48 protein-coding genes, 1 tRNA gene and 2 pseudogenes are annotated in these 57,671 nt (G+C 58.1%); 17 read left to right on the top strand and 34 right to left on the bottom strand.

The genetic code is table 11. The annotated features are described in order from the left end of the window. Positions 1-68: 68 nt before the first annotated feature. Both ACYVIS_RS02825 and scpB read right to left on the bottom strand, forming a co-directional pair. Positions 69-1,784: a pseudouridine synthase gene (locus tag ACYVIS_RS02825; RefSeq protein ID WP_460873254.1), complete on the bottom strand. Its 1,716-nt coding sequence runs from the start codon at positions 1,782-1,784 to the stop codon at positions 69-71. A gap of 279 nt (positions 1,785-2,063) precedes the next feature. Beyond that, positions 2,064-2,610 (bottom strand): annotated as a pseudogene (gene scpB / locus ACYVIS_RS02820) (SMC-Scp complex subunit ScpB); the annotation flags it as partial. A gap of 72 nt (positions 2,611-2,682) precedes the next feature. Here scpB and ACYVIS_RS02815 point away from each other — a divergent pair. Further along, positions 2,683-2,759, top strand: a tRNA-Met gene (locus tag ACYVIS_RS02815). On the opposite strand, the gene ACYVIS_RS02810 is transcribed toward ACYVIS_RS02815, so the two are convergent. Further along, entirely contained in the window at positions 2,738-3,088 is a 351-nt protein-coding gene (locus tag ACYVIS_RS02810) for a hypothetical protein (RefSeq protein WP_460873220.1), read from the bottom strand. The two genes, ACYVIS_RS02815 and ACYVIS_RS02810, sit on opposite strands and share 22 nt — an antisense overlap. Positions 3,089-3,562: 474 nt before the next feature. Next, a complete protein-coding gene (locus tag ACYVIS_RS02805) occupies positions 3,563-4,585 on the bottom strand; it encodes a CobW family GTP-binding protein (protein WP_460873218.1) in 1,023 nt (340 codons plus the stop codon). A 130-nt stretch (positions 4,586-4,715) separates the two neighbouring features. Here ACYVIS_RS02805 and ACYVIS_RS02800 point away from each other — a divergent pair, with 130 nt between their 5' ends. Then, the gene (locus ACYVIS_RS02800) at positions 4,716-5,849 is read left to right on the top strand and encodes a GNAT family N-acetyltransferase (RefSeq protein ID WP_460873217.1); all 1,134 of its coding nucleotides are present in this window, start codon (positions 4,716-4,718) and stop codon (positions 5,847-5,849) included. Here the strand turns inward: ACYVIS_RS02800 and ACYVIS_RS02795 are convergent, their stop codons facing one another. The 5 genes from ACYVIS_RS02795 to ACYVIS_RS02775 form a co-directional block, all read right to left on the bottom strand. After that, positions 5,850-7,268, bottom strand: coding sequence for a 4Fe-4S binding protein (locus ACYVIS_RS02795; protein WP_460873216.1), 1,419 nt, complete (start codon positions 7,266-7,268; stop codon positions 5,850-5,852). A 10-nt stretch (positions 7,269-7,278) separates the two neighbouring features. After that, entirely contained in the window at positions 7,279-8,130 is an 852-nt protein-coding gene (locus ACYVIS_RS02790; protein ID WP_232744303.1) for an FTR1 family iron permease, read from the bottom strand. A 15-nt stretch (positions 8,131-8,145) separates the two neighbouring features. Then, complete coding sequence (locus ACYVIS_RS02785) at positions 8,146-8,472, bottom strand: cupredoxin domain-containing protein (RefSeq protein WP_255696747.1); 327 nt, start codon at positions 8,470-8,472, stop codon at positions 8,146-8,148. Positions 8,473-8,505: 33 nt separating this feature from the next. Then, positions 8,506-9,042, bottom strand: a complete 537-nt coding sequence (locus ACYVIS_RS02780; RefSeq protein WP_232744627.1) for an iron transporter — start codon at positions 9,040-9,042, stop codon at positions 8,506-8,508. 257 nt (positions 9,043-9,299) lie between these two features. Continuing rightward, the gene (locus tag ACYVIS_RS02775) at positions 9,300-10,223 is read right to left on the bottom strand and encodes a ketopantoate reductase family protein (RefSeq protein WP_460873215.1); all 924 of its coding nucleotides are present in this window, start codon (positions 10,221-10,223) and stop codon (positions 9,300-9,302) included. Between the two features lie 177 nt (positions 10,224-10,400). Between ACYVIS_RS02775 and ACYVIS_RS02770 the strand changes: the two genes are divergently transcribed. Next, positions 10,401-11,342, top strand: a complete 942-nt coding sequence (locus ACYVIS_RS02770; protein ID WP_460873214.1) for a 3-hydroxyacyl-CoA dehydrogenase NAD-binding domain-containing protein — start codon at positions 10,401-10,403, stop codon at positions 11,340-11,342. 18 nt (positions 11,343-11,360) lie between these two features. Here the strand turns inward: ACYVIS_RS02770 and phaR are convergent, their stop codons facing one another. From phaR to ACYVIS_RS02745, 5 genes are all read right to left on the bottom strand, one after another. Beyond that, entirely contained in the window at positions 11,361-11,924 is a 564-nt protein-coding gene (phaR, locus tag ACYVIS_RS02765) for a polyhydroxyalkanoate synthesis repressor PhaR (protein ID WP_460873213.1), read from the bottom strand. A 194-nt stretch (positions 11,925-12,118) separates the two neighbouring features. Further along, the gene (gene phbB / locus ACYVIS_RS02760; RefSeq protein WP_232744307.1) at positions 12,119-12,856 is read right to left on the bottom strand and encodes an acetoacetyl-CoA reductase; all 738 of its coding nucleotides are present in this window, start codon (positions 12,854-12,856) and stop codon (positions 12,119-12,121) included. Positions 12,857-12,982: 126 nt separating this feature from the next. Next, positions 12,983-14,617: a class I poly(R)-hydroxyalkanoic acid synthase gene (phaC, locus tag ACYVIS_RS02755; RefSeq protein ID WP_460873212.1), complete on the bottom strand. Its 1,635-nt coding sequence runs from the start codon at positions 14,615-14,617 to the stop codon at positions 12,983-12,985. 154 nt (positions 14,618-14,771) lie between these two features. Next, positions 14,772-15,539: a peptidoglycan editing factor PgeF gene (pgeF, locus tag ACYVIS_RS02750; protein ID WP_460873211.1), complete on the bottom strand. Its 768-nt coding sequence runs from the start codon at positions 15,537-15,539 to the stop codon at positions 14,772-14,774. Then, entirely contained in the window at positions 15,527-16,489 is a 963-nt protein-coding gene (locus tag ACYVIS_RS02745) for an RluA family pseudouridine synthase (RefSeq protein WP_232744310.1), read from the bottom strand. Before ACYVIS_RS02745 ends, pgeF begins: the two co-directional genes overlap by 13 nt. A 115-nt stretch (positions 16,490-16,604) precedes the next feature. Between ACYVIS_RS02745 and ACYVIS_RS02740 the strand changes: the two genes are divergently transcribed. After that, on the top strand, positions 16,605-17,384 hold the full coding sequence (locus tag ACYVIS_RS02740; protein WP_460873253.1) for an outer membrane protein assembly factor BamD: 780 nt from the start codon (positions 16,605-16,607) through the stop codon (positions 17,382-17,384). A 51-nt stretch (positions 17,385-17,435) separates the two neighbouring features. Here ACYVIS_RS02740 and ACYVIS_RS02735 read toward each other — a convergent pair whose 3' ends face one another. Further along, positions 17,436-19,448, bottom strand: coding sequence for an ATP-dependent DNA helicase (locus tag ACYVIS_RS02735; RefSeq protein ID WP_460873210.1), 2,013 nt, complete (start codon positions 19,446-19,448; stop codon positions 17,436-17,438). 189 nt (positions 19,449-19,637) lie between these two features. On the opposite strand from ACYVIS_RS02735, the gene ACYVIS_RS02730 reads away from it, so the two are divergent. Both ACYVIS_RS02730 and ACYVIS_RS02725 read left to right on the top strand, forming a co-directional pair. Next, positions 19,638-22,013, top strand: a complete 2,376-nt coding sequence (locus ACYVIS_RS02730) for a Tex family protein (RefSeq protein WP_460873208.1) — start codon at positions 19,638-19,640, stop codon at positions 22,011-22,013. Positions 22,014-22,018: 5 nt separating this feature from the next. Further along, positions 22,019-22,540 carry a hypothetical protein gene (locus ACYVIS_RS02725; RefSeq protein WP_460873207.1) on the top strand — a complete coding sequence of 174 codons (522 nt, stop codon included), beginning with the start codon at positions 22,019-22,021 and terminating at the stop codon, positions 22,538-22,540. A gap of 849 nt (positions 22,541-23,389) precedes the next feature. On the opposite strand, the gene pdxR is transcribed toward ACYVIS_RS02725, so the two are convergent. Next, positions 23,390-24,886 (bottom strand): MocR-like pyridoxine biosynthesis transcription factor PdxR, encoded by a 1,497-nt coding sequence (gene pdxR, locus ACYVIS_RS02720; RefSeq protein ID WP_460873206.1) that lies wholly within the window; start codon positions 24,884-24,886, stop codon positions 23,390-23,392. A gap of 103 nt (positions 24,887-24,989) precedes the next feature. Between pdxR and gabT the strand changes: the two genes are divergently transcribed. The 5 genes from gabT (at position 24,990) to ACYVIS_RS02695 (ending at position 30,702) form a co-directional block, all read left to right on the top strand. After that, positions 24,990-26,264 (top strand): 4-aminobutyrate--2-oxoglutarate transaminase, encoded by a 1,275-nt coding sequence (gene gabT, locus ACYVIS_RS02715; RefSeq protein WP_232744314.1) that lies wholly within the window; start codon positions 24,990-24,992, stop codon positions 26,262-26,264. A 54-nt stretch (positions 26,265-26,318) separates the two neighbouring features. Then, positions 26,319-27,422, top strand: coding sequence for an ABC transporter ATP-binding protein (locus ACYVIS_RS02710; protein ID WP_232744315.1), 1,104 nt, complete (start codon positions 26,319-26,321; stop codon positions 27,420-27,422). Positions 27,423-27,460: 38 nt separating this feature from the next. Continuing rightward, entirely contained in the window at positions 27,461-28,507 is a 1,047-nt protein-coding gene (locus ACYVIS_RS02705) for an ABC transporter substrate-binding protein (RefSeq protein WP_232744316.1), read from the top strand. Between the two features lie 76 nt (positions 28,508-28,583). Beyond that, positions 28,584-29,840 (top strand): ABC transporter permease, encoded by a 1,257-nt coding sequence (locus ACYVIS_RS02700; RefSeq protein ID WP_460873205.1) that lies wholly within the window; start codon positions 28,584-28,586, stop codon positions 29,838-29,840. A 1-nt stretch (position 29,841) separates the two neighbouring features. After that, positions 29,842-30,702 carry an ABC transporter permease gene (locus tag ACYVIS_RS02695; protein ID WP_232744318.1) on the top strand — a complete coding sequence of 287 codons (861 nt, stop codon included), beginning with the start codon at positions 29,842-29,844 and terminating at the stop codon, positions 30,700-30,702. A gap of 7 nt (positions 30,703-30,709) precedes the next feature. Here the strand turns inward: ACYVIS_RS02695 and ACYVIS_RS02690 are convergent, their stop codons facing one another. The 6 genes and pseudogenes from ACYVIS_RS02690 to ACYVIS_RS02665 all read right to left on the bottom strand — a co-directional run bounded on the left by ACYVIS_RS02690 (position 30,710) and on the right by ACYVIS_RS02665 (position 33,382). Further along, positions 30,710-30,865: a hypothetical protein gene (locus ACYVIS_RS02690; protein WP_232744781.1), complete on the bottom strand. Its 156-nt coding sequence runs from the start codon at positions 30,863-30,865 to the stop codon at positions 30,710-30,712. Further along, positions 30,843-30,989: pseudogene (locus ACYVIS_RS02685) on the bottom strand (dihydroxy-acid dehydratase domain-containing protein); the annotation flags it as partial. The pseudogene ACYVIS_RS02685 and the gene ACYVIS_RS02690, both read right to left, overlap by 23 nt. Then, complete coding sequence (locus tag ACYVIS_RS02680; RefSeq protein WP_232744782.1) at positions 30,934-31,074, bottom strand: hypothetical protein; 141 nt, start codon at positions 31,072-31,074, stop codon at positions 30,934-30,936. The gene ACYVIS_RS02680 and the pseudogene ACYVIS_RS02685, both read right to left, overlap by 56 nt. Then, positions 31,071-32,132 (bottom strand): mannonate dehydratase, encoded by a 1,062-nt coding sequence (locus tag ACYVIS_RS02675; protein ID WP_460873204.1) that lies wholly within the window; start codon positions 32,130-32,132, stop codon positions 31,071-31,073. The genes ACYVIS_RS02680 and ACYVIS_RS02675 overlap by 4 nt, the downstream gene beginning before the upstream one ends. Positions 32,133-32,145: 13 nt before the next feature. Beyond that, entirely contained in the window at positions 32,146-32,598 is a 453-nt protein-coding gene (locus ACYVIS_RS02670; RefSeq protein ID WP_460873203.1) for a nuclear transport factor 2 family protein, read from the bottom strand. Further along, positions 32,591-33,382, bottom strand: coding sequence for a ribonuclease activity regulator RraA (locus ACYVIS_RS02665; protein WP_460873202.1), 792 nt, complete (start codon positions 33,380-33,382; stop codon positions 32,591-32,593). Before ACYVIS_RS02665 ends, ACYVIS_RS02670 begins: the two co-directional genes overlap by 8 nt. Before the next feature lie 151 nt (positions 33,383-33,533). Between ACYVIS_RS02665 and ACYVIS_RS02660 the strand changes: the two genes are divergently transcribed. Continuing rightward, entirely contained in the window at positions 33,534-34,559 is a 1,026-nt protein-coding gene (locus tag ACYVIS_RS02660) for a LacI family DNA-binding transcriptional regulator (RefSeq protein ID WP_460873201.1), read from the top strand. Positions 34,560-34,596: 37 nt separating this feature from the next. On the opposite strand, the gene ACYVIS_RS02655 is transcribed toward ACYVIS_RS02660, so the two are convergent. The 5 genes from ACYVIS_RS02655 to ACYVIS_RS02635 all read right to left on the bottom strand — a co-directional run bounded on the left by ACYVIS_RS02655 (position 34,597) and on the right by ACYVIS_RS02635 (position 42,899). Then, complete coding sequence (locus tag ACYVIS_RS02655; protein WP_232744323.1) at positions 34,597-35,931, bottom strand: tryptophan--tRNA ligase; 1,335 nt, start codon at positions 35,929-35,931, stop codon at positions 34,597-34,599. Positions 35,932-36,001: 70 nt separating this feature from the next. Then, positions 36,002-37,093, bottom strand: coding sequence for a cell division protein ZapE (zapE, locus tag ACYVIS_RS02650; RefSeq protein ID WP_460873200.1), 1,092 nt, complete (start codon positions 37,091-37,093; stop codon positions 36,002-36,004). 89 nt (positions 37,094-37,182) lie between these two features. After that, positions 37,183-38,610, bottom strand: a complete 1,428-nt coding sequence (gene lpdA, locus ACYVIS_RS02645; protein WP_232744325.1) for a dihydrolipoyl dehydrogenase — start codon at positions 38,608-38,610, stop codon at positions 37,183-37,185. 179 nt (positions 38,611-38,789) lie between these two features. Beyond that, a complete protein-coding gene (odhB, locus tag ACYVIS_RS02640; RefSeq protein WP_460873199.1) occupies positions 38,790-39,998 on the bottom strand; it encodes a 2-oxoglutarate dehydrogenase complex dihydrolipoyllysine-residue succinyltransferase in 1,209 nt (402 codons plus the stop codon). Positions 39,999-40,028: 30 nt separating this feature from the next. After that, positions 40,029-42,899, bottom strand: a complete 2,871-nt coding sequence (locus ACYVIS_RS02635; protein ID WP_232744327.1) for a 2-oxoglutarate dehydrogenase E1 component — start codon at positions 42,897-42,899, stop codon at positions 40,029-40,031. Positions 42,900-43,348: 449 nt separating this feature from the next. On the opposite strand from ACYVIS_RS02635, the gene ACYVIS_RS02630 reads away from it, so the two are divergent. Then, positions 43,349-45,646, top strand: a complete 2,298-nt coding sequence (locus ACYVIS_RS02630; RefSeq protein WP_232744328.1) for an NADP-dependent malic enzyme — start codon at positions 43,349-43,351, stop codon at positions 45,644-45,646. Positions 45,647-46,650: 1,004 nt separating this feature from the next. Here the strand turns inward: ACYVIS_RS02630 and gltA are convergent. The 7 genes from gltA to ACYVIS_RS02595 form a co-directional block, all read right to left on the bottom strand. Further along, positions 46,651-47,952, bottom strand: a complete 1,302-nt coding sequence (gene gltA, locus ACYVIS_RS02625; RefSeq protein WP_232744329.1) for a citrate synthase — start codon at positions 47,950-47,952, stop codon at positions 46,651-46,653. 19 nt (positions 47,953-47,971) lie between these two features. Continuing rightward, positions 47,972-48,232 (bottom strand): FAD assembly factor SdhE, encoded by a 261-nt coding sequence (locus ACYVIS_RS02620; protein ID WP_232744330.1) that lies wholly within the window; start codon positions 48,230-48,232, stop codon positions 47,972-47,974. Positions 48,233-48,244: 12 nt separating this feature from the next. After that, positions 48,245-48,961 (bottom strand): succinate dehydrogenase iron-sulfur subunit, encoded by a 717-nt coding sequence (locus ACYVIS_RS02615; RefSeq protein ID WP_232744331.1) that lies wholly within the window; start codon positions 48,959-48,961, stop codon positions 48,245-48,247. A 13-nt stretch (positions 48,962-48,974) separates the two neighbouring features. Next, the gene (gene sdhA, locus ACYVIS_RS02610; RefSeq protein ID WP_232744332.1) at positions 48,975-50,753 is read right to left on the bottom strand and encodes a succinate dehydrogenase flavoprotein subunit; all 1,779 of its coding nucleotides are present in this window, start codon (positions 50,751-50,753) and stop codon (positions 48,975-48,977) included. Between the two features lie 3 nt (positions 50,754-50,756). Then, positions 50,757-51,140, bottom strand: coding sequence for a succinate dehydrogenase, hydrophobic membrane anchor protein (gene sdhD, locus ACYVIS_RS02605; protein ID WP_232744333.1), 384 nt, complete (start codon positions 51,138-51,140; stop codon positions 50,757-50,759). After that, complete coding sequence (gene sdhC / locus ACYVIS_RS02600) at positions 51,140-51,553, bottom strand: succinate dehydrogenase, cytochrome b556 subunit (RefSeq protein ID WP_460873197.1); 414 nt, start codon at positions 51,551-51,553, stop codon at positions 51,140-51,142. The genes sdhD and sdhC overlap by 1 nt, the downstream gene beginning before the upstream one ends. Before the next feature lie 96 nt (positions 51,554-51,649). After that, positions 51,650-52,420, bottom strand: a complete 771-nt coding sequence (locus ACYVIS_RS02595) for a GntR family transcriptional regulator (RefSeq protein WP_232744335.1) — start codon at positions 52,418-52,420, stop codon at positions 51,650-51,652. Between the two features lie 393 nt (positions 52,421-52,813). Here ACYVIS_RS02595 and ACYVIS_RS02590 point away from each other — a divergent pair, with 393 nt between their 5' ends. From ACYVIS_RS02590 to ACYVIS_RS02575, 4 genes are all read left to right on the top strand, one after another. Next, complete coding sequence (locus ACYVIS_RS02590; RefSeq protein WP_460873195.1) at positions 52,814-53,803, top strand: malate dehydrogenase; 990 nt, start codon at positions 52,814-52,816, stop codon at positions 53,801-53,803. A gap of 108 nt (positions 53,804-53,911) precedes the next feature. Beyond that, on the top strand, positions 53,912-54,805 hold the full coding sequence (gene prpB, locus ACYVIS_RS02585) for a methylisocitrate lyase (RefSeq protein WP_232744337.1): 894 nt from the start codon (positions 53,912-53,914) through the stop codon (positions 54,803-54,805). Positions 54,806-54,822: 17 nt separating this feature from the next. Further along, on the top strand, positions 54,823-55,986 hold the full coding sequence (gene prpC, locus ACYVIS_RS02580) for a bifunctional 2-methylcitrate synthase/citrate synthase (protein ID WP_460873193.1): 1,164 nt from the start codon (positions 54,823-54,825) through the stop codon (positions 55,984-55,986). 23 nt (positions 55,987-56,009) lie between these two features. Further along, positions 56,010-57,461, top strand: a complete 1,452-nt coding sequence (locus ACYVIS_RS02575) for a bifunctional 2-methylcitrate dehydratase/aconitate hydratase (RefSeq protein ID WP_232744339.1) — start codon at positions 56,010-56,012, stop codon at positions 57,459-57,461. The last annotated feature ends 210 nt before the right edge of the window (positions 57,462-57,671 follow it).

Genomic DNA, 57,671 nt, shown 5'->3' with positions numbered 1-57,671 from the left:
AGCAACACTTGAACGGCTTGTTCGATCTGGAAAATGCGCAAAGACCGCACAAGCAGCGCAGGCGGGGATCAGGGACGGAAATTCCGCCCCCGCCCTCCCATCACCCCCAGATGCGACTCATGCGCCGACGCACTGCGAGGCTGCCAGTCGTCGCCGCGATTCGACGCGGATTTAGCCGCAGGGCCGCCGGAATTACCGGGCCGGGGTTTGCCTGCCTTGGGGTTGCCAGTTCGTTTTCCCGGCTCCGCGGCACGCTTGCCCGGACGCGCTCCAGCCTTCGCCGCACGAGGGCCCTGGGCTTTGCGATTGCCGGACTGCTCGCCATCGGGCCGCGGCCCGCGTGTACGGCCGCCCCCCTTGCGCCGCCCGCCTTCGCCCGCCGGCTTGCTGCCATCCGGATGGCCATTGGCCAGGCCGCCGCTGAACATCAGGCCGGTCCCGTAGGGATCCGAAGGATAGGACTCATTGGCCACGCCTTTGCCTGTCCGGCCCCCCGAAAGCTTGCCACGGCGGCTTACCTTGGCGCCATTGAGGCCATTGCGCTCCATCGTTCCAAAGCCCGGAGGCAAGGCGCTATCGTGCGAATCCGGCTGACGGTGACGATGTTCGCCACGCGCTCCCGGACCATCGGAGTCGTCGTCGCGCAACAGGCCTAGCTGCACCATCAAGGCAGTGACCAGCGTGCTGTCGAGTTCTTCCCAGCGCCCGCGCCGCAAATTGCGGGGCAGGACAACTTCGCCAAAGCGGGTCCGGATCAATCGGCTGACGGTAACGCCCGCGGCCTCGAACATTCGGCGCACCTCGCGATTGCGCCCTTCGTTCAGGGTGGCGCGATACCAACGATTGCTGCCTTCTCCGCCCAGATATTCGAGCGCCCCGAACTGGGCCATCCCGTCGTCGAGCTCTATGCCCTTGACCAGGTTGGCTTGCTGTTCCTCGCCGAGTTCGCCCAGCACCCGGACCGCGTATTCGCGCTCGGCGCCGTAACGGGGGTGCATCAAACGATTGGCCAGATCGCCCGAAGTCGTCAGGATCAGGAGGCCTTCGGTATTCAGGTCGAGGCGTCCTACCGACAGCCATTTGCCCACGCGCATCTTGGGCAGACGGGCGAACACAGTGGCACGGCCATTAGGATCGTCGTGGCTCACGATTTCACCGGCGGGCTTGTGGTACAGAATGATGCGCGGCGGCTTTTTCGCGTTGGGACGAGTCACGGGACGGCCATTGACCCGTACCTGATCGTTGGCCCCGACTCGCTGACCTATATGAGCCGGCTCGCCATTGACCGAGACACGGCCCGCAACGATCAGCTCTTCCATTTCGCGGCGCGAACCCACGCCCGCATCGGCAAGCACCTTGTGCAATTTTGGAGTAACCGCATCGCTATTCAGGTATTTGCTCAGGCGCTGATCCATTTTTTCTGTCTTGTCCAGATAGGCGAGCGCCTGTTCGGCTTCTTTTTCATTACCCGGATTTTCGACATGCGGTTTGGCTTCGGCTTTCTTCCTGGGTTCGGCCCGGGGCTTGCGAGCGCGAGGAGTACGCGGCTCCACAGGCGCATCTGAATTGTTCGCAGCCGAGGCTTCGACCTCTGGCCTGGCGTCGGAATTCTCTGCCGTCGCATCACCTCTGCGGCGCCTAAATGGTGTCCTGAGTTTGCGGCCACGCCCGCGCGGAGCGGCTGACTTTGCCTCGGACGCGCCATCAGGCACCGAATTTGCATTCGCCTCGGCAGGATGGTCGGATTCGGGCTTATCGCTCACAAATGCGTTGTCTTGATTCATTTCAGTCATTTTTTTTAAGTGATTCCGTATCAATCTGGATGTCTGGTAACAGGCTTTCGTGGCCCGACTCAGTAATTGCGGGGATAAGGTCCGAATCGGCGGCAACAGCACTCGCGCCGTCGGCCTCGACCGGTATCGCGACGACGGATGCCTCACCCTCATCGAGAGCAAAAGCGGACTCCTGCTCGGGAGACTCCTGCTCCGGGAAATCGGCCCCCTGCTCCGGGAAATCGGGTTCCTGCATCGGGGAATCAGACTCTTGAACCAACGCCACTTCTTCGAGAGTCAGTCCGGCAAGGGAAACAACCGCTTCCTGCGACTCCAGCGGCGGCAACTCATCGAGCGCCTTAAGACCCAGGTCGTCCAAAAAAGCCCGGGTCGTGCCGAACAGAGCGGGACGGCCAGGCGCATCCCGATACCCAAGAGCCTCGATCCAGCCGCGTTCTTCAAGGGTTTTGACGATTTGCGACGATACCGTTACACCGCGTATATCTTCGATGTCGCCCCGTGTAACCGGCTGGCGCCAGGCGATAATCGCCAGCGTTTCGAGCACCGCGCGTGAATAGCGTGGCGGTTTTTCAGGATTCAGGCGCTCGAGGAATTTCTGCATTTCGGGGCGGCTTTGAAAGCGCCACCCGCTAGCCAGATTAACCAGCTCCAAACCCTTTTCGGCCCAATCAAGCTGCAAAATAGCCAATAGGCGGCGCAACTCATCGTTCGAAACTTCTTCCGCCCCAAACAGCTTTCGCAATTCCGCTAGCGACATGGGCTCATCTGCACATAAAAGCGCAGTTTCCAATATACGAATAATCTCGGATTCAATCATCAATTCAAGAGCACAGGACCTGCCTGCAATTTGCTATAAGTTTCAATAAAGGTTAATATCATTTTCTTCAGACGCGGGGTGGAGCAGTCTGGCAGCTCGTCGGGCTCATAACCCGAAGGTCGTAGGTTCAAATCCTGCCCCCGCAACCAGTTTTACCGACAGGCCGTTTACTTTTTGTGAACGGCCTGTTTTTATTTGCAGCAGGGTATTGTTCAAAAGCGGTTCCAAAAACAGGTCCAAAAGAGGTTTCAAAAGCGGCGCTAAGAACGGCACTAAGGACGGCACTAAGGACGGCACTAAAAACAGCTAAGAACGGCTCTAAAAACAGCCCCAAAAGCTTTTCACCGGATTTGCACTGTTTATTCAAAGCCAAAGCGCGCGCACCGAATACCCGGAAAACGATTTCCGACAAACAATTTGCTTGAGATTGGCTGGTTACCCTACTGTTGGAAAACACCAACATTTGGCGAGTCATCATTTCAATTTTTTAACTACTGACGCCGGCTATATCTGTTTAAAAACAAAACACGCTTGAGCCGCTGTGCTTGCGCGAGGCAACACTGGTATATGAAATACATTTATGGCACATGCGCATCGGGCTGCGACATGCCAGCTGTATGCAACAGCATGAAACATGTATCACAGAGGCTGCACACCTGCACCCAAAGAGCTTATAAAGTCCGAGATTTATTGCCGCCAAGAAGAATGCGTGCCCGGAAGTTTACCGAATCGCACCCTGTTGTTTTATTGAAGAGCTTTAACACGGGCTAGCGCTACGGACCGCAGCAACGGCATACGTATTAATAAATACGCGACTGCCCACATTACACCACCTCATAAGACATAGCGCAACCATTACACGCACATAATCGTGCATGGACTCCACGCAAAGCGGCCCGGAACCGGCCGTTACGCCATGGCAACTGCTGGCCTCCCGGCATTCTCCAAGGCCTCAAGGCACAACGGCCTCGTCGCCAGACAGCAGGGCGCGCACTTTTTGCTCGAACGCCGCCACATCGGCATCGCGCAGGACAAACACCAGCGCGGTATCGGGAGCTGCATCGGCGCTGCCTGGCCAGGGTTCGATCGGGTACAACTGCTGATGTACGCCATGAACAATGCTCAGGCCAGCCTCGCCACGGAACCGGATCAAGCCTTTGAATCTCAACAAATCCGCGGCATCAGTTGCCTGCAACAGGCTCATGGCACGCAAAAACTCAGACCGCGCAAGAGATTCAGGGCTCCGCAGGGTCAGCACCCGCACACCGCGATGAGATGGCTCGACGCGGCGTCCCAGGCCTGGCTGCGACCATAAGGCGCCCTTCCCCGCCGAACCCGGCCTTCGCGCACCCATGCTGCTGTTCTGTGAGCTGGCAGCCAGCAATTCGGGCAAACCGGGCAACGCCTGCATGCGATACAAAGACGCGTCGGCATTGATGTCGCGCAGGGCATTTTCAAGTTCCGCAATTTCGTCTGGCCTGGCCAGGTCGGTTTTGCTGAGGACAACAGCATCCGCCAGCACGGCTTGTTGCATGGCCTCGAAATGCCGCCCCAATTGCTGCCGCCCGAACACGCCGTCAACCACCGCAATGCAGCCGTCATAAACGTACCGCTCGTTCAGAAAACGCTCGTACCGCAGGGTATACATGACGGGCGCCGGATCGGCCACCCCTGTCGTTTCGATCAGTACGCGGGTCAAGGCCGGAATTTTTTTTTGCAAGGCAGCCATGAATAAATCATGCAGCGCCGTCACCAGTTCCCCGCGCACGCCGCAACATACACAACCCGATTCAAGCAAGACCACATTGTCGTTAATGTGTTTGAAGAGCTTGTGATCCAGGCCGACATCGCCAATTTCGTTGACAATCACAGCCGTCCGACTCGCCTCGGGTGTGTCCAAAACACGATTCAGGAGCGTGGTTTTGCCGCTCCCCAAAAAGCCTGTCACAACCGTTACCGGAATTCGCCCGCTCATAAAATTCTGCACCTGGATTCGTTCTTTCATTTCCCGGCGGTCGCTGGACTAAAATCTGCACTGGCCCAGCATGCCGGGCCGGCAATACCAGCCCCCGCAAGCACTGCTTCCTATTATCGAGCTTCTCGTTTTGACCGCCTCCTTTTCTCTTGTTCACAGCCTGAAAGATATTAACGCCGATCAGTGGAATCGCCTGGCCGGCGGCCACCCCCTGGTACGCCATGAATTCCTGCTGGCCCTGGACGAGGCCCGGTGCGCCGTTCCCGAAACCGGCTGGGCACCGCATTACCTGCTTTTGCATCGCGGCTCGGCACTGGCCGGAGCCATGCCTTTGTACCTGAAATCCCACTCAAGAGGCGAGTATGTGTTCGATGCCATCTGGGCCCAGGCATTTGCGCAACATCGGCTTGCCTACTATCCCAAGCTTCTCGGCGCAATCCCGTTCACCCCTGTACCCGGACCGCGCCTGCTGGCCGCCGCCCACGCCGATCGTCTGCTGCTGGCGCAACAGGCTATCGAATTGACACGGCAAAACGAGCTTTCTTCCCTGCACATACTGTTTCCACATGAAGCCGATTGCGCCGCACTGAAAGAAGCCGGGTTCATGTTCCGTGAAAATGTTCAATTTCACTGGTTCAATCAGGAGTATCGAAGCTTCGACGATTTTCTGGCCTGCCTGAGCCAACCCAAGCGCAAAAAAATCAAGCAGGATAGAAAAAAAGCCCTTGAAGCAGGCGTACGCTTTCGCTGGCTGCAGGGAAGCGAAATCGACGAAAAAGCGCTATCCTTTTTTTTCAAATGCTACTGCCGCACTTATATCGAGCACGGCAACGCTCCGTATTTGAATTTCGATTTTTTTTCCAGGCTGCACGAACACATGGCTGACCGGCTGGTCGTCGTCCTGGCGGAACAAAACGGTGTTCCCATCGCCTCGGCCCTGAACATCAGGGGCGACAATGCCCTATATGGCCGTTATTGGGGCAGCACTCAATTTATTTCGGGCCTGCATTTCGAAACCTGCTATGTGCAGGCAATCGAATTTTGCATACACCACGGAATCGCGGTTTTCGAAGGAGGAGCCCAAGGCGAACACAAATTGTCGCGCGGCATGCTCCCGGTAAAAACCTGGTCGGCCCACTGGATACGCGATGCCCGCTACGCGCACGCGATAGCCGATTTCCTGGAGCGTGAAACCCCTGCCATCACCGGCTATATCGACGAACTGCACGAACACAGCCCATTCAAAGCCAAGCCCAGCCTATAACTACCAGACCACGAAGAACAGCACCCAGGAGATGCAGAACGGAACCAGGCCCAGCGCAACAACCGCTGTGGCGCTCAGACGCTGCCATACATGGACGCTACGCAAGCCAGCCAGGCGCCAAACCAGGCGCATGCTCCACAACAAAGCCAGGCTTAGCAATGCAAACCGAACCCCTGTCGCCCAGCTTGTGGAAATCCCCTCATTCTTCAACAGGGTCAGAGTGGTGGCCGAAAGGCCCAGGAATACGCCCGCGCCGCCCGCCGGAATCAGACCTTGCGCCAGTTTGTGCACACTATCGCGCCCCAGTTGGAACCCGGCCCTGGATTTTGAACCGCTCCGCCGATCCGTTTCCCGAACCCGTGGCAACACGCGGTCGGCCAGCCACAGGGCAATGTAGATAGGGCCGCCCACCACAATGGTGGCGCCAAGAATAAACACCAGGATTCCCGCACCATCGAGCCAGGTAAAGCTGTCGTTGACATCGGGATAATGGGTCAAAATGAACCAGGGCGCATTTCCCGCCAAAGGCCAATAAATATCGTGATTCACCAGCCACGTTGCGCTGGCCTGCTTGAGCGTCACGAACCAGGGACTGGCGCTCCATAAAAAAGCCCCCACCGCCAGCCCCATCAGGCCGAATACGATGAGCGCGGTTTGCCAGCTATCGCCCGTAGTCACATGAACGATCTCGGCCTCCGGAGAGCGCGCAGTCAGATGCACCGCTCCGCGATAATCGCTGCACCGGCCGCACATATGGCAATCGCCGGCTCCTTTCATGTGCCGCAACGGCACCAATGGAGCGCAATTGATGGCCGCGGTGCGCCGTTGCGGCTTGCGCCAGGCGTCTTCATCCACCTTGTAGTGCCATGGAGCAAGCTTGGCCAGCAGATTGAACACGCCATTGACCGGGCACAGATACTTGCACCAGACGCGCTTGTTGCGGCCATACAGCCACCCCACGACCATTGCGCCGGCCGTCGAACCGCCCAGAACCGCCAGCACGGCCCATGGATACTGATAAACGCTCACCAGTTGGCCATATACCGTCGTCAGGGCAAAGGCTACAAATGGCCAACCTCCCCAGCGCATCCATTTTGGAATGGCATGGCCGCGGCCATGCTCGCTGGCCCATTCGGTGAGCATGCCTTCGGGACAGAACAAGCCGCACCAGGCGCGGCCGAACAGAGGGATGGAGACCAGGACGAAAGGCCACCAGATACCCCAGAATGCAAACTGCGCAAAGATGGTCAGGTTATTGAATATCGACGCCGTGCGTCCCGGCAAAGGCAGAACGGCCGGAACAATCAACAAAAACAGATAAACGGCGACGATCACCCATTGCATCCGCCGCAAAAAGGAGGCATGGTCGCGTAAGAAATCGGCAACTTTCGTTGTTGCCCGGCGCAAAGCGATGGCCATGAAGAATCTGCTATACCGATGCCGTCGACAGGCGCGCCGTCTTTGATGGGCCGGATTCGGCGCGCTTGAGCAAATAGCGCACCACGACCCAGAACCCGATCCAGATCAAAAGCTGCGACAGCGCGGGATAAGCGCGATAGCCGGCGAAATGAGCCAGGACCGAACCCAGGCCGCCATTGGCGTCGAGCAGCCACGAGCTATCCCATACAGGATCCATGAGGGTGGGCAGGACTCCAAGCGAAATCAAATGATCCAGCCCGCCCACCAGCAAAGAGCTCGCCAGCAGCAGCAAAAGAATTTCAGTCAGCTTGAAAAACCGCCGCCAGGTGATGATCTTGCCGCCCAGCTGCAAGATCCCAAATGTAGCCAGCGCCGCGCCAAAACCCAGCAAGCCAGCCAGGGCCATGCGCCACGCCGATCCGGCCGAGTCGCCGGCGGCAATCGTGCCATACAGGAACACCACCGCTTCGCTGCCTTCGCGAGCCACGGCGCACATGACCAGAATCAGCAGACCCCACCAGTTGTCGCCGCCGATCTGCTCTTTTGCGCCTCCTTCAAGATCCTTCTTCAGGGAGCGGCCATGGCGCTTCATCCAGACCACCATCTGCACCACCAGTGAGCAGGCCACCAGAGCCATGACCGCCTGAAACCATTCCTGGCCCTCGCTCGACAGCCACGACGAGATGCCCAGCAGGACGAGGGCCAGCACCACGGCCAGACCCAGCCCCGCCACAACGCCGCCCCAGAGCCAGGGCAAGCCTTTACGCCCTTCAGGGCTGGATCGAAGCCAGGCATACAAGATGCCCACGACCAATAAAGCTTCGACACTTTCACGCCAGACTATAAAGGCTATTTGTTCCATGATCAGATACCTTCACTACTTTTTGGGCAGCACCACCAAAACACCCTTGGCCTTCTGATGGAAATCATCGAAGAATGGGTATTCTCCAGGCCGGGAAAGGGTAAGCACCACAAACGAAGTCACCCCCGGGCCCAGCACTTTTTCCTTGCGCAAGGGCAAACTCTCGAACTCGACGGGCTCCTTGCTGGCGTTGACCAGTATCAGCTTGAAACGCCCTGCCGGAACTTCGAACCGCGCCGGCTCGAAGGTGCCGTCGGGCTTGAAAGTCAGCGTGAACGTGGGCATTTCGTCTGCCTGCGCACCGCCGGCCACGCCCAGCATGATGCACAAGGCCAGGGCCAGCGATTTGAATACCTGGAAACCGATCGTCACGTTTTAATATCCGCCTTTCTTGCCAGTGCCTGCAAACACAAAGTCGTAATTCAGCTCGAACGGCTTGAACCAGGGAGCCACACCCGTTTCCTTGTCGACATGGCGACCGAAGTGATTCATTTTATTTGCCGTAGGAGGAGCGATTGTAAAAGACAATTTGTATTTTCCAGGGCCCTGCAGTTTGACGTTGTCGCCGTAATGAGGCCCGTCGTTGGCCACCATCGGCATCAGGTCCCCTTTCAGCACCTTGTCGCTGCCTACTTTCTGGAGGGTATATTGAATGACCAGATAGGGAGCCCATGCTCCTTCGGGCAAACCATTCTTGTTGTCGGCCGTTGCATGTATGTCGGCTTCAAGATGAATATCGGAATCCTTGGCGTCGCGCATCATTCCGGCGGGTTCCATCTCGACCGGCTGCAGATACACGGCGCCGATTTCCAAGCCATTGAGCTCCGCAGGCTTGCCGATAGGATATTCGGCCGCCCAGGCCGACGCCGCAAGTCCCATGCCCATCGCCACAACCAATAACTGCTTTACCATGCTCACGATCTCCGGTTTTGTTCCGATAAGAAATAAGATAATGCTCGTCCGGTTTTTATTGCACATGCAGTTCGGAAAGCCGCGGCTTTTGCCGTCTGGCTAGAACTCGAAACACAAACAAGATTTATTCTCATTAATATATCATATGGATTCTAACAATAGTCTGAATCCACAGTGGCCGGCATGGATTTATATGTCGAAGAACAACAGTGGCAATGCCGCCTGGGCGGTCGCGCGGATGCGCTGCACGGGTCGCCTCAGGAGGCCTGCGCGGCGTGGAGCGCCAAAATATCGCAAACGGCGCTGTTGGCGGGGGTTGGCACGCCGCTTTTCTTGCCCAGCCTGACCACCCCGCCGCTCAACCAGTTGACCTCGATCGGGCGACTGCCCTGAAGATCATGGTGCATGGAAGAATCCATACTTTCGGGCAGCGAATCGGCAAATTCAAGACGATTTTCTGCAAAATCCTCTGCCAGATCGACGCCCTGGGCACGGCCGACCGCAACGACCTCGCGCATCAATTGCAATAAAAACGCCCGGGTTTGAGGGTTGCTTCGAATCGGGCCCAGCGGCGCGCGCATGGACGTCGTCGCTGCCGACAGCCCGACAAGGAACACATATTTTTCCCAGATCGCCCTGCGCACATTGGGGCTGAGCTCGGACGCAACCCCCGCATGCCGCAATGCGTCGTGCAGGAACCGGGTACGTGCGGACTCGCGGCCATCATATTCGCCAACAACGATGCGCTGCATGGTGCCGATCTGATGAATTACACCTGGCCTGGAAATATATGTAGCCACATAGGCGACACCGCCCATGACCGCGCTGTCACCAAACTCCCTGCACCAGAGCTCATCTTTTATGACACCATTTTGCAATGACAGCACACCGGTTTTGGGGCCGACCAACGGTTTGATCAATTTTGCTGCGGCTTCGCTATCCCACAGCTTGACCGAGACAATGACAAGATCAGCCGGCCCAAGCGCCGCGGGATCATCGACAACCCGTACTTTCGGCACGAGAATATCGCCATTCGATTCACTTTCTATCAACAAGCCGCGCTCTTGCATGGCGGCGAGATGCGCTCCCCGGGCAATAAAGCTCACGTCGTAACCCGCATGAGCAAGCAGGCCACCAAAAAAGCCGCCCACACCGCCGGCCCCCATCATGACAATTTTCATCAGAACTCCTGAAAGCCGCCGGCCTACCGGCTTCACCTAGTATGATACCGAGGCGCCCGTGACCGCATGCCGGCGCGACCATCGATGGGGCAGCCCCGGAACCCTGCATGCAAAAAACATGCACTGTTCAGTCCGCCGCACGCAAATTGCCTTCAAACATACACCGGAGACCATGCAATGCGCAAACCGTTGTCAAAAATTGCTGTAATAGGCTGTGGGGTAATAGGAGCCAGTTGGGCGGCCTATTTTTTAGCCAAAGGTTTTTCGGTCGCCGCAACAGACCCGGGGGACAACGCCGAGTCCAGTTTATCCAAATGGATTCACGCCTTCTGGCCCTCCCTCGAAAAGCAGGGCCTTGCGCCTGAAGCATCGCTCGACAATCTCGTCTTCAGTACGGATTTGCACAGCACGGTAAAGAACGCCCTGTTCATCCAGGAAAACGGGCCGGAGCGGCTGGACATCAAACACAGCCTGATTGCCGCAATCGAAGAGGCGGCTTTGCCGGACACGCTTATCGCTTCCAGCTCTTCGGGGCTGCTGGTCAGCGACATGCAGAGCAGCGCCAAACATCCTGAACGCATCGTACTCGGACATCCCTTCAATCCTCCTCACCTCATCCCATTGGTGGAAGTGGTCGGCGGCAAGCTGACGTCCCCGGAAACCATAGAGCGCACGCTCGAGTTCTACCGTTCGATAGATAAAAAACCCATACACATTCGCCGGGAGGTCAAGGGCCATGTCGCGAACCGCCTGCAGGCCGCGCTATGGAAAGAAGCATTCCATCTCGTCGACCAGGGCGTGATTTCGGTTGCCGATCTCGACACCGCGATTTCGTCCGGACCTGGGCTGCGCTGGGCGCTGCTCGGCCCTTTTCTGAATCTGCATCTTTCCGGCGGTGAAGGCGGCATCGAGCATTTGCTGGAACATCTGGGCCCGCCCATCGAAGACTGGTGGGCTGATCTGGGGCAGGTCTCGCTGACCGCCCACACCAACAAGAAAATCATCGACGGAGTCAGGCAGGAGCTTGCGCTCCACGATGAAACCCTGATGCGGCAACAGCGCGACAAACTACTGGTATCGCTATTGCAGATGAAAAAAGACTCCGATCAGCTACCTTGACACACGCAGGCCCGCTTTCTATTTTTTGGAATCTTTGGGCGCGTTGGGATTGAACGGAAAGGCAGAAAACATGGAGCGGGTCTGGTCCTGCATCTGGTCCTGCATTTGCACGAACAGATTCTTGCTCTGATCGATATAGCTGTTCATCATGTTTTGCAAAACCGGAGTCTGGACATTCATGAACTGCGCCCAGGCTTCCGGTGCGACCTGATTGCCGTACAGACCTTTGGATTGCTCGGCCATGCGATCCTGGATGTCCATGAACGCCTGGATGTTCTTTTCCAGAAAGGTTCCCATGACGCCCTGCATGGCGTGTCCATAAAAGCGGATGATCTGCGACAGCGCTATCGACGAAAACATGGGCACCCCACCGCTTTCCTCTTCAAGAATAATCTGAAGCAATATGCTGCGTGTCAGGTCTTCGCCGGACTTGGCATCGACTACCTGGAAAGCCTGATTATCGAGAACCAGCTGCTTGACGTCGGACAAGGTAATGTACGCGCTGGTTTGCGTATCGTACAGGCGGCGATTGGGGTATTTCTTGATCAGGCGAGTTGCAGCAGGAGGTGAGATTTGCGTCATGAGATTGGCCGAGTACGTGGTGGATCCAGGAAAAGGAAACAATGAAATTGCATGTTTGTCGAAAAATACAACAAATACCTACGCTATTGCTTGCTGCCACAACTTGCTACTATCGTTTTAAAAACAACAAAAAGCAACAGTGTTTGACGGACCAGGCTCGTCAAACACTGTTGCCGGCAGCCAGACGAGCAAGCTTATCCCATATGCAAGCCGCCATTCAACGAGAAGTCGGCGCCGGTTGCAAACCCCGCATCGTCCGACGACAGCCAGGCGACCATCGAGCCGATCTCTTCCGGCGTACCCAGACGCTTGACCGGAATGGTTGCCACGATTTTTTCCAGCACATCGGGACGTATGGCTCGTACCATATCGGTACCAATATAACCCGGTGAAATGGTATTGACGGTAACCCCCTTGTTGGCGACTTCCTGGGCCAGGGCCATGGTGAAACCATGTATACCGGCCTTGGCCGTCGAGTAATTGGTTTGGCCAAACTGGCCTTTCTGGCCGTTCACCGAACTGATATTGACAATACGCCCCCATTGCCGCTCGACCATTCCCTCGATGACCTGCTTGGTCACATTGAACAGGCTATTCAGGTTGGTATCGATGACGGCCCGCCAATCTTCATGGCTCATTTTTCGAAACAGCCCGTCGCGCGTGATCCCCGCATTGTTGACCAGAACATCGACAGACCCCAGATTTTTTTTGACCTGCTCAAAAGCCTCCACGGTTGAATTCCAGTCGGAGACATTGCCAACCGACGCATGGAATTTGTAGCCCAAGGCAGCCTGCTCATCGAGCCATTGCTTGTAATTGCGGCTAGGCCCGCAACCGGCAACGACGGTATAACCCTCTTTGGCTAAACGCTGACATATTGAAGTTCCAATACCTCCCATCCCGCCTGTCACATAAGCCAATTTGCCACTCATTTCAGTCTCCTCTGGAATCATTCCAAATACCTGCTTTACTGGGACTCGGGGCCAGGGCCGCGAGAACTGCCACAATTGGCCCGATCATTTGCAATTGCCGCTTGCCGATGCCTTACCTCCTTCTCCTTAGACCGCTCTGACTTTCACATAGCGCCCGGGCGCCGCTTCAATGGGCGCGTAACGCGCATTGCCCAAGCTGGACCTGGCCCGCCCCTTGGCTCCCGACCGGGCAGCCAGCCAGTTGGCCCAATCGGGCCACCAGCTTCCCGCCTGCTGAGTGGCGTCGGACAGCCACGCCTCGGGATCGCCGGGAATTTCAGCGTGCTTATAGTCTTTTTCGTGAGTCCAGTAGCTGCGGCGCTTTTTGGCAGGTGGATTGATAACCCCCGCAATATGTCCGGACGCCCCCAGTACAAACCGCAGCGGCCCTTTCAGGATACGGGTCGACGCGTAGGCCGCCGGCCAGGGAACGATGTGGTCTTCGCGCGACCCATAGATGTAGACCGGCATGGTCAGGCTGTGCAAGTCGAGCGCATGGCCATCGACCTTGACCCGACCGGGAACTTTTAAATTGTTTTCCAGATACGTGTTGCGAAAATACCAGGCAAAAAACGGCCCCGGAAGATTGGTGCCATCCGCATTCCAGAATAGTAAATTGAACGCGGGTGGCGTTTCACCTTTGAGGTAGTTGCTGGCTACATAGTTCCAGACCAGCTCGTTGGGGCGCAGGAACGAAAATGTCGTGCCCAGTTCGCGCGCCGACATGAGGCCGCCCCGCCCCAGTTGCCGTTCGCGCGTCTGCGCGTGGAGTTCGTCGACGAAAACATCCAGCACCCCGGTATCTTCGAAATCGAGCAGGGTGGTCAGCAAAGTAAGGGAACTGACCGGATTCTGGCCCTTGGCATGGGCCAGGGCCAGGGCGGACGCCAATAGCGTGCCGCCGACACAAAACCCCAGCGCATTGACCTGGTCTTGCCCGGAAATATCGCGTACGGCATCAAGGGCCGCCAGCACCCCTTTTTGCAGATAATCGCCCCATGTCGCCGAGTCGATGCCGTCGGTATCGGACGCAAGCGGATTGCGCCACGAGATAAGGAAAACGCTGAAACCCTGTTCGACCGCATGCCGCACGAACGAATTTTCCGGCTGCAGATCGAGGATATAAAACTTATTGATGCACGGAGGCACCAACAACAAGGGCTTCTTATAAACATCAGATGTAAGCGGCGAATACTGGATAAGCTGGAGGAGTTCGTTTTCGAAAACAACGGCGCCTTCGGAAAGACCGATGTTGCGGCCCAGCTCGAACTGGGACTCGTCGGTTTGAGACATGCGGCCTTTTTGCAGGTCGGCAAGCAAATTGTGCGCACCCTGGCGAAACGATTCGCCATGGCTTTCAAGCAAGGCTCTTTGCGCCTCGGGATTCGTGGCCAGAAAATTGGATGGAGCGAGCGCATCGACCCATTGCATAACTGAAAATCGCAGGCGATTGCGAACGGGCTCGGGAACCTGGGCGGCCTCGACCATTTGATTCATGGCCGTCGCCGACAGCAGGTAAGCATGAGCCATCAGCAGAAAACTGGAATTGGCGGACCACGCATCGCTGTGAAAACGGCGGTCGTGCGGAGCCTGGAGCGTGCCTTGCTGCGCCTGGGAAGTGACGCGCAGCCACTCACGTGAAAATTCGGCTTGAATTTCAGCCAGCTTGTCCGGTGCCACGCTCACCGGGACGGGCCATTCAGATGAAAATGGAACACTCATCTTAGACACCTATGCATTAACGTTTCTTTTAACGCATGTTGGATTGCATTTGAACACCTGTCAATCAGGGTAAGTCGCTAGCCCGCATGTTTGCAAAATTCCAATCCGAATAGTGCGGAAATAGTTGCCATTGGCGAATCGCATCGACCGCCGGCTAGCGCCCTTCCGGCAGCCACGCCACCGTCGCAAGCCGCCCCGTATCGCGTTCACGCCGATATGAGTAAAAACGCTCGGCCTCGCCGAACGTGCAGTATCCGCTCAACTCGACTTGGCCCACGCCCGCTTCCTGCAGGCGGAATCTTGCCAGGCCCGGCAGATCGGCCAGCCATTTTTCATGGGCGATTTTTTCCACAAAAAAATCGGCGCTTCGCCTGTCCCGATCGACAAACGCGGCCTGGACATCCGCGCCCACTTCGAAATGCCGCTGGCTGATTCCAGGCCCGATCCAGGCGCGCCAGCGCGACGCCTGCGGACGCCTTGCCCGCAGGCGTCGAAGAGTTTCTTCCAGCACGCCATTGAGCAGCCCGCGCCAGCCCGCGTGCGCCACGCCCAGCACGCTGCCCTCGTCGTCGGCAATAACCACCGGCAGGCAATCGGCGGTCATGATGACCAGCACCCGATCCTTCTGCGCCGTGACGGCGGCATCGGCGGAAGGCGGCACGTCGGCGGGCAGGTCGGCATCGGCCACCTCGACGCCATGCACCTGATTCAGCCAGAAGGGCTCGGCCGGCAGCTCCGCGCGCAAGCGACGCCGGTTTTCCACTACATGATCGATGTTGTCCTGCGTGTGACGTCCCAGGTTGAGCGACGCGCACGGCCCGGTACTGACCCCTCCCTGGCGCACCGTGGAGAAATACCGCACACCCCGCCAGTCCAGGCCTGTCACACTGGGCAAGGAATTTGCAGGCGTCAGCTCTGCCATGTAATGTTCTCCAGAACCTGCCTGAAATCATCGGCCAGCGGAGCCTCGAAAGAAACCCGTTGCCCGCTTGAAAAATCATCGAAACTCAAGGAGCGCGCATGCAGCAACTGCCGCACTGCGCCGGCAACAGGCTTGCCACCGTACAAGGTATCGGCCACCAGGGGATGGCGCAGACTCATCATATGTACCCGGATTTGATGCGTACGGCCAGTTTCAAGACGGCAGACGACTTCGGTCACAACATGACCTTCGGCGCTTTCGCCAATACGCCGGGGCTCATAATGGGTAATGGCCTGCTTGGGAGCGATCGGCCGCTCGACCGCCATGCGAACCGGTACCTTGGCGTCGCGCCCGATCTCGAGATCGACTGTTCCGCTCTTGGGTATATTGCCGTGTACCAGGGCGATATACTCTCGGCTGACGCTGCGGTCCTGCAACTGCCGGATCAGGTGCGTCTGGGCTTTTTCGTGGCGCGCGACCACCAGCAGGCCCGAGGTGTCTTTGTCGAGCCTGTGCACGATTCCGGCCCGCGCAACCAGCTTCAGTTCCGGGAAACGGTACAGCAAGCCATTGAGCAAAGTCCCGTGCCAATTGCCCGCGCCGGGGTGGGTGACAAGGCCCGCAGGCTTGTTGATGACGATCCAGTCGCCGCTTTCAGCCACCACGCCGAATTCGACCGGCTCGGGAGAAAACGCCAGCGATTCCGGCGGCAATTGCTCCCAGACGCTGAGTTTGTCTCCCGGACCAACGGTTTGCTTGATGCGTCCCGGCTGGCCATTGACCCACACGTGCCCCTGCTCGATCCAGACCTGCAAACGGCTGCGGGAATGCTCGGGAATCAACCTGGCCAGGGCCTTGTCCAGCCGCTCCGGCGGTGCCCGGAACGGCAGTTGAAACTCGACCGGTTCATCTGTGGCGGAACTTTCTTTATGGATAACTGTGTCAGTCATGGCGACAAATCATATAATCAGCCTGCATGCTAACACCAAGGACACTTTTGTGATTCGTCTAGACCTCGCTTTACCTCGCTTTCCCAGCCTGAAACGACTGACGCACGCGGTGCTTATGCTCCTTGCCGTCGCGCTTATTGCCGGCTGCAGTTCCTTCAAGAACCAGGTCGACAAAACAGCCGGCTGGAGCGCAGACCGCCTCTACAAAGACGCCCACGCCGAGATGAGCGACGGCAACTGGAAAGACGCGCGCACACGCCTCGAAGCCGTCGAGGCCCGCTATCCTTTCGGAGTCTACGCGCAACAAGCCTTGGTCGACCTGGCTTATGTCAACTGGAAAGACGAGGAACCCGATCAGGCGCTGGCCGCCATTGCGCGGTTCCAGCAGCAGTATCCGAACCACCCCGGCACGGATTACATGCTGTACCTGAAAGGGCTGGTTACGTTTACGCCGCCCAGCGCCTCCTTCAGCAACATAACGCGCCAGGATCCAAGCGAACGGGACCCCAAAGGCCTGCGCGAGTCCTACGAGGCATTCAACCAGCTGATTGCCCGCTATCCCAACAGCCGCTACACCCCCGATGCCAAAAAACGCGTCACCTGGCTGGTCAACACCATTGCCGAGAATGAAGCCCATGTCGCCCAGTACTATTACGAGCGCGGCGCCTATGTCGCCGCGGTCAATCGGGCGCAAAAGGTCATTACCGACTTTCAGGGTGTGCCCATAGCCGAAAAAGCGCTGTACATCATGTACCTGAGCTACGGCAAGCTTGGCCTGACCCAACTGCGGGACGACACCAAGCGCGTGCTGGACAAGAACTTCCCCAACAGCAAATATTACAAGCAGGGGCTGAACGAGCCGGTCAACAACTGGAATCCCATCAACTGGCTCTAGCGGCCCGATGGCACCCGAGAAAGGCACCCCTTGCGGGTGCCCGGTCGGCCATCAGCACGCATTCTGTTTTTTGTCATAAAAAGCCAGCACCTCGGCTTGCTCGCGAGTGCGTGAAAAAGGCGGCAAGCCGCGCCAGAGCAACTTGCCATACGGCTTTTCCACCAAACGGGTATCGCCCACCATCAACACCCCCCAATCCGTCTCCGAACGGATAAGGCGCCCCGCACCCTGCTTGAGGGAAATCGCGGCCTCCGGCAACTGATACTCCATGAACGGATTGCCGCCATTCTCGCGGCAACGCTTCAAACGCGCCTCAAGAACGGGATCGTCCGGCGGCGCAAACGGCAACTTGTCGATGGCCACAAGCGTCAGGGCATCGCCCGGTACATCGATCCCTTCCCAGAAACTGGCGCTTCCCACCAGCACCGCGTTTTTCTCTGTGCGGAACCGTTCCAGCAAAATACGTCGCGAACTCTCGCCCTGGCGCAATATCAGCCTGTCGAGGCCCTCGTCGTCGAATCGTTCCTGCAGCAGCTCGGCGATCCTGTCGACCGAACGCAAGGTCGTGCACAGAACCAGCACGCCACCGGCGGCCATCCTGGCCAGCGGCAGCAAGGCATCCACGAATCGTTCGTTGAAAGCAAAATCGCTGGGCAAAGGCAAGGCTTTCGGAACAAACAAAACGCCCTGTCGAGCATAATCGAAGGGCGATTCCCAGCGCAGGGTTTTGGCCTCCCAAAGCCCAAGCTGGCGCAGAAAATGACTGAAATCGCCGTGCACCGACAGCGTGGCCGATGTCAGGATCCAGGCCTGACTGGCACTGCGGTAGCGTGAAAAAATCTGTGCCACCGACAACGGTGCACTATGCAGGCGCATGTGGTGCAGGCTGTGTTCGACCCACCGAACCGCCCCGCCCTCATCGTTCACACTTCCCTCTTGGGGCGGCTCGGGCTGCAGCGCGTTATGCCCTTGCCGATCCGGTTGGCTCCATTGGAACAGACGGGCACGGATGTCCAGGCATGTCTTGGCCGCCGCGGCAAGATCGGGGTGTTTTTCAGTCACGACATTCAGCAATTGCGAACTCCGGTCCAGCACCTGCTGCAGCTCGGACAACGCAGTATCGAATGATTCGGGCTCGGGAATTGCATCGAATGTGGCTTTGCGACCGGGCAATTTGTCGATCGGACTCGATGCCAGGCGCAATTCGCGCGCCGCCTGCTCGAGTTTCTTGGCGGCCTCGCTCCAGTTGGTGGATTCCCTGGCATGGGCCAGGCCGGCCGCTTCGATCGATCGCGCCAGATCCAGCAATTGATGCGAAGACACGCTGGTACCCAGAAAGCGAGTGGCAATGTCGGGCAATTGGTGCGCTTCGTCGAAAATCACCGTATCCACGGTAGGCAATAAATCGGTGATGCCTTCTTCGCGCAATGCCAGATCGGCCATGAACAAGGCATGATTCACGACGACCAGATCGGCGTCCTGGGCATAGCGACGGGCCTTCATGACAAAACAGTCGCGCAAATGCGGGCAATCCTGGCCCAGGCAATTTTCGCGAGTGGATGTCACGCGGTTCCAGATATCGGCCTCTTCGGGCACCTGCGCCAAATCTGCCTTGTCGCCTGTTCTGGACTGCTTCGCAAAAACCTGGATGTTGCGCAGTTGACCCATTTCGGCACGCGATTTCAAGGCGCGTTCGTCCCCCGATAGACGCTCGAGATGATAATGGCAGACGTAGTTGCCCCGGCCCTTCAGAAGCGCTATGGTGATCGGCAGCGACAGGGCCTCGCGCAATTTGGGCAGATCGCGCCTAAACAACTGGTCCTGCAGGGTACGAGTGCCGGTGGACACCAACACCTTGCCTCCTCCCAGAAAGGCCGGCACCAGATACGCCCAGGTTTTTCCGGTTCCCGTACCCGCCTCGGCCACCAGTGTGGACCGGTCCCGCATGGCGCTTTCGATAGCTTGCGCGAGCTCCAGCTGAGCCAGCCGCGGCCGGTAGTCGGGCACGGCAGAGGCAATAGGGCCGTCTGCGGCAAAAATATCAGAGAGTTCTTGCAAAAACATTGAAAAATCGACAGGTAACAAGCATGAAAGTTGAATGCCGGCCCATTGCCCGACGCAAGCGACAAGGATACACCGCCGTTTTTTTACATTCCTTAATGGTTTCAAACGTGATGATACCCGGGTATTTCCCGGATCAATGCCGCCTTGTGGCAAAATGCCCCGCTCGAATTACGTTTTTACAATGGCCTTATGACTGCTGATACCTTCGTTTCCATGACTTCGATAGCCCTGAACCAGGGCAACGACCCCGAACGCATCATCGCCCAGCTCGCCCGCGAGCTGAATGTGCGCGCCTCGCAAGTCGGTTCAGCCGTGGAATTGCTCGATGGCGGTGCCACGGTGCCGTTTATTGCCCGCTATCGCAAAGAGGCCACCGACGGACTCGACGATACCGTCTTGCGCAATCTTGAAGTGCGCCTGCTCTATGTCCGCGAACTGGAAGGCCGCCGGACGGCCATTCTCGAATCGATCGTACAGCAGGGCAAGCTTACCGCCGGGCTGCAGCAGGAAATCCTGGCAGCCGATACCAAGCAGCGGCTGGAAGACTTGTACGCACCTTACAAGCCCAAACGCCGCACTCGGGCCCAGATCGCCCGGGAAGCCGGCCTGGGTCCCCTGGCCGAAGCCATTTTGAATGACGCCGGATGCGATCCCTCCGTACTGGCGCAAAACTATCTGAATCCCGAAGCATCCATCAACGACACCAAGGCCGCCCTGGACGGAGCCCGCGACATACTGGCGGAACAATTTGCCGAAAATGCCGACTTGCTGGCCAATATGCGCGAACACCTGTGGGCCACCGGCCTGCTCTACGCCAAAGTGGTCGAGGGCAAGGAGTCCGAAGGAGCCAACTTTCGCGACTGGTTCGACTTCAAGGAGCCCCTGCGCACTCTGCCCTCGCACCGCATCCTGGCCTTGCTGCGCGGCCGCCAGCAAAGTGTGCTCGATTTGCGCCTGGGCCTGGAGGCTGACCTCGAACTGCAGAATCCGCATCCCTGCGTAGCGCGGACAGCCCGCTTTTTAAATATCGATGCGGGATTCGAGCCCGATGCGGCGCCTCGCGCCCGCTGGCTGGCCGAGGTTTGCCGCTGGACCTGGCGCGTCAAATTATTGACCACATTCGAATCCGAACTGATCGGCCGCTTGCGCGACAGTGCCGAAGAAGAAGCCATACGCGTTTTTGCCGCCAACCTGAAAGACCTGTTGCTCGCCGCTCCGGCCGGCCCGAAACCGGTAATGGGCCTGGATCCCGGCATACGTACCGGCGTCAAGGTGGCTCTTATCGACCCCACCGGCAAACTGCTCGATACCGCCACGATCTACCCGTTCGAGCCGCGCCGCGACCGGGAAGGTTCGATCAACACCCTGGCCGCATTGGCCGCCAGGCACAAGATCGAACTGGTCGCCATCGGCAATGGCACAGCCTCCCGTGAAACCGAGAAGCTGGTGGCCGACATGGTGGAAAAATTCCCCACGCTGTCGCCTACGCGTGTCGTTGTATCGGAAGCGGGCGCGTCCGTCTATTCGGCCTCGGAACTGGCCGCGCTGGAATTTCCCAATCTCGATGTCAGCCTGCGCGGCGCAGTGTCGATTGCGCGCCGACTGCAAGACCCACTGGCCGAACTGGTCAAAATCGAGCCCAAAGCCATTGGCGTCGGTCAGTACCAGCACGACGTCAACCAGCGGGAACTGGCACGTTCGCTCGATGCGGTCATCGAGGACTGCGTCAACGCGGTGGGCGTCGATGTCAATACGGCCTCGGCCCCTTTGCTGACACGAGTATCGGGGCTGAATTCCTCGCTCGCCAAAAACATCGTGGCCTGGCGCGACGATAACGGCCCATTTGCCAATCGCAAGATGCTGCTCAAGGTTTCCCGCTTCGGCGACAAGGCGTTCGAACAGGCCGCCGGTTTTTTGCGCATACCCAATGGCGACAATCCCCTGGATGCTTCATCGGTACACCCTGAAGCCTACCCCGTGGTGGAACGCATCCTCAAGAAGCTCAACACCGAAGCCCGCCAGATCATGGGACAGCAAGGCGGCCTGAAAGGGGTATCGCCAAGCGAATTCATCGACGAGCGCTTTGGCCTGCCTACCGTCAAGGATATTTTCGTCGAGCTTGAAAAGCCCGGCCGCGACCCGCGCCCGGAATTCAAGACAGCTCAATTCAAGGAAGGCGTCAACACAATCAATGATCTGCACACCGGCATGATTCTCGAAGGCGTCGTGACCAATGTTGCGAATTTCGGCGCATTCGTCGATATCGGAGTGCATCAGGACGGCCTGGTGCATATCTCGGCGCTGGCGGAAAAATTCGTCAAGGATCCGCGCGATGTGGTGCGGGTGGGCCAGACAGTGCAAGTCAAGGTTCAAGAGGTCGATGTGGCGCGCAAGCGCATCGGCCTGACCATGCGGCTCAACGACGATACCATGCCTTTGCGCCGCGGCAACGCGGAACGCAGCGAAGCCAGCTCAGGCAACCGGCGTCCTGCCGCCTCGCCTCGGCCGACCGAAGCGGCGGGCTTGGGCGCGATGGCCGCTGCCTTTGCCAAACTGAAAAAATAATCATTATGAATACCACCGCACAAGACACGGCTGCACAGCTGACAACTCTGATTGATCTGATCAGTTGCCATGACCTGGACGTCCACGAGGCGCGGCGTATCGTCAACCTCTGCCTCGAAGCGCAGGCCGATCCCGTCAAGGTCTTGAAAGAAAATTACGGCGACGATGCCGCGCGCCTGGTCGAATACGACCGGCCAGGGGTGACAGCATTCATTATTTTTATTGAGCTGGAAGACTACTTTGCCGTTTCGGATACCGTCGACGAGCTCTATGAGCAGATCGTCGAGGCGTTCGAACACCCGGCCCTGCCGGAGTATCCCTACAATAACAACACCTTCGAAACCGTCTCCGACTATTATCAATGGCTGGATCAGGAATTGCTTGTGCATCATCCCAAGTATCGCCTGATCAGTTTCGGCGAAAGCTATACCAACGATTTTCAAGTCGTGCTGGTGTACCGGGAAGATGTGCCGCAAATCATGAGCCTATGCACCCAGTTGGCGCTGCGCATCGAGCTGTGCGAATAGTCGGCGCTAGAATGTTTTTGGATCGAGTGTTTGCGGCATTCGACGGTTTGGTATTTGAAGACGCCGTCTATCGGGGATAGGGTCAGGACCGGCACGGCGTGCTTGATCCGGATCTACCTCGTCCAGGCGGGCGTCGGGCGAACTCGCGTCGCCCCGCGGCGCGGGACGCCACTCAGACAGCGCCCGCCGAAAGCCCCCGCCTTCCCTACGGTAGCATCCGGCGCACGCCTTACGCCGGTCCTGACCCTATCCCCGATAGACGGCTCGCGTTACGGCATGCCTAGAACGATTGCCTAGAACGATTGCCTAGAACGATTGCCTGGAATGGTGCACCTGGAACGGTGTGCCTGGAATCAACGTGCTTGCACCCACCGTTAATGGGCCTGCACCCATAGAACCGTTAACGCGCCCGCACTCATGCCTCTATCACGTGGCCACTACACCACGATGTGCCAAACCCTGGATTTACTAAGCGCCCGACGTCTCAACGTATCTCTCTATGCATTCCCTCAACGCAAGCCGCAGGGTGGGCGGTGCTGTGTAGTCCGGCGGTAGTCCAGCGCCGGGTGCTGACGGAGGGAAGGCGGGGGCTTTCGTCGGGCGCTGTCTGAGCCCGGCCTCGCGAGGCCGGGCGAGTTCGCCCGACGCCCGCCTGGACGAGGCAGACCCGGGTAGTCGGCTAGCGTAGCTAGCCGACCGCTGGACGTGCCGGACTACACAGCACCGCCCACCCTGTGGCGTCTTTATAGAACTACCCGTCCAAAGTAATAACCAAAACCTGAACGAACGGCTAAAAACGAAAGCAACTGAACCGCGTTCAGTACCGTAAACACCTGAACCAAAAATGCGCTAGACGCGCAACAACTGTGCATCGATCACGCGCGAAAGAATATTGAACGCCGGGCCGATTTCGTCAACAGGCACTCCTGCGTAGCCAAGCAGCAAACCTTTTTTCGCACTGCCGGCCTTCAGATAATAATTACTCAAAGGCCGCACCACCACTCCCGCCTCAAAAGCCTCGCGCGTTACCCGATGATCGTCTACGTAATCGGGCAGGGCCAGCACCAGATGCAGGCCCGCATGCTCGCCCACAATATCGAGCGCGTCGCCATAACGGCCTGCGATCGCGCCAATCAGACAAGTGCGGCGCCCGGCGTACAGATTGCGCACCCGCCTGATATGCGAAGTCAGATAGCCTTCACGGATGAATTCCGCCAGCACCGACTGCGTCATCAACTGCCCCTCTCGATAAAGCTCGGCGACCGCTCCCGAGAACGCCTCGGCCAGACCGTCGGGAACGACCAGATAACCCACGCGCAAGCCCGGAAACAAAGTCTTGCTGAAACTTCCCGCATACAGCACCAGCCCCGCGTCATCGAGTCCCTGCAATGACGGCAAGGGGCGGCTGCCAAAGCGGAACTCGCTATCGTAATCGTCTTCGATGATCCAGCACCCGTTTTGCCGCGCATATTCCAGCAACATCCGGCGTCGCGCAAGGCTCATGACCATCCCCAGCGGATATTGATGCGAAGGCGTCACGACGATCAATCTGGGGGGCGTCGCAAAATCGGCCGCCGTCGGACACATGCCCTCCTGATCCACACTGATCGGTACCGCTTTCAAGCCGGACGACAGCACCAGGTTGCGTACGCCCCAATACGAAGGCTCCTCGATCCAGACCACATCCCCCACCTGGCACAACAAGCGTGTCGCCACATCGATTGCCTGATGTATCCCGGTGGTCATGACGACCTGACGGGCGGTGCTGTTGACCGAACGCGCGCTGCTCAAATATTCCGAAATCGCCTGCCTCAGAGGCTCGTAACCGCCGGCGGGCGCATAACTCATCAACGCGGGCGCGGCACGGCGCCACTGTTTGTTCTGTATACGCACCCAGGCCTTGAGAGGAAATTCCGACACGTCCGGAATGCCGGGCATGAACGCACCTATCTGCCGATTCGAAAATCCAAGCCGATCCATCAAGTGCTGCCCGCGCTCGGACAGCCCACGGTTCAAAGGCTGCGCCTGGGCGCCGGTCTCCCCGCTCGCCTTGTCGAGAGGATCGTCGATAAGGTCCTGGCTCAGATCGGCAACATGCGTACCGCGACCGGTCGCCGCATTGACATAGCCTTCTATGGCCAGTTGCTCATACACCTGAATAACCGTATTGCGCGCAATGGCCAGGTCGACCGCCAGATTGCGGGACGACGGCAGCCGCGCCCCGGCCGTCAGGCGCCCGTCGAGAATCACGCGGCGAATCAATCGATACAGTTGCCGATAGGCGGGTTCGCCGGCTTCGGCATCCAGCCTCTGTTGCAACCAGTCCGCCAGAATGAAGGATTCCATAATTGGCTCTATAAAATTTGCCAGAATGGCTCTGGATTGTAGACCATAGTGTCGCTATAGTAATCGCTAGCGCACCACCCCATCGAGATAAGCGGATACGATCATGAGCAACCAGACCTGGCAGGAAAGAAAATCGGCAGCCATCCCGAACGGGATAGGAATCATGTGCGATTTTTACGTACAGCGCGCGCTGAATGCGGAAATCTGGGATATCGAAGGACGCCGGTATATCGATTTCGCGGCCGGCATTGCCGTCGCCAACACGGGCCACTGCCATCCAAAAATCGTTGCGGCAGTCCAGCAGCAGGCAAGCCAATTCACGCATACCGCCTTCCAGATCTCCCCTTATTCCTCATATGTCGAGCTGGCCGAAAAAGTCAATCGGGCAGCGCCGGGAAATCACAAAAAGAAAACCGCCTTTTTTACCACCGGTGCCGAAGCCGTCGAAAACGCCATCAAGATAGCCCGGGCGGCCACTGGCCGCACCGGCATCATTGCCTTTTCAGGCGCGTTTCATGGGCGCACGTTCATGGGCATGGCCCTGACCGGTAAAGTGGCGCCCTACAAGCTGGGGTTCGGCCCTTTCCCCGGCGAGATCTATCACGCTCCTTTCCCCAATGCACTGCATGGCGTCAGTTCGCAGGATTCGCTGGACGCCATTGAAGCGCTGTTCAAAACAGACATCGACCCCAAACGGGTCGCCGCGATTATCCTGGAGCCGGTACAGGGAGAAGGCGGTTTCTATGTGGCCCCCTTCGAATTCATCCGGGGCTTGCGCGCCTTGTGCGACAAACACGGCATATTGCTGATCGCCGATGAGGTGCAAACGGGCTTTGGCCGCACCGGAAAAATGTTCGCCATTGAATACAGCGGCGTCATTCCAGACCTCATGACCATGGCCAAGAGCCTGGCAGGCGGCATGCCGCTATCGGGCGTATGCGGCAAAGCTGAAATCATGGATGCGCCGGTTCCTGGCGCGCTGGGGGGCACCTACGCAGGCAATCCCCTGGCGCTGGCCTCCGCGCTGGCCGTCCTGGATATTATCGAAGACGAGCAGCTTCTTGCCCGAGCCAATGCGAGCGGCGAAAAATTGCGGGCAAGCCTGCGGGCGCTGCAGGCCATCACCCCTGAAATAGCCGATATCCGAGGATTGGGGGCTATGATAGCCGTTGAATTCAAGCACGCGGACTCCGGCAAACCCAATCCGGAGTTTGCCGGCCGGGTACAAAAAAATGCGCTGAAAAACGGGCTGATTCTGCTAACGTGCGGAATATACGGAAACGTCATCCGTTTTCTGTTTCCGCTGACCATCCCCGATCAGCTTCTCGACGAAGGGCTGCTCATTCTTGCCGACGCAGTCAAGTCATCCCGGGCATGACCGGAGCGCAGCCGGGACTTTTGTTAATCCATTATTAGCGAGTGCGAAACTATTTTGGCTCAAACAAATCCAGAACCCCTAGTCAGCTTCCAGAGCGTCCAGAAGTCCTATGACGGCGTGAACCTCGTCGTCAAAAACCTGGACCTGGACATCTATCCAGGAGAGTTCCTGTCCCTGCTGGGGCCCTCTGGCTCAGGCAAGACTACGTGCCTGATGATGTTAGCCGGCTTCGAATTTCCGACCAGCGGCGATATTTTTCTGGATCGGCAGCGCCTCAACAATGTACCGCCGCACAAGCGCAACATAGGCATGGTTTTCCAGAACTATGCCCTGTTTCCGCACATGACCGTTGAGAAAAACCTCGAGTACCCTCTCAATGTGCGCAAGGTCCCCGCGGCCCAGCGGGCCAGCCGCATCGACGACGCCCTGTCTATGGTGCAAATGAATGCCTTCGCCAAGCGCTACCCGGCCCAGTTGTCGGGTGGCCAGCAGCAACGCATTGCCCTGGCGCGCGCCCTGGTATTCGAACCCAAGCTGGTGCTCATGGACGAGCCCCTGGGCGCATTGGACAAACAGCTGCGGGAACATATGCAGCTGGAGCTCAAGGCCCTGCACAAGAAGCTGGGCATCACATTCGTCTACGTCACTCACGATCAAAGCGAAGCCCTGACCATGTCGGATCGCGTCGCCGTTTTCGACCAGGGGATCATCCAGCAAATATCGCCTGTGAATACACTGTACGAGTCGCCTTGCAACCGATTTGTGGCCGGATTCGTCGGTGACTGCAATCAGTTCGAAGGCGTAGTCCAGGCAAGCTCCGATGGCCGCTGTGTCGTGCATCTGGGCAATGGCACGGCCATTACCGGACTCAACATCGGCCAGGCACAGGTTGGCGCGCCCTGCATAGTTGCGATGCGACCGGAACGGATACGCATTGTCAGCGGCCAGGCCAGTCCGGACACCAACCTGATCCGCGCCACGGCGCTCGATCAGGTTTATTTTGGAGATCACGTGCGGCTGCGATGCAGCATTCCGCAAGCCTCTCCCTTTTTTGTCAAGCTACCGCTCAGTGACAGTAGCTCGATTCAATCCGTTGCCGCCGGCAGCGACATTCTGCTCCACGTCCCTCCCGAGCACGTCCGAGCATTCACTCCCTAGTTCTTCCCATTCCAATTTAAAAACCACGGAGACAACTTATGAATACCCATAAAATACTGTGCGCCCTGAGCCTGGCATCGGCCATGATGGCCCTGGGTTCCGGCGTGGCCAGCGCGCGCGATCTCACCGTCGTCAATTTCGGCGGCGCCAACGGCGATGCCCAGGACGCCGCGTTCATCAAGCCGCTGGAAAAACAGACCGGCAAAAAAATCATCACCGTTGCCTATAACGGCGAACAGGCCAAAGTCAAAGCCATGGTCGAAACTCACAATGTCGTGTGGGATGCCGTTGAAGTCGAAACCGGAGATCTGGGCCGCGGCTGCGATGAAGGCCTGTACGAAAAGCTCGACTGGTCAAAAATAGGCAACAAGGCGGACTACGTGCCGGAAGCCATACGCGACTGCGGCGTGGGGGCCTTCGTATGGTCGACCGCCTTGGCCTACAACGCCAAAACCCTGAAAACAGCGCCTAAAAGCTGGGCCGATTTCTGGGACGTGAAAAAATTCCCCGGCAAACGCGGCATGCGCAAAGGCGCCCACTACAACCTGGAATTCGCTCTGATGGCGGACGGCGTCGCCCCCAAGGATGTCTACAAAGTACTAAGCACGCCCGAAGGCGTAGACCGCGCTTTCAAGAAGCTCGACCAGCTAAAGCCCAACATTCAGTGGTGGGAAGCAGGCGCGCAACCTCCGCAAATGCTGGCTGCCGGCGACGTGGTCATGTCTACGGCCTATAACGGCCGCATCGACGCCGCGCAACGTGAAGGACAACCGCTGCAGGTCGTCTGGAACCAGAGCATCTACGACCTGGACTACTGGGTCATCCCCACCGGCACACCCAACAAGGCGGCCGCTGAAAAATTCATCAGCTTCGCCACGTCCACCGGACCTCAAATTGCCTACGCCCAGCATATTGCCTACGGACCCGTAAACAAACAGGCCATCGGCAAACTCGACTCCAAGACCCTGGCCAATCTGCCCAACTCGCCCGAAAACGGCAAGAACGCCTTGTTCTCCGACAATTCGTTCTGGACCGACCATGGCGAAGAACTGGATCAGCGCTTCACCGCCTGGGCGGCCCGCTAGGACCTGACCGTCTCTTAAAAACCTGGCGTTCCTCTTGCCGTTCGCGGCGGGAGACGCCATCCAGGCAAACTCAGCGATGACAGCGACGATTACAAACAACGATGCGCATGCAATCAGGCATGCCATGCGGGCCGCCGAACGCAAACGGAAATGGCGCGCGTTCTTTCTGGTCGCCCCCCTGGCCCTGTTCCTGCTGGTCATTTTCGTCATACCTATCGGCGCCCTGCTCCAGCGCGCCGTCGAAAATCCGGAAGTCATCGCCACACTGCCCAAAACCCTGGAAACGCTAAAGGGCTGGGACGGCAGCACTGCCCCGAGCGATGCCGCCTATGCCGCGCTGGCGGCAGACCTGGGCAAGGCCAAAGGATCAAGCGCCGCCGGCGGCCTCGCCCGCAGGCTCAATTACGAGATCCCGGGCTACCGTTCTCTGATTTTCAAAACCATACGCCGCATGCCTCTGACAAGGCCGGACGGCAAGACACTGAGCGACGCGGATATCCGCACCCGTCTCATCCAGATCGACAAACACTGGTCGGAGCTGCCATTTTGGCAGGCGATCGCCAGCAACAATACGGCGTATTCTCCGTACTACCTGCTCGCTTCTCTCGACCTGAAACAAAACGCCAAGGGCGATATCGTCAGGGCTCCGGCGGGCACATCGGCATTCCTGGATATATTCGGCCGCACATTCCTGATCAGCGCCGTGGTAACCATACTGACACTGATCCTGGGCTTCCCGCTGGCCTACTGGATCACGACACTGTCCAAACGCCGGGCAAACCTGGTCATCATCTGCATACTGATCCCCTTCTGGACCTCGGTGCTGGTGCGTATTGCCGCCTGGATCGTGCTGTTGCAGCGCCAGGGCCTCGTCAACAAGGCGCTTATAAGCACAGGCATTACCGATGCCCCCATCGCCTTGCTGTTCAACCGGGTCGGTGTATATATCGCCATGACCCACATCTTGCTGCCCTTTATGATCCTGCCCATATTCAGCGTGATGCAGTCCGTACCCAATACCTGTCAGCGCGCGGCGATTTCCCTGGGCAGTCATCCCTTCGCGGCATTCTGGCGCGTGTATGTGCCGCAAACCTATCCAGGCATAGGCGCCGGAACGCTCCTGGTCTTCATCATCGCCATCGGCTACTACATCACCCCCGCCCTGCTGGGCGGAGCCAGCGACCAGATGATCAGCTACTACGTTGCCTACTTCACCAATCAAACCATCAACTGGGGCATGGCCAGCGCGCTGGGCTTCATCCTGCTGATCGGCACATTGCTGCTGTACTCGCTATACCGCAGGCTGTCGGGCCGGGAACTGGGGCTAGGCTGACATGGAAAAAATCCGCTCTCTCAAATTCCCGCCCTACACATCCAGGGTGGAGCGTGCGTGGCACTACGGCCATCGCCTGATTTGCCTGCTGATCCTGGTTTTCCTGCTGCTGCCCATACTGGTGATGATTCCGCTGTCTTTCAGCGACAGCACATTGCTGCTCTACCCCATCCAGTCGTTCTCGTTCAAATGGTATAGCGCACTGTTTCATTCGGACGACTGGATCCGCGCCGCCAAAAACAGTTTTATCGTTGCGCCATCGGCCACGCTGATCGCCACCGTGCTGGGCACGCTGGCCGCCGCCGGCCTGCACCGTATCGAATTTCACGGCAAGGGATTGCTCATGGCAGTCCTGATTTCACCCATGATCGTTCCGCTAGTGGTGGTGGGCGTCGGGATCTATCTGTTTTTTGCACCTTACGGGCTTGTCAACAACTACAGCGGGCTGATTCTGGCGCATGCGGCGCTCGGTGCTCCTTTTGTTCTCACCACCGTCACGGCCACCCTGCAAGGCTTCAACGATAATCTGATACGAGCCAGCTACAGCCTGGGCGCCAATCCGCTGCGCACGTTTTTCAAAATCACACTGCCCATTATTGCGCCTGGCGTGATCGCCGGCGCCCTGTTTGCATTTGCCACGTCCTTCGATGAAATCGTGGTAACCCTTTTTCTGGCAGGGCCCGAGCAGGCTACCCTGCCGCGCCAGATGTTCACCGGCATACGCGAAAACATCAGCCCCATCATCGCCGCCGTGGCCACCATACTGATCATCTTCTCGACCGCCCTGCTGCTCACCCTGGAGTGGTTGCGCGGACGCGCCCAGGCCAAGACCGTCGCCAGCGGCGGCACTCCAGGGCACTGATAAAGCGTCAATAGATATCGGGGTCCGGAATATCGCCCGCCCGGGCCAGCAGTTCAAAATCACACCCCAGATTGGCCTGGCTGACTTGCTGGGCAAACAAGGCTCCATAGCCACGCGCATACTTCGGCGCGGGCGGAGCCCAGGCCCAGGACTTCGGCGGCACTGGTCATGGCCGAGGCCGTGCCCATCGTCATGCAATGACCCGGCGAACGCGAAATGCCCTGCTCTATTTCACCCCACTGTTGTGCAGTGATGTTGCCAGCCCGCAATTCCGTCCAATATTTGAATTTGCGCCAGGCGCGACCGGTGGCCAAAGGTGCGCATGCCTTCGGCGGCCAGCCAGCGGGCGCTTCTGAGCGGGGTATTTTTCATGGCTGGTGCGCGCTCGCCTGCAGCAAGGCCTTGGTGTAGCCCAGCGCAAAAGACATGAAACGCTCGCGATTGGGATCCTGGTCGGACACCGGTACATGATCCGGGCACAGCGGCCCCTGATACCCGACGCGCCGGTAGTTCAACAATGCCTGGTACATGTCGACATCGCCCTCGTCAGGGAACACTTCGGAAAAATCAAGGTAGCCCCCCTTGATATTGCGGAAATGAACCATGAATATGCGTTTGCCGAATCGCTCTATGGCTTCCATGACGGCGGCATGCGGGTCGGCCGACATCTCGGCCACCGTACCCTGGCAAAAATTCAAACCGTGAACCGGGCTGGAGCTTAGCGCCAGAAAACGCGCAATGCCGTCGAGCGAACCCATGACGTGCTCGACGCCATTCAGCCCGCCGACGGGATAGGCCGGGTCATGCGGATGACAGGCCAGTTTGACGCCCACTTCCTGCGCCACCGGAACCAGCCCGGATACCAGGAATTCGATGGCTTTCCAGCCATCGGCTTGGCTCACTTCGGGAACCTGGCGCGCCATTTGCTGCCCGCACAAGAGACTGGAATCCGCGCCTCCCTCTTCCTGGTTCGAGGGATAGCCTACTCCCCAGTACGAAAACTGACGGTCCGCATCCGGCGAGTACTCGCTCAGGCTGAAACTGGAATAACGGCATCCGCCACGCCCTTCGCGCAAGGCCGTGCGGGTAATGCCGACCATCTGCACGTTGTACTTGAGGCAGGGGATCCCCGCCGCCGCCGCGATACGGATATTGTCCTGCAACACCTCCAGGTGCCGTTGAGCGGCCTCCCTGTCCACCAGAGACGTCAGCAGTATCGACCCCACATCCAGGGCAAAGACATCGATCTTCAAACCGAAACTTTCGATCCATTGGCGATAGGCCGTCAGCTTGTCTTTATTCCATCGGCCATCGTCCGATGCCAGCAGCTCGGTGCCGCGATTGTCGATAACCACTCTTTCCACGCCCAACTGGGCGGAAAGACGCAGGCGATTGGCATCGGGGTTGATCAACTGTTCTGAAATATACATAGTGTCTACTTTCTTATGCCTTGGGCTTCAGGTGATAGCCGCGTCCGCCATAATCGAAATCCACCAATTCGCAGATCGGCGCGCCGGGATCGGCCGCCGAGGCATAGTACGCGCGGATTTCCTTGATCAGTCCGCTGGCTTCATCGAAGACATACCATTCGTCGCCCCGCAGGGCTGTGTGCCTGGCCGTTTTCCAGTGTGTCCATTCGATCACCGCTTCGGGCTCTGTGGACGAGCACAACACTTTTTCTATGGTCCAGCGAGACCCCAGGTTTTCAACGCACCATACCCACTTGCGGGCAATGACGTCGGCTCCGCGCCAGGGAATTTCAGGCAAGCCGGGCGGGAAATAATGCACGGCATCCGGAGTAAAACAAGCGATCAGCGCCTGGTAGTCGGCCGCATTGCAGGCATCGAAATAGCGGCGTATGGCCGCTTCCATGAATTGAGGAGTGAGCTTAGCCACTGATTTTCTCCGCGCGGATATCAACCGCCCTGGCGGGGTCGGAACCCTGCTTGATCCATGCCTGATAGTCGGCCCGCGTTTGATCGTTGGGTGGGTACAGGCCATATAGTTTTTCGCCCGCCGCCATCCGTATCGCCAGGTAGGCCTCGAAAGCATCCTGCTTTTCGCCGTCGTCGGCCAGTTGCGCGGCCAGATGACGGGGAATCACGGTAATCCCGTCGCCATCGCCCACAATGATATCGCCAGGATATACGGCCACCTCGGCGCAACTGATGGGAACCTGCAAATCGGCCGCATGATGGTATGACAAACGAGTCGACGCCGTGACCTCGCGGGCATAGGCCGGAATCGCCATTCGGGAAATTTCCTGACCGTCGCGCAAAGACCCATCAGTGACTATGCCCGCCACGCCCTTGATCATCATGTGCGTCAGCAGCATATTGCCGGCCGACGCCGCACGCGTGTCATTGCGGCTATCGATGACCAGCACCTGGCCGGGGCCGATTTGATCGACCGCATCCCATTGCAGATTATCCGGATTCGAAAAAGGAGTGAGGGTCGCGTAGGTGTCGATATCTTCACGGGTGGGAATGAAGCGCATGGTATACGCCTCGCCGGCGAATTTCGCACAATTCGGATTGAGCGGTTTCAGCCCCACCAGAAAGCATTGCTTCAGGCCATGCTTGAACAATTGGGTTGTCAGCGTACCGCTGCTGATGTTCTTGAGCCGCTCTATGACCTGCGAAGATACAGGTACCGGTTTCCTGCCATGTGGTGCGCCCAACTCTCTCTCCTGGAAATTGCCATCTAATTAAAAATGAAAGCGCTTTCATATTCAAAGATTTAAAAATCCATAGATATGGAAGCGCTTTCATTAAATCATGTTTGCGGCTACCATGTCAATATTCCACACCCTACTTTCTGCGAAAAACACTGTGCGCAACACCCCCCCCAAACCCAGAGCCGGCGCGGCATCCACCAACCGCATGGAAGACGTGGCCCTCGAGGCCCAGGTCGCGCTGGTTACTGTCTCCCGCGCCATCAACCATCCTTCGCAGCTTGCTCCCAGGACACTGGAAAAAGTACAGGCCGCCATACAGAAACTGGGCTATGTGCCCAATTTGACGGCCGGCAGCCTGGCCTCGGCTAAAACCCGCATCATCGCCGCCGTCGTCCCCACCATATCGAATTCTTTTTTTTCGGAAACCATCGAGGCCCTGGCCAATACGCTCGACCAGCACGGCTACCAATTGCTGCTGGGTCAAACCTTTTATCGAGAGGCCAATGAAACCAAAATCGTCGAGGCATTCCTGGGGCGCCGGGTCGACGGCATCGTGCTGACCGGCATACATCACGAAAAAACGCTGGTGGAACGGCTCAAGGCTTCAGGCATCCCTGTGGTCGAAATGTGGGAGCACGGCCCCCATCCCATCGATATGCTGGTGGGGTTTTCGAATTTCGACGCAGGCCGCGCCGCGGCCCGTTTCCTGATAGCCAGGGGCTACAGGCAGCTCGGTTATCTGGGCGGCTACGAACATCGATCGCAGCAACGCTTGCAGGGACTGCGCCAGGAAGCAGGGCAACATACCAATGTATCGGTTCACGCCATAGAAACGGCATCACCCTCGCCCATCGAAAACGGTGTCGCCAGCCTGCTTGAATTAAAGAAACAGGCCCCCGGCCTCGACGCTGTTTTTTGCAGCAACGACATGCTGGCGGCCAGCGCCATCTACGAGTGCGCGCGCCAGAACTGGAAAGTTCCCGGCGATATCGCGATCATGGGCTTTGCCGATCTGCCTATCGCCAGCGCCTGCCATCCGCGGCTCACCACCATACGCGTGCACCGCAAGGCAATGGGAGAATCCACCGCCCGATTGCTGCTCGACCGTCTGCAAGGCCGTCCAATTGCCTCGATGGCCCAGGACCTGGGCTTTGATGTAATCGAGCGTGAAAGCGCCTAGGAAACGAAGACGCAGGACCCCGCCCCTGCACCACCTCTTATTCCGCATCCAGTTCGCGCAGCGCTTCGCGCAGTTGCGGCAATTGGCTTGCGACAAGGCGGCCAACCACGGCATTCTCGATGCGCAGGCTGACAACTCCTTCGTGCTCGGTGAATAGCTCGTCCAGGATTCCGGACCGCAAGGCCTGAATCGCCTGCCCCGATTGACGGGGGTTGGCAAAAGGCTCGGACAACAAAAGCTCCTGGCCATCGGCTGCCAGCAAACGAAAGCGAAAATCACCCGCCTCATCGCGGAAGCTGACAAACCGGGCTTTCTTACCGCCCGACTTTTCTTTTGCCTTGCCTTTTGCAACGGTTTTTGCGGCCTGGCGCAGCCCCACGGCTTCACGCAACTCGGCCATCAGCGGCGCCGACAATTTGCGCGCCTTGGCGGCCCCTTCCTGCAATATCGATTCAATGCGTTCGGGCTGCGACATCAATTCGATATAGCGCAAACGCATGGGCGCGAGTTCCCGCTCAAGGCGTTCGCACAGCATTTGCTTGGCGTCGCCCCATCCCAGCCCTTCTTCAAGCAGTCGGCGAAAATCGGCGGACTCGTCAGGCGCCGCAAAAGCGCGATATATCGTATAAAGATGCGAGCCCTCGGCATCCTTGGGCTCACCCGGCTGGCGCGAATCCGTGACAATCCGCATGACGGCGGCACGCAAGGCTTTGGCGCCGCCCTCGAACAAGGGAATGGTGTTGTCATAGCTTTTGGACATCTTCCGCCCGTCAAGCCCTGGAAGGGTCGCCACGTCTTCCTCGATCTGAACCTCCGGCAAGACGAAATACTCTTTGCCGCCGCCGTACAAATGGTTGAAGCGCTGAGCAATATCGCGCGTCATCTCCAGATGCTGGATCTGATCCCGGCCCACAGGCACCTTATTGGCGTTGAACATGAGAATATCGGCAGCCATGAGGATGGGATAGGAAAACAGCCCCATCGTGATCCCGTCGTCGGGTTCAAGCTGCTTGAGCTCATTCTGATCGACCGAGGCCTTGTAGGCATGTGCACGATTCATGAGCCCTTTGGGGGTCACGCAGGTCAGCATCCAGCACAGTTCGGGAATTTCAGGGATGTCGGACTGGCGATAAAACGTGACTTTATCGGTATCGAGCCCGGCCGCAATCCAGGTGGCGGCAATTTCCAGGCGTGAACGGGCGATGCGTTCGGGATCGTCGCATTTGATCAGGGCGTGATAATCGGCCATGAAATAAAAAGCATCGACCTCGGGCTGCGCGCTGGCCCGGATCGACGGGCGGATTGCCCCGGCGTAATTGCCCAGATGCGGAGTTCCGGATGTCGTAATGCCTGTCAATACACGGGTATTCATAAGTCGTGGTCTGCTGGAAGGTGGTAATGGATAGAAAATCCCTGGGCCCTGATCGCCGACACTGCGGAGATCAAAGAGTGACGGCCGCCCTGCGCTCCGACTCCAGGTATTCGCGGGACTGCATCTCCATGATACGGGAAACGGTACGGTGAAATTCGTTGGCCAAAGCACCGTGGGTATATAGCTCGTCGGGTTTGCACTCGGCCGAAATGATGAGCTTGATTTTGTGATCATAAAACACGTCGATCAGCCAGGTAAACCGCCGTGCTTCCGAAGAGTGCCGCGGCCCCATGCAGGGTACGCCCGAAAGAATCACGGTATGAAACCGGCTGGCCATGTCGAGGTAATCGATTTGCGAACGGGGGCCGCCGCATAATGTGACGAAATCAAACCATACAATGCTGCCGCTCAGGGCAATGGCCCTGATCTCGCGACCTTCGATCGTCAACACCGGATCTTGCGGCGCCGTATCCGACAGCCGCTCGAAAGCGGCTCGCAACTCGCCGTCGGTATTGTCGGTAATGGGCGTCATGTACACACGCAGCTGTTGAAGGGCAAGACGGCGGTAATCGACTCCCGCATCGACATTAAGTATATCCATGCGATCCTGGATCAGTTTGATCGCGGGCAAAAGCCGATCGCGCTGCAAGCCATCCGGATACAGGGTCGACGGCTCGTAATTCGAAGTCATGACAAAGGAGGTGCCCAGTTCGAACAGCTTGCGCAAAAGACGATAGAGAATCATCGCATCGGCAATATCCGATACGTGGAACTCGTCGAAGCAAATCAGGCGATAGCGCCGGGCAACGCGGCGCGCCACTTCGTCAAGAGGATCCTGCTGGCCCTTGACCTCCCCGAGCTCGCGATGCACCCCGCGCATGAACTCGTGAAAATGCAGGCGTGTCTTGCGTTTGACCGGGACCGTAAGATAGAACGCGTCCATCAGGAAGCTCTTGCCGCGACCCACTCCGCCCCACAGGTATATGCCGCGAGGAACATCGGGCCGATTGAAGATCTTCTTCAGACCGTTGGAGCGAGCCTGCTTGAAAGCCAGCCAGTCATCGAAGTAGCGCTGCAAGCGGTCGACGGCGGCCAATTGGGCTGCGTCGGGTTGATAGCTGCGCTCCACAAGCGCCTTCTGATAATACTCGCGAACATTCATAAAAAAACCGGACTCGCAGAAACGAAAAAAGGGGCGGTCAGGCGCCCGCCCCTTTTAAAAAGCGCATGCTTGCGCCGCGCGCAATAGGCTTAAAAATTCAGCGCACGCTTGTCGACAGCCAGCGCAGCCTCTTTGAGGGCCTCGGACAAGGTCGGATGAGCATGGCAGATTCGGGCTATATCTTCAGCCGCACCGCGGAACTCCATGATGGTGACAGCTTCGGCAATCAGTTCGGAGGCCATTGGCCCGACGATATGCACACCCAGGACTTCATCGGTGCTGGCGTCGGCCAGTACCTTGGCAAATCCGGTCGTGTCTCCCAAGGCGCGAGCGCGGCCATTAGCCAGAAACGGGAAACTTCCGGCCTTGTATTGGCGGCCTTCCGTTTTCAACTGCTGTTCGGTTTTGCCCACCCAGGCGATCTCGGGCGAAGTGTAAATAACCCAGGGTATGGTATCGAAGTTGACATGTCCGTGCTGCCCGGCAATGCGTTCCGCCACGGCCACACCTTCCTCTTCGGCCTTGTGCGCCAGCATGGGGCCACGAACCACATCACCCACGGCCCACACATTGGGCAAATTGGTTTTGCAGTCGGCGTCGACCAGCACAAAGCCGCGCTCATCGAGCTTGAGCCCGACGGTTTCGACACCCAGTCCCTGAGTGTTGGGTACACGGCCAATCGAAACGATGAGCTTGTCGACCACCAGTTTATGCTCGGCGCCGGCAGCATCGGTGTAGGGAATAGTGATGCTCTTGGCCGCAGCCTTGACTTCACCAATCTTGACACCGGTTTGTATGACAAGGCCTTGCTTGGCGAATGCCTTTTGGGCTTCTTTGGCAACCTGCTGATCGGCCGCGGCGAGAAAATCGGGCATGGCTTCGAGTATGGTGACCTCGGCGCCCAGACGGCGCCAGACGCTGCCCATTTCAAGACCGATCACACCGGCGCCAATCACGCCGAGTTTTTTGGGAACGGAAGGAATGCTGAGCGCGCCATCGTTGGACACGACCTGTTTTTCGTCGAAAGGCAGTCCGGGCAAGGCGCGCGCGGACGAACCCGTCGCCACGATCACGTGCCTGGCCACCAGATCTTCATCCGAGGTGCCGGAGACCTTGATCGACCAGCCTCCGTCGACCTGCGCCACAAATGAACCGGTGCCGTGAAAGAACGTTATCTTGTTCTTTTTGAACAAGTACATAATGCCGTCGTTGTTTTGCTTGACGACATTGTTCTTGCGGCCAAGCAGCGTATCGAGCTTAAGCCCGACTTCTTTGATCTCGATGCCGTGCTCGGCAAAATGATGGTTGGCCTGCTCGTAATGCTCGGACGACTGCAGCAAAGCCTTGGATGGAATGCAACCGACATTGGTGCAAGTCCCGCCCGGTGCCGGTTTTCCGTCGGCGGTGCTCCAGGCGTCGATGCATGCAACGGTCATGCCCAATTGAGCGGCGCGAATCGCAGCAACATACCCGCCGGGCCCAGCGCCAATAACGACAGCGTCGAATTGTTTAGCCATTTTTTCACTCGATAAAATTGTTGATAACGCAAGCCTGCACGCGCTATGTCAAAAGAAGGGCACCGCCCGCCTGACAGACTGCCATGACAAGTTTTATGCGATGCTCAAACGACAGGCCCCGGCGCTCCCGCAAGCGGTTTCGCGCCGAAGCCCTACCATGCGATTGCTAACCCGGCGCCTTATACATCGAGCAACAGACGTTGCGGATCTTCGAGCGCTTCCTTGATGGCGACCAATGCCAGAACCGCCTCGCGGCCATCAATGATCCGGTGATCATAGGACAAGGCCAGATAATTCATGGGACGAATCACGATTTGACCGTTTTCGACAACCGCCCGGTCTTTGGTGGCGTGTATGCCCAAAATGGCCGCTTGCGGCGGATTGATGATGGGCGTTGACAACATCGAACCAAACACACCGCCGTTCGATATCGAGAATGTACCGCCGGTCAGCTCTTCAAGACCCAGCTTGCCGTCGCGGGCGCGGGCGCCGTATTCGGCAATTTGCTTCTCGATGTCGGCGATCGACATTTGATCGACATTGCGCAAAATGGGCACGACCAGACCACGCGGGCTGCCTACGGCAATGCCGATATCAAAGTAGCCGTGATAAATGATGTCCTTGCCATCGACCGATGCGTTGACTACCGGATATTTCTTGAGCGCCGCCATGGCCGCCTTGACGAAGAAAGACATGAAGCCCAGCTTCACACCGTGCTCTTTCTCGAACTTTTCCTTGTATTTGTTGCGCAGGTCGATGACGCCTTGCATGTTCACTTCGTTGAACGTAGTGAGAATCGCATTTTCGGATTGCGATTGAAGCAGACGCTCGGCAACACGCGCACGCAAGCGGCTCATGGGCACGCGTTGCTCGGGCCGGCCATCGAGAGACAAAGTGGGCGGGGCCACAGGCGCCGCGGCCTTGGGAGCGGGAGTGACACTGGCTTGCAAGGCATCGCCCTTGGTAATGCGACCGCCACGGCCTGAACCCTCGACCGAAGCCGGATCGACGCCCTTATCGGCCAGGATCTTTCCCGCGGCCGGCGAGGCAATCGCAGACGCTGCTGGCGCGGCCACGACGGGAGCGGCTGCTGGAGCAGCCGGAGCAGCAGCAGCCGCTGCGACTGGCGCCGCCGCGGTCGCCTTGGCTGTGGTATCGATACGAGCCAGCACCTCGCCCGCAGTAACCGTGCTGCCGTCGCCTTTGACGATTTCGCTCAGTACGCCGGAAGACGGGGCAGGTACTTCAAGCACCACTTTATCGGTCTCGACTTCGATAAGGATTTCGTCTTCGGTGACGGCTTCGCCGGGTTGTTTTTTCCAGTTGAGCAAAGTCGCTTCGGAAACCGATTCCGAAAGCTGGGGAACGAGAACGTCAGTAATAGCCATAATTTTTAGTCCGTTATTTAAAAATATTCGTTACTTGGTCAGCATGTAGCCTTTGAACTTGGGCGCAAGAGCCGCTTCGAGCAAGGCCTTTTGCTGTTCCTGGTGCTTGGCCAGGTAACCCACCGCCGGCGAGGCCGAAGCGGCGCGGCCGGCATAACCAAGTCGTTGACCTTCTGCCATATTCTCGTACAAATGGTGCTGAATATAAAACCAGGGGCCCTGGTTCTGTGGCTCGTCCTGAACCCAGACGATTTCCTTGGCCTTGGAGTATTTTTGCAACTCGGCCTGAAATGCCTTGTGGGCAAAAGGGTACAGCTGTTCGATACGCAGGATGGCGGTATCGGTACGGCCTGCCTCGGTCCGGGCATGGACCAGGTCGTAGTACACCTTGCCCGAGCAAACCAGGACGCGTTTGACCTCGTCGGCCTGGATGCTTTCGTCTTGCTCGCCAATGACCGGCAGGAACTGGCTGGTGACCAGGTCGGACAGCGGCGACGTGGCGTCTTTGTTGCGCAACAGGGACTTGGGCGTAAAGATGACCAACGGCTTGCGAAACGGCCGAATCATCTGGCGGCGCAAGACATGGAAAATCTGCGCGCCGTTGGTGGGCTGCACAACCTGGATGTTATTGTCGGCACACAACTGCAGGAAGCGTTCGATACGCGCCGACGAGTGCTCCGGACCCTGCCCTTCGTAGCCGTGCGGCAGCATCAGGGTCAAGCCGCATTGCCGGCCCCACTTGGCCTCGCCCGAAGTAATGAACTGGTCGATAACCACTTGCGCGCCGTTGACGAAGTCGCCGAACTGGCCTTCCCAGATTGTCAGGGTATTGGGCTCGGCCGACGCATAGCCGTATTCAAAACCCAGCACGGCTTCTTCGGAAAGCACCGAATCGATGACCGTGAAAGGCGCCTGGTTCTCGGAGACGTTCTGCAAGGGAATATACGTGCCGTCGTCCCAACGCTCGCGCTTCTGGTCGTGCAACACGGCATGGCGATGAGAAAACGTGCCGCGCCCTGAATCCTGGCCAGTGATGCGTATGGCGTACCCGGATGAAACCAGGGTTGCAAAGGCCAGGTGCTCGCCCATGCCCCAATCGAGCTTCTGCTCGCCGTGCGCCATATTGCGGCGATCGTTGAGCAATTTGTTGACCAGCGGGTGCACGGTAAAGTTGTCGGGTATTGTTGTGATCTTTTCGCCGATACGCGTCAGTTCGGCCAGAGGCACGCCTGTATCGGCCTGGTCGGTCCATTTGGCGCCCAGAAAGGCAGACCAGTCGGTCGAGTACTTGTTCTTGAAATCGGTCAGAACCGGCTCGATGGTGCGCTGGCCATCTTCCATGAGTTGGCGGTAATCCTTGACCAATTGATCCGGCTCGCCTTCAGCCAGGATGCCTTGTGCAACCAGCTTGTCGCCATACAACTTGCGGGTGCCCGGATGCTTGCCTATGCTTTTGTACATAAGGGGCTGGGTCAGCGAGGGAGTGTCCTGCTCGTTGTGGCCAAGCTTGCGGAAGCAAACGATATCGACCACCACATCGTGATGGAACTGCAGGCGATAATCGAGCGCCAGTTGCGTAACATACACCACGGCCTCGGGATCGTCGCCGTTGACATGGAAAACCGGTGCCTCGATCATTTTGACGACATCGGTACAGTACAGCGTGGAACGCGTGTCGCGTGGATCGGATGTCGTGAAGCCGATCTGGTTGTTGATCACGATATGCAGGGTGCCGCCGGTGCCGTAACCACGAGTCTGTGCCAGGTTGAGGGTTTCCATGACCACGCCCTGCCCTGCAAACGCGGCGTCGCCGTGGACCAGAACCGGCAGTACTTCGTTGCCCTGATGATCGCCGCGGCGATCCTGGCGCGCGCGTACGCTGCCTTCAACCACCGGATTGACGATTTCGAGATGCGAGGGGTTGAACGCCAGCGACAGATGCAGAGGACCGCTGCGCGTGGAAAGATCGCTGGAAAAACCATTATGGTATTTGACATCGCCATCGGAGAGGCCCTCGGCGTGCTTGCCTTCGAACTCGGCGAACAGGTCGCCGGGCATCTTGCCCATGATGTTGACCAGCATATTGAGACGGCCGCGGTGAGCCATGCCGACCACGATCTCCTGGACGCCGTTTTCGCCTCCGTGGTTGACGACTTCATCCATGGAGGCGATAAAGCTTTCGCCGCCCTCGAGAGAAAAGCGCTTCTGCCCCACATATTTGGTGTGCAAGAAGCGCTCCAGGCCCTCGGCTTCGGTCAACTGCTGCAATATATGACGCTTGCGCTCCGATGAATAAGGCGGCACGCCACCGGTGGACTCCAGGCGCTCCTGGATCCAGCGCTTGGCAGCCGGGTCGGAGATATGCATGAACTCGGCGCCCACGCTGCGGCAGTAGGTATCGCGCAATGCCTTGAGCATGTCGCGCATGGTCATGGTATCGGCTTTGGTGAAATAGGTATTGGTTGCCGCGTACACCTGATCGAGATCGGACTCGGCCAAGCCATAAAAACTGGGATCGAGCTCGGGAATGACAGGACGATCGTGGCGCTTGAGCGGATCGAGCTCGGCGAACCGGGAACCCAGCGAGCGATACGCGGCAATCAGCGATTGCACATACACCTGCTTGTTGGCGACCGACAGATCCGGCTCTTGGGCGCGCGCTACAAAGGCATTGGCCCTGGCACGCTGCGCAAAAGACTCCACAATGGGCGCATGCGCCTGATCGCGCGTGATCTCATTGCCATCCGTAGCAGGCAAATGCTGCAATTGATCGAAGTAATCGCGCCATTGATCACTGACCGAACCCGGATTATCCAGGTAGGACTCGTAGAGTTCCTCTACATATGGGGCGTTACTGCCGAAAAGGTATGAATTGGATTGAAGTTCTATTTCCGATGACATAAATGCGCTTCACCTATCCGAGTGTCTCACTCGTTTGATGCAGGGAACAACCTTCCGCGACACGGCCAGACCGGTTAGCGGATAGCGGGGCAGAAGGCAACGTACGACGCCTTGATAAGCCGTATTCGCAGTAGTATAACCCTGAACAATTTATAAAGTAACGCCAAAGGGAAACCCACACCGTAAATAATGTCAAGACGTTGGCATTAACAAACACCCCGATATGCAGCCTGCAATATTGCGCTGCAAAACCACGCAAGCGAAAACTCTGCTGAAATACCGCTTTCAGGCAAAAGAGGAAAGTCCGCGGGTCTCGGCCGTCAATGGCCAGGAGCATACTGGACTCGAACATGCTCCTTTAGAATACCGCTCCAAATCGCCTTTGCATTTTTAAAAAATTTATAAACCCGTATTTACTATTCAGCACATTATCCTGGAGCTTTTCCATCATGGACGCCAACGCCGATCTCAACAAACTAGCACTCGATTATCATGCCTACCCCACTCCAGGCAAAATCTCGGTCACCCCCACCAAAACCCTGGCGAACCAGGACGATTTATCGCTGGCCTACTCGCCGGGCGTCGCCGCGGCATGCATGGCCATACACGCCGACGGCGAGACAGCCGCGTCCAAATACACATCGCGCTCCAATCTGGTGGGCGTGGTCACCAACGGCACGGCCGTGCTGGGCCTGGGCAATATAGGCCCGCTGGCCGCCAAGCCCGTCATGGAAGGCAAAGGCTGTCTGTTCAAGAAATTCGCCGGCATCGATGTGTTCGATATCGAGCTGAACGAAACCGATCCGGACAAGCTGGTCGATATCATTGCCGCCCTCGAACCCACCCTGGGAGGGGTAAACCTCGAGGATATCAAGGCTCCGGAATGCTTCTACATCGAGAAAAAGCTGCGCGCGCGCATGAAGATCCCGGTTTTTCACGACGACCAGCACGGTACCGCCATTATCTCCTCGGCCGCCATCCTGAATGGCCTGAAAGTCGTCAACAAGAAGATGGCGGACGTCAAGCTCGTCTGCTCGGGCGCCGGAGCCGCGGCCATTGCCTGCCTGGACCTGCTTGTACACCTGGGCATCCAGCGTTCGAACATTTATGTGGTCGACTCGCGCGGAGTCATCTGGGCCGGCCGTGAACAAAATATGGAAGCCAACAAGGCGCGCTATGTGCAAAACACCGATGCGCGCACACTGGCCGATGTCTGCCGCGACGCCGATGTGTTCCTGGGCTGTTCAGCGCCCGGCGTACTGACCGCCGATATGGTCAAGACCATGGCCCCCAGCCCGCTGATCCTGGCCTTGGCCAACCCCGAGCCCGAAATCCGCCCCGAAATCGCCAAGGAGGCCCGTCCCGACTGCATTATTGCCACGGGACGCTCCGACTATCCCAACCAGGTCAACAACGTTCTGTGTTTCCCGTTTATTTTCCGCGGAGCGATGGACGTCGGAGCCTCGGTCATCAACGAAGAAATGAAGCTGGCCTGCGTCAAAGCCATTGCCGATCTGGCCCAGGCCGAGCAGAACGACGAAGTGGCCAGTGCCTACGCCGGCCAGGAGCTGTCGTTCGGCCCCGACTACATCATTCCCAAGCCCTTCGACCCGCGCCTGATCGTAAAAATCGCGCCGGCAGTCGCCGCCGCCGCGGCAGCCTCGGGTGTGGCGGCCCGGCCCATCGAAGACATGGAGGCCTATCGGCAGAAGCTCATGAGCCTGGTGTACCACACCGGCCAATTGATGCGACCCCTGTTCATGCAAGCCAAGACGGCACCCAAGCGCATCATATATGCCGATGGCGAAGATGAACGCGTCCTGCGGGCGGCACAAACAGTGGTGGACGAAAATATTGCCTACCCCACCCTGATCGGGCGTCCCTCGGTCATCAATATGCGAATCGAAAAATTCGGCTTGCGCCTGAAGGACGGCGGCAACATCGAAATCGTCAACCCCGAAGACGACAAACGCTTCAACGAAACCTGGACGGCATACTACAAGCTGATGGGCCGCGAAGGGGTCACCCCCGAAATCGCCAAGGCCATGGTGCGCAAGCACAACTCCCTGATCGGTGTCATGCTGCTGCGTCGCGGCGACGGCGATGCACTGCTCTGCGGGGTCGCCAGCCGCTACGACAATCAGCTCAAATATGTGCAGGAAGTCATAGGCCTGAAGCCCGGCGCGCAAACCTTTGCCGCCATGAACGTGCTGATGCTGCCCGAGCAAACCCTGTTCATCTGCGATACGCATGTCAACGAGAACCCTTCGGCGGAACAGATCGCCGACATGACGATTCTGGCGGCCGAGGAAATCCTGCGCTTTGGCGTGATACCCAAGATCGCCCTGCTGTCGCATTCGAACTTCGGCAGCCGGCCTTCCGAGTCGTCGCGGAAAATGGCGCGGGCGCGGCAAATGATCAGCGAGCGGGCCCCGCACCTGGAGGTCGACGGCGAAATGCATGCCGATTCCGCCTTGTCGGAAAAAATCCGCCTCAAGGCCTACCCGGACTCAAGCCTGAAAGGGCCGGCCAACCTGCTTATCATGCCCAATCTGGATACCGGGAACATCACCTACAACATGTTGAAGATGACGGGCAGCAACGGGGTCGCCATGGGTCCGGTGCTGCTGGGCGCGGCACGCCCGGTTCATGTGCTGACCACCAGCGCCACGGTGCGCCGCATCGTCAACATGACGGCGCTGGCGGTGGTCGATGCGCAGCAGGAGGCCGGGCAGGTGAAACTGTAGAAAAATGCGGCGAGTCGATAGTGCAATGCTGAGATTGCAGCGATATCGTTCTTGATCCGTGGCGGGGAGGTCCAGGCAGGGTGCTGTGCGCCGTGCCATGTCTGGATTTCCGTATCACTGGCGCATTTTTTGTTCGAAGTGTTTACTGTGCATTCGACGGTTTGGTATTTAAAGACGCCGTCTATCGGGACTTGGGGTCAGGACCGGCACGGCGTGCTTGATCCGGATCTACCTCGTCCAGGCGGGCGTCGGGCCAACTCACTACGCCGCTGGCGCGGCTCCGTTCAAACAGGGCCCGACGACTTCCCCCGCCTTCCCTACGGTAGCATCCGGCGCACGCCTTACGCCGGTCCTGACCCCAAGCCCCGATAGACGGCTCACATTGCGGCATGCCTGGAATGAACTTGCTTGCACCTACCGTTAATGGGCCTGTACCCATAGAACCGTTAACGTGCCCGCACTCATGCCTCTATCGAGTGGCCACTACATCACGATGTGCCAAACCCTGGATTTACTATGCGCCCGACGCCTCAACGTAGTCTGTGATTGGCTCAACGCGGCCTCCCCAATGTATACCTCGATGCATTACCTCAACGCGAGCCGCAGGGTGGGCGGTGCTGTGTAGTCCGGCGGTAGTCCAGCGCCGGGTGCTGACGAAGGGAAGGCGGGGGCTTTCGGCGGGCGCTGTCTGAGCCCGGCCTCGCGAGGCCGGGCGAGTTCGCCCGACGCCCGCCTGGACGAGGCAGACCCGGGTAGTCGGCTAGCGCAGCTAGCCGACCGCTGGACGTGCCGGACTACACAGCACCGCCCACCCTGCGGCGTCTTTATAGAACTACCCGTCCAAAGCAAAGGTATCCACAAAGAATACGCCGTCACAAACAAATGCCTGGCGCCGGATGCGAAATAATAAGGGCACCCACAAGAGGTGCCCCTTCCAAACCACCGGTTCAAATCACAGCCCTGCGGTCCCGCTGGCCGCCACTAACCGGCAGACTGCCGCGCGATCAGCCGCGCTTGACGTTGCGCGACACCGAACCCGTGTACAACTGACGTGGACGGCCGATTTTGTAGTCAGGGTCGGACAGCATTTCGTTCCACTGGGCAATCCAGCCCACCGTACGGGCCAGCGCGAAAATGGCCGTAAACAGCGAAGTGGGAATGCCAATGGCACGTTGCACAATACCCGAATAGAAATCGACGTTGGGATACAGCTTGCGGTCGACGAAATACGGATCTTCAAGCGCAATGCGCTCCAGTTCCATCGCCAGCTTGAACAGAGGATCTTTCTCGAGCCCCAGCGCAGCCAGCACTTCCTTGCACGTTTGCTGCATCAGTTTGGCACGTGGATCATAGTTCTTGTAGACACGATGGCCAAAACCCATCAGGCGCACGCCCGAATTCTTGTCCTTGACCTGCTCCATGAACTCGCCGACTTTCTCGACACCGCCATTGGCTTGCAAGTGCTCGAGCATCTGCAAGCACGCTTCATTGGCACCGCCATGGGCCGGCCCCCACAGGCAGCCCACGCCGGCCGCAATCGCCGCAAACGGGTTGGTGCCCGACGAGCCGCAAAGCCGGACCGTGGAAGTCGAGGCATTCTGTTCGTGATCGGCATGCAAAATGAAAATGCGATCCAGAGCGCGCTCGACCACATCATTGACCTTGTATTCTTCGCAAGGCGTGCCGAACATCATGCGCAGGAAATTGCCGGTATACGACAAATCGTTTTGCGGATAAATATAAGGCTGGCCCTGCGAATACTTATAAGCCATGGCCACCAGGGTGGGCATCTTGGCAATGAGGCGTATGGCCGAAACCTCGCGGTGATGCGGATTGGTGATATCGGTGGAGTCGTGATAGAAGGCAGACAAGGCGCCTACCAGGCCGACCAGGACCGCCATGGGGTGGGCATCGCGCCGGAAGCCGCGCAAAAAGAAATGCAGTTGCTCGTGCACCATGGTGTGGTGCGTAACCAGCGAATCAAAATCGGTTTTCTGCGTGCCATTGGGCAAATCGCCATTCAGGATCAAATAGCAGATATCCATGAAGTCGCAATTTTCGGCGAGCTGGTCAATGGGGTAGCCGCGATACAGCAGCTCGCCCTTGTCGCCGTCGATATACGTGATGGCCGATTCGCAGGAAGCCGTCGCGAGGAAGCCGGGATCATACGTAAACATGCCGGTTTGACCATACAGCTTGCGAATGTCGATCACATCCGGGCCTACCGTACCCTGATAAACAGGAAAATCGATCGGCGCGCTGCCGTCGGAAAACGATAGCGTGGCTTTTTTGTCTGACAGTTGCATTGCATTATTCCTAAAAAAATTACAGCTCTTGCATTTGCGTCACCAATCGACGAATCGCCGGGGTATCGTAGTCTCCCTGAAGCTCCGTGCGAGCCAGCAAGACATCGAGCAATTCGTTATCACCCATTTCAAACAGCTGAGTCAGGGCGGAAACATCGGTGTCAATCAACTGAGATTCATACCGATCCAGGAATCGGGTAATGATCAGGTCATTTTCCAATAAACCTCGACGTGCCCGCCAACGCAGACGGGCACGCTCCAACTCGGACAAGGTACTCATGCGAGCTCTTGTCTAGATCGCACGACGGACCAATAGTTCCTTAATTTTGCCAATCGCGTGCGATGGGTTAAGGCCCTTGGGACAGACGTCGGCGCAATTCATGATGGTATGGCAGCGGAACAGGCGATACGGATCCTCGAGGTTATCGAGACGCGCGCCAGTCGCTTCGTCGCGGCTGTCGGCAATGAAACGATACGCCTGCAACAGGCCGGCAGGTCCGACGAACTTGTCGGGATTCCACCAGAAGGATGGGCAGGCGGTCGAACAGCACGCGCACAGAATGCACTCATACAGGCCATTGAGCTCTTCGCGCGCTTCGGGTGTTTGAAGGCGCTCTTTCTCGGGCGGCGGCTGGTCATTGATCAGGTACGGCTTGATCGAATGATACTGGTTGAAGAAATGGGTCATGTCGACGATAAGGTCGCGAACCACAGGCAAGCCAGGCAAGGGCTTGAGCACGATGGGCTGCTTGAGTTCGAGCAGATTGGTCGTGCACGCCAGGCCATTCTTGCCATTGATATTCATGGCATCGGAACCGCAGACGCCTTCACGGCAGGAACGGCGCAACGCCAGGCTGTCGTCTACGTCGTTCTTGATGCGCAGGATGGCATCCAGCAGCATTTTATCGGTGGGCTGCAGCTCGACTTCGAGCTTCTGCATGTAGGGGCGCTCGTCCTTGTCGGGATCATAGCGGTAGATTTCAAACTTAACGATGCGTTTTTCACTCATTTCGATATCCTGCTCAGAACGTCCGCGATTTCGGTGGGAAGCTGTCTACGGTAAGCGGCGTCAACTGCACCGGCTTGTAGTCGAGACGGCTGCCTTCCGAATACCACAAGGTATGGCGCAACCAATTTACGTCGTCGCGCTCGGGGTGATTGCTGAGCGCATGAGCGCCGCGGCTCTCGGTACGATTGGCCGCCGATTTGGTCGTTGCGCGAGCGACCTCGATCATATTGGTCAGTTCGAGCGCCTCGACGCGGGCGGTATTGAAAACCTTGGATTTATCCTTGAACGAAATATTGGCCACTTGCTGGGCCAGATCTTCGATCTGGGTGACACCTTCGTTGAGCAGATCGAGAGTGCGGAATACGCCGCAATGATGCTGCATGGAGAAACGAATGGCGTTGGCCACGTCCGCGACTTTTTCGCCGGAGTTGCGAGTTTCGAGCTTGTTGACGCGATCCACCGAATAATCGATGGCCGATTGGGGAATCGGCTGATGCGCGTGCTGGCGTTCGGGATGCGAGTCGACAATATGGTTGCCCGCGGCACGGCCGAATACCACCAGGTCGAGCAGGGAATTGGTGCCCAGGCGATTCGCGCCATGCACGGAAACCGCGGCGCATTCGCCGATGGCATACAGGCCGTTGACAACCTTGTTTTCGCCGTTGTACGTGGACACCACCTGGCCGGTGTAATTGGCCGGAATGCCGCCCATCTGGTAATGGATGGTCGGCACGACCGGAATCGGTTCCTTGATGGGATCGACGTTGGCAAACTTGATGGCGATTTCGCGTATCGACGGCAGGCGCTTCTGTATGGTTTCGGCACCCAGGTGATCGAGCTTGAGCACCACATAGTTGCCGTCCGGGCCGCAGCCGCGGCCTTCCTTGATTTCCTGATCCATGGAGCGCGACACGAAATCGCGCGGCGCCAGATCTTTTAATGTAGGCGCATAACGTTCCATGAAACGCTCGCCGTCTTTATTGAGCAGAATCCCGCCCTCGCCGCGCACACCCTCGGTAATCAACACGCCGGCACCGGCCACGCCGGTGGGGTGGAATTGCCAAAACTCCAGGTCCTGCAAAGGCAGGCCGGCGCGAGCCGCCATACCCAGGCCATCGCCGGTATTGATGAAGGCGTTGGTCGATGCGGCCCAGATGCGACCGGCGCCGCCAGTGGCCAGCACCGTAGTCTTGGCCTCGAGTACGTAGATTTCGCCGGTTTCCATTTCCAGAGCCGTTACGCCCAGCACATCGCCGGCTTCATTGCGCAGCAGGTCGAGCGCCATCCATTCGACGAAGAACTGCGTACGGGCCTCCACATTGCGCTGATAAAGCGTATGCAAGAGCGCGTGGCCGGTACGATCGGCCGCGGCACAGGCGCGCTGCACCGGTTTTTCGCCGAAATTGGCCGTGTGGCCGCCAAACGGGCGCTGATAAATCGTGCCGTTGGGATTGCGGTCGAAAGGCATGCCGAAGTGTTCGAGCTCGTACACGGCGTTGGGCGCTTCGCGGCACATGAATTCGATGGCGTCCTGATCGCCCAGCCAGTCGGATCCCTTGATAGTGTCGTACATGTGCCAGTACCAGTTGTCTTCGCTCATATTGGCCAGCGAAGCACCGATCCCGCCCTGGGCGGCCACGGTGTGCGAACGGGTGGGAAACACTTTCGACAGCACGGCAACGGACAAGCCCGCCTGTGCCAGTTGCAATGAGCAACGCATGCCGGCCCCGCCGGCTCCTACGACCACCACATCGAACTGGCGGCGAGGTAGGGAATTTTTGACAGCTGCCACGGTTTATAGGCTCCAGAGAATTTTTGCAAAATAGACAAGCGAACCGACCAGCCAGAGCGCGGTCAGCACTTCCAGCAGCAAGCGCACCCCGGTGGGCTTGGCATAGTCCATCCAGATATCGCGCACGCCTATCCAGGCATGCCAGGCCAGCGACATGAAGGCCAGCGTGGCCAGCAGTTGCCCAAGCGGGATGCCAAGGCAATGGAAGGTAAACAGGTGGCGCCAGCCTTCAAAATCGAGCTTGGATGTAAAGAGGATCCCGACAATCAGGACCAGCGTGTAGACAGCCATGATAATGGCGGTCATGCGCTGGATGAGGAAGTCCCGGGAGCCGTAATGAGCGCCCACGACCAGGCGTTGAGTACCGATGCGTTCTTGAGTCGCCATTACCACGCTCCAAACAATTTAAGGCCAAAAACCACGGTCAGGGCCAGGCTGACGCCAATCACAAGCCCCGCGCTTTTCTGCGCCGAGACTTTATCGACGCCAATATGCAGATCGATGGTCAGGTAGCGGATGCCGGCACAGAAGTGATGCAGATAACCCCAAATCAGCACCAGCAAGACCAGCTTGCACAGCGGATTGGCGGTCCAGGCCTGCATGGCCGCAAACGATTCGGGCGATGTCACGCTCAGGGCAAACAGAGGCAGGATGACAAGCGGCAAGCACAGGAACAACAAGGCGCCACTGGCGCGATGCAGGATTGAAGATTTACCAGCGAGCGGCAGACGATAGCTCAGGATCTGGGAAATGCTGAGATTGCGAAACTGTGGACGCGGCTTTGAAGCTGAATCGGACATGATGGCCTCGGAGTTATAACAAGTAATTTTGGGCAAAGCACAACCAGCATTTTCGCCTATTTAAGGGATCCGTATCAAATCGGCGAAAAAACCCTATTAATTCAAACTGTTTCTGTAATGGAACCGATCTGTTACATATAATCCCCTACGAATTTCCATGGGCCGATCCCCATAAGTGTAAGAAACTCTCTCCACCTGCAATAAAGGGCTGGCGGGCTTGATTTGCAGCAAGCCCGCCTGTTCTTGATCGGCCGAAACAGCTTTTATTTTTTCGTCGGCGCGCACCATGCTGACGCCGAACTCAGATTCGAACAATGCGTAAAGCGGGCCGCGATAACGGGCCAGCGATTCGGCGGTCAGGCCGCGAAACACCGAACCCGGCAGCCATATGTCGTCGAGTATCGTGGGAACCTGGTCAAATGACAATACTCTACGCAAGTTCACAACCATATCGGCGGCGCGCAGATCAAGCAAATGGGCAATATCGACCGGAGCCTTGACCCGCCGGCACTCCAGGATCTGACTGCCCGATACCGGAGGCTTGCTGTCGTCGGGGGTGAGGCGCAAAAAACGATAGCGCACCTTGGCCTCGTTGTGAGTCGCGACAAAAGTACCTTTGCCTTGCCGCCGCAGCAATAGGTTTTCGGCCGCCAGCTCGTCGATCGCCTTGCGTACCGTTCCCTGGCTGACCTGAAAGCGCGCAGCCAATTCGAACTCGCTGGGTATGGCCTCGCCCGGTTTCCATTCGCCCCGATCCAGGCTTTGTACCAGCAGACCCCGGATCTGCTGGTACAAAGGACTGAAGGCCGCACTGCCAACAGTACGGTCTGTGTCTGATGCACGGTCGATTGGGGGAATATCGGGCATGGTTCAGGCTTGAAGCAAGCCAAGTGTGATTGTTTGAAACTTCTATTATTATTCTCGCACGCCTGCGCCTTCCTGTCTAACACTCTTCTGTCTTATATAAGATATAAGATCATTGACGTTAACGTCAATTTCGACTACTCTTTTACTCGGTATGTATCAGGCTGGCGGCCGTCGAGTCCCGCCTGAAACATCGCCATGCCGTACGTGCGCGGCTTGTTTCACAGCCAGGCCTTACCTTCAGAGTCGTGCAGCGGCTTGACCCCGTGCTTGCCTGCTCGCCGGGCGGAAAGCGAAGGCAAGCCAGGCAAGGCGTGCGCCCCAAAAAGGCATGTAAAGGAATTAAACTGTCGAGTGTTCTCACTCGCTCAACTCATCACCTTTCGGAGATTGTTCATGTCCAAACCCGCCATGCGTGTCGCCGTCACCGGCGCTGCCGGCCAAATCGGCTACGCCCTGCTGTTTCGCATCGCTTCGGGCGAAATGCTCGGTAAAGATCAGCCGGTAATCCTTCAGCTTCTCGAAATCCCCGACGAAAAAGCACAAAAGGCGCTCAAAGGCGTCATGATGGAATTGGACGACTGCGCCTTTCCGCTGCTCGCCGGCATGAGCGCGCATAGCGATGCCCGCGAGGCATTCAAAGACGTCGATGTCGCCCTGCTGGTTGGCGCACGTCCGCGCGGCCCGGGCATGGAACGCAAAGACCTGCTTCACGTCAATGCCCAGATTTTCACGGTTCAGGGCAAAGCGCTCAATGATGTCGCCAGCCGCAACGTCAAAGTGCTGGTCGTGGGCAATCCGGCCAACACCAACGCTTATATCGCCATGAAGTCGGCACCCAACCTGCCGGCCAAGAACTTCACGGCCATGCTGCGGCTGGATCACAACCGCGCCCTGTCGCAATTGGCGGCCAAATCGGGCAAACCGGTTGCCGATATCGAAAAACTCATCGTCTGGGGCAATCATTCGCCCACGATGTATCCCGATTTCCGCTATGCCACGATAGGCGGCCAAAGCCTGACCAAGCTTATCAACGATGACAAATGGAACCGCGAAGTCTTTATTCCTACAGTAGGCAAGCGCGGCGCCGCCATCATCGAGGCGCGCGGCCTGTCCTCGGCGGCTTCGGCAGCCAATGCCGCGATCGACCACGTACATGATTGGGTCCTGGGCACACAGGGCAAATGGGTCACCATGGGGATCCCTTCCGACGGTTCCTACGGCATTCCCAAAGACATCATCTACGGCGTGCCGGTTACCACGGCAAACGGCGAATACACGCGCATCGAGGGCCTGGAAATCGATGCTTTCTCGCGCGAACGCATGGACTTCACTCTCAAAGAGCTGCTCGAAGAACGCGACGGCGTACAAGAATTGCTCAAGTAAGCCGTTCTGCAAAGGCCCCTTGATGCGGGCCTTTGTTTTTCATGGCCGCCACTGTTTCATATCAACCGACCGCTGCGCACATCTGCCCGGCCTTCTCCGGAGACTCGCATGACCCGACCCGCCTCGCCCGGCGCCCTGTTTCGCCAGGCACTTAAAGAAGAACAACCGCTGCAAATCATGGGCACCATCAATGCCAACCATGCGCTGCTGGCACGGCGCGCGGGATATCGCGCCATTTACCTTTCGGGCGGAGGCGTAGCGGCCGGATCGCTGGGCCTGCCCGACCTGGGCATCAACACGCTCGACGATGTACTGACCGACGTGCGCCGCATCACCGATGTCTGCGACGTTCCGCTTGTCGTCGATATCGATACCGGGTTCGGGCCTTCCGCCTTCAACATTGCCCGCACCGTCAAAAGCCTGATCAAGTTCGGCGCCGCGGCCTGCCATATCGAGGATCAGGTCGGCGCCAAGCGCTGCGGCCATCGACCCGGAAAAGAAATCGTCTCGACGCAGGAAATGGCCGATCGCGTCAAGGCGGCGGTCGATGCCCGCACCGACTCCGATTTCTTCATTATTGCGCGCACCGACGCCATTGCCGTCGACGGCGTCGACGCTGCGCTGGACCGGGCCCACGCCTGCGTTGCCGCCGGCGCGGACGCCATTTTCGCCGAAGCATCCTACGACCTGGCCACCTACGAACGTTTTGCAAAAGCGCTCAATGTTCCCATATTGGCCAACATTACCGAATTCGGCAAAACGCCCCTGTTCAGCGTGCCCGAACTGGCCGGCGCCGGTGTCGGCATGGTGCTGTATCCCTTGTCGGCCTTCCGCGCCATGAACAAGGTAGCCGAAACCGTCTACCAGGCCATACGCCGCGACGGCCACCAGAAAAACGTGATCGATCTGATGCAAACCCGCGACGAGCTCTACGACCGTATCGGCTACCACGCATTCGAATCCAAGCTTGACGCACTCTTCCAGCAAGGCAAATCCAAGTAACTTTCAGGAGTTGAGACATGGCTACGACAGTTTCAAAAACCAATCCCGGCTTTAAACCCAAAAAATCCGTTGCACTCTCCGGCATCGTCGCCGGCAATACCGCCCTGTGCACCGTAGGACGCAGCGGCAACGATTTGCACTACCGCGGCTACGACATCCTGGATATCGCCGAAGCCTGCGAATTCGAGGAAATCGCCCATCTGCTGGTCCATGGCAAGCTGCCAACCAAGCCCGAGCTGGCGGCCTACAAGCAAAAATTGCGCAGCCTGCGCGGCCTGCCGGCGCAATTGCAAATCGCCCTCGAAGCGCTGCCCGCGGCCAGCCACCCCATGGATGTCATGCGCACGGCGGTTTCGGTGCTGGGCTGCGTGCTGCCCGAGAAAGACGATCACAACTTGCCCGATGCACGCGATATCGCCGACCGCCTCATGGCCAGCCTGGGGTCCGCCCTGCTCTACTGGTATCACTACAGCCACAATGGGCGCATCATCGACGTCCATACCGACGACGACAGCATAGGCGGCCATTTCCTGCACCTGTTGCACGGGGTCGCGCCCAGCGACGACTGGGTGCGTGCCATGCACACCTCGCTCACACTCTATGCGGAGCATGAGTTCAATGCCTCGACGTTTGCCAGCCGCGTCATCGCCGGCACCGGCTCCGACATGTACTCGGCCATCGCCGGCGGCATCGGCGCGCTGCGCGGCCCGAAACACGGGGGCGCCAACGAAGTCGCCTTCGAAGTGCAGAAACGCTACGACTCGCCCGACGAGGCCGAGGCCGACATACGACGCCGCGTCGAGAACAAGGAAGTCATCATCGGCTTCGGCCACCCGGTGTACACGGTCTCCGATCCGCGCAACCAAATCATCAAGGATGTGGCCCGCAAGCTGTCCAAAAAGCAGAGCAATATGAAAATGTTCAATATTGCCGAGCGGCTCGAAACCGTCATGTGGGACGCCAAGAAAATGTTCCCCAACCTGGACTGGTTCTCGGCCGTTTCCTACCACATGATGGGCGTGCCCACCGCGATGTTTACACCGCTGTTCGTGATTGCCCGTACCGCGGGCTGGTCGGCCCACATCATCGAGCAACGCGTCGACAACAAGATCATCCGGCCTACCGCCAACTATGTCGGCCCCGAAGACCAGAAATTCGTGCCCCTCGATAAACGCAAATAATTTTAGCCATCCAGGAAACCCTTATGTCCGCGCATATTTCCAATGTACGCCCCGCACCGGACCAGGTGCTGGTCGATATCGTCGACTACGTACTCAATTACCAGATCAAAAGCGAGCTGGCCTACGACACGGCTCGCAATTGCCTGATCGACACGCTCGGCTGCGGCCTCGAAGCGCTGGAATACCCGGCGTGCAGAAAACTGCTCGGCCCTATCGTGCCCGGTACCGTCGTGCCCAACGGCGCCAAAGTCCCCGGCACTCAATTCCAGCTCGACCCCGTGCAAGCGGCCTTCAATATCGGCGCCATGATCCGCTGGCTCGATTTCAACGACACCTGGCTGGCCGCCGAATGGGGCCATCCGTCGGACAATCTGGGCGGCATCCTGGCCACCGCCGACTGGCTGTCGCGCAACGCCGTGGCCATGGGCAAGGCGCCCCTGCTCATGCGCGACGTTCTCACCGGCCTGATCAAGGCGCACGAAATCCAGGGCTGCATTGCGCTGGAAAATTCCTTCAACAAAGTGGGCCTGGATCATGTGGTGCTCGTCAAAGTCGCCTCTACGGCGGTGGTCTCGCAAATGCTGGGCCTGAATCGCGACGAAACCATCAATGCGGTGTCGCTGGCCTGGGTCGATGGCCAAAGCCTGCGTACCTACCGCCACGCGCCCAATACCGGCAGCCGCAAGAGCTGGGCCGCCGGTGATGCGACCAGCCGCGCGGTACGCCTGGCGCTTATCGCCAAGACCGGTGAAATGGGCTACCCCTCGGTCCTGTCGGCCAAGACCTGGGGCTTCTACGATGTGCTGTTCAAAGGCCAGGCTTTCAAGTTCCAACGGCCCTATGGCAGCTATGTGATGGAAAATGTGTTGTTCAAAATATCGTTCCCGGCTGAATTCCATTCGCAGACCGCGGTGGAATGCGCCATGGACATCCATCAAAAGCTTGAAAAGGCGGGTAAAGCCGCTACCGATATCAAGCGGATCACCATACGCACCCATGAGGCGTGCATCCGCATCATCGACAAGAAAGGCCCGCTGAGCAATCCGGCCGACCGGGATCACTGCATCCAGTACATGGTGGCCGTTCCAGTCATATTCGGCCGCCTGACCGCGGGCGACTACGAAGACGCCATCGCCGCCGATCCTCGCATCGACGCGCTGCGCGACAAAATCGTGTGCGTGGAAGATCCGGCCTTCACCAAGGATTATCACGATCCGGAAAAACGCTCGATCGCCAACGCACTGACCGTCGAATTCAATGATGGGAGCAAGCTCGACGAAATCGTGTGCGAATATCCGATTGGCCACAAACGTCGCCGCAAAGATGGTATTCCGCTGCTGGAAGCCAAGTTCCGCACCAATCTGGCGCGTCAATTTCCCGCCAGGCAGCAACAACGGATACTCGAAGCTTCGCTGGACCAGAAAACCCTTGAAAACATGCCGGTGCACGAGTACGTGGATCTGTATGTAATTTAAGGGGCGAAAGAAAACACGCCAGCTCATTTTTGGTTCTAGTGTGTTTACGGCATTGGATGCGTTTCAGTGGCTTTCGTTTTGAGCCGTTTTTGGGCTTGATCTGTGGCTTTGGGCTGTGCGTTGCTGTGTTTGCTGTGTAGGCGGCGGTTATTTCTATAAAGACGCCGCAGGGTGGGCGGTGCTGTGTAGTCCGGCACGTCCAGCGGTCGG

Source organism: Paralcaligenes ginsengisoli, from assembly GCF_054781135.1.
Note: the sequence above shows the minus strand (reverse complement) of the source record. Positions and strands in the feature narration are given on the sequence as shown.

Coding starts and splice junctions, on each gene's coding strand:
- ACYVIS_RS02740 (WP_460873253.1), top strand. CDS start 16,605: ATGCTCCTTGCCGTCGCGCTTATTGCCGGCTGCAGTTCCTTCAAGAAC.
- pgeF (WP_460873211.1), bottom strand. CDS start 15,539: ATGGCAGAGCTGACGCCTGCAAATTCCTTGCCCAGTGTGACAGGCCTG.
- ACYVIS_RS02775 (WP_460873215.1), bottom strand. CDS start 10,223: ATGAAAATTGTCATGATGGGGGCCGGCGGTGTGGGCGGCTTTTTTGGT.
- ACYVIS_RS02655 (WP_232744323.1), bottom strand. CDS start 35,931: ATGAATACCCGTGTATTGACAGGCATTACGACATCCGGAACTCCGCAT.
- ACYVIS_RS02735 (WP_460873210.1), bottom strand. CDS start 19,448: ATGTTTTTGCAAGAACTCTCTGATATTTTTGCCGCAGACGGCCCTATT.
- ACYVIS_RS02705 (WP_232744316.1), top strand. CDS start 27,461: ATGAATACCCATAAAATACTGTGCGCCCTGAGCCTGGCATCGGCCATG.
- ACYVIS_RS02675 (WP_460873204.1), bottom strand. CDS start 32,132: ATGTATATTTCAGAACAGTTGATCAACCCCGATGCCAATCGCCTGCGT.
- gltA (WP_232744329.1), bottom strand. CDS start 47,952: ATGCAACTGTCAGACAAAAAAGCCACGCTATCGTTTTCCGACGGCAGC.
- ACYVIS_RS02680 (WP_232744782.1), bottom strand. CDS start 31,074: ATGAAAAATACCCCGCTCAGAAGCGCCCGCTGGCTGGCCGCCGAAGGC.
- ACYVIS_RS02805 (WP_460873218.1), bottom strand. CDS start 4,585: ATGAGCGGGCGAATTCCGGTAACGGTTGTGACAGGCTTTTTGGGGAGC.
- ACYVIS_RS02825 (WP_460873254.1), bottom strand. CDS start 1,784: ATGAATCAAGACAACGCATTTGTGAGCGATAAGCCCGAATCCGACCAT.
- ACYVIS_RS02725 (WP_460873207.1), top strand. CDS start 22,019: ATGAATACCACCGCACAAGACACGGCTGCACAGCTGACAACTCTGATT.
- ACYVIS_RS02630 (WP_232744328.1), top strand. CDS start 43,349: ATGGACGCCAACGCCGATCTCAACAAACTAGCACTCGATTATCATGCC.
- phbB (WP_232744307.1), bottom strand. CDS start 12,856: ATGAGTGGCAAATTGGCTTATGTGACAGGCGGGATGGGAGGTATTGGA.
- ACYVIS_RS02730 (WP_460873208.1), top strand. CDS start 19,638: ATGACTGCTGATACCTTCGTTTCCATGACTTCGATAGCCCTGAACCAG.
- ACYVIS_RS02635 (WP_232744327.1), bottom strand. CDS start 42,899: ATGTCATCGGAAATAGAACTTCAATCCAATTCATACCTTTTCGGCAGT.
- gabT (WP_232744314.1), top strand. CDS start 24,990: ATGAGCAACCAGACCTGGCAGGAAAGAAAATCGGCAGCCATCCCGAAC.
- zapE (WP_460873200.1), bottom strand. CDS start 37,093: ATGAATGTTCGCGAGTATTATCAGAAGGCGCTTGTGGAGCGCAGCTAT.
- phaR (WP_460873213.1), bottom strand. CDS start 11,924: ATGACGCAAATCTCACCTCCTGCTGCAACTCGCCTGATCAAGAAATAC.
- sdhC (WP_460873197.1), bottom strand. CDS start 51,553: ATGTCCGATTCAGCTTCAAAGCCGCGTCCACAGTTTCGCAATCTCAGC.
- ACYVIS_RS02590 (WP_460873195.1), top strand. CDS start 52,814: ATGTCCAAACCCGCCATGCGTGTCGCCGTCACCGGCGCTGCCGGCCAA.
- ACYVIS_RS02810 (WP_460873220.1), bottom strand. CDS start 3,088: ATGATGACTCGCCAAATGTTGGTGTTTTCCAACAGTAGGGTAACCAGC.
- ACYVIS_RS02615 (WP_232744331.1), bottom strand. CDS start 48,961: ATGAGTGAAAAACGCATCGTTAAGTTTGAAATCTACCGCTATGATCCC.
- ACYVIS_RS02700 (WP_460873205.1), top strand. CDS start 28,584: ATGACAGCGACGATTACAAACAACGATGCGCATGCAATCAGGCATGCC.
- prpB (WP_232744337.1), top strand. CDS start 53,912: ATGACCCGACCCGCCTCGCCCGGCGCCCTGTTTCGCCAGGCACTTAAA.
- ACYVIS_RS02695 (WP_232744318.1), top strand. CDS start 29,842: ATGGAAAAAATCCGCTCTCTCAAATTCCCGCCCTACACATCCAGGGTG.
- ACYVIS_RS02770 (WP_460873214.1), top strand. CDS start 10,401: ATGCGCAAACCGTTGTCAAAAATTGCTGTAATAGGCTGTGGGGTAATA.
- ACYVIS_RS02620 (WP_232744330.1), bottom strand. CDS start 48,232: ATGAGTACCTTGTCCGAGTTGGAGCGTGCCCGTCTGCGTTGGCGGGCA.
- ACYVIS_RS02795 (WP_460873216.1), bottom strand. CDS start 7,268: ATGGCCATCGCTTTGCGCCGGGCAACAACGAAAGTTGCCGATTTCTTA.
- prpC (WP_460873193.1), top strand. CDS start 54,823: ATGGCTACGACAGTTTCAAAAACCAATCCCGGCTTTAAACCCAAAAAA.
- sdhD (WP_232744333.1), bottom strand. CDS start 51,140: ATGGCGACTCAAGAACGCATCGGTACTCAACGCCTGGTCGTGGGCGCT.
- ACYVIS_RS02790 (WP_232744303.1), bottom strand. CDS start 8,130: ATGGAACAAATAGCCTTTATAGTCTGGCGTGAAAGTGTCGAAGCTTTA.
- ACYVIS_RS02780 (WP_232744627.1), bottom strand. CDS start 9,042: ATGGTAAAGCAGTTATTGGTTGTGGCGATGGGCATGGGACTTGCGGCG.
- ACYVIS_RS02575 (WP_232744339.1), top strand. CDS start 56,010: ATGTCCGCGCATATTTCCAATGTACGCCCCGCACCGGACCAGGTGCTG.
- ACYVIS_RS02595 (WP_232744335.1), bottom strand. CDS start 52,420: ATGCCCGATATTCCCCCAATCGACCGTGCATCAGACACAGACCGTACT.
- pdxR (WP_460873206.1), bottom strand. CDS start 24,886: ATGGAATCCTTCATTCTGGCGGACTGGTTGCAACAGAGGCTGGATGCC.
- odhB (WP_460873199.1), bottom strand. CDS start 39,998: ATGGCTATTACTGACGTTCTCGTTCCCCAGCTTTCGGAATCGGTTTCC.
- ACYVIS_RS02745 (WP_232744310.1), bottom strand. CDS start 16,489: ATGACTGACACAGTTATCCATAAAGAAAGTTCCGCCACAGATGAACCG.
- phaC (WP_460873212.1), bottom strand. CDS start 14,617: ATGAGTGTTCCATTTTCATCTGAATGGCCCGTCCCGGTGAGCGTGGCA.
- lpdA (WP_232744325.1), bottom strand. CDS start 38,610: ATGGCTAAACAATTCGACGCTGTCGTTATTGGCGCTGGGCCCGGCGGG.